The sequence below is a fragment of the Paenarthrobacter sp. PH39-S1 genome, from assembly GCF_030063245.1.
Taxonomy (GTDB): domain Bacteria; phylum Actinomycetota; class Actinomycetes; order Actinomycetales; family Micrococcaceae; genus Arthrobacter_M.
In genome coordinates this window covers 1-57152 of sequence record NZ_JASISR010000014.1, presented here as the reverse complement: position 1 = coordinate 57152, position 57152 = coordinate 1, and the positions used below count along the sequence as shown (strand labels likewise).

General features: G+C 64.6%; 49 protein-coding genes, 2 tRNA genes and 4 pseudogenes (1 of these 55 running past the window's edge). 25 read left to right on the top strand and 30 right to left on the bottom strand.

What is annotated here, in order from left to right; all coding sequences use genetic code 11:
• The 5 genes from QMG52_RS10685 to QMG52_RS10665 form a co-directional block, all read right to left on the bottom strand.
• Positions 1-682: the 5' portion of a fumarylacetoacetate hydrolase family protein gene (locus QMG52_RS10685; protein ID WP_283560391.1), read on the bottom strand. It extends 95 nt beyond the left edge of the window; only the first 682 of its 777 coding nucleotides appear in the window; it begins with the start codon at positions 680-682; its stop codon lies beyond the left edge, outside the window.
• Positions 683-775: 93 nt separating this feature from the next.
• Complete coding sequence (locus tag QMG52_RS10680) at positions 776-1180, bottom strand: type II toxin-antitoxin system VapC family toxin (protein ID WP_283560390.1); 405 nt, start codon at positions 1178-1180, stop codon at positions 776-778.
• A gap of 3 nt (positions 1181-1183) precedes the next feature.
• Positions 1184-1486: a FitA-like ribbon-helix-helix domain-containing protein gene (locus tag QMG52_RS10675; protein ID WP_283560389.1), complete on the bottom strand. Its 303-nt coding sequence runs from the start codon at positions 1484-1486 to the stop codon at positions 1184-1186.
• Between the two features lie 341 nt (positions 1487-1827).
• Positions 1828-2940, bottom strand: a complete 1113-nt coding sequence (locus tag QMG52_RS10670; RefSeq protein WP_283560388.1) for a branched-chain amino acid aminotransferase — start codon at positions 2938-2940, stop codon at positions 1828-1830.
• Positions 2941-3100: 160 nt separating this feature from the next.
• The gene (locus tag QMG52_RS10665) at positions 3101-4153 is read right to left on the bottom strand and encodes a 3-isopropylmalate dehydrogenase (protein ID WP_283560387.1); all 1053 of its coding nucleotides are present in this window, start codon (positions 4151-4153) and stop codon (positions 3101-3103) included.
• Positions 4154-4280: 127 nt separating this feature from the next.
• On the opposite strand from QMG52_RS10665, the gene QMG52_RS10660 reads away from it, so the two are divergent.
• Both QMG52_RS10660 and QMG52_RS10655 read left to right on the top strand, forming a co-directional pair.
• A complete protein-coding gene (locus QMG52_RS10660) occupies positions 4281-5468 on the top strand; it encodes a sensor histidine kinase (RefSeq protein WP_502920498.1) in 1188 nt (395 codons plus the stop codon).
• 2 nt (positions 5469-5470) lie between these two features.
• A complete protein-coding gene (locus QMG52_RS10655) occupies positions 5471-6214 on the top strand; it encodes a response regulator (RefSeq protein ID WP_283560386.1) in 744 nt (247 codons plus the stop codon).
• Between the two features lie 117 nt (positions 6215-6331).
• Here QMG52_RS10655 and metG read toward each other — a convergent pair whose 3' ends face one another.
• Positions 6332-7906, bottom strand: a complete 1575-nt coding sequence (metG, locus tag QMG52_RS10650; protein ID WP_283560385.1) for a methionine--tRNA ligase — start codon at positions 7904-7906, stop codon at positions 6332-6334.
• Between the two features lie 205 nt (positions 7907-8111).
• A pseudogene (locus tag QMG52_RS10645) lies at positions 8112-8453 on the bottom strand (VOC family protein); the annotation flags it as partial.
• Positions 8454-8607: 154 nt separating this feature from the next.
• On the opposite strand from QMG52_RS10645, the gene QMG52_RS10640 reads away from it, so the two are divergent.
• Positions 8608-9840 carry a PQQ-dependent sugar dehydrogenase gene (locus tag QMG52_RS10640; RefSeq protein ID WP_283560384.1) on the top strand — a complete coding sequence of 411 codons (1233 nt, stop codon included), beginning with the start codon at positions 8608-8610 and terminating at the stop codon, positions 9838-9840.
• 227 nt (positions 9841-10067) lie between these two features.
• Here the strand turns inward: QMG52_RS10640 and serA are convergent, their stop codons facing one another.
• From serA to QMG52_RS10610, 6 genes are all read right to left on the bottom strand, one after another.
• Positions 10068-11663, bottom strand: a complete 1596-nt coding sequence (gene serA / locus QMG52_RS10635) for a phosphoglycerate dehydrogenase (RefSeq protein WP_283560383.1) — start codon at positions 11661-11663, stop codon at positions 10068-10070.
• A gap of 215 nt (positions 11664-11878) precedes the next feature.
• Positions 11879-12904, bottom strand: a complete 1026-nt coding sequence (gene ilvC, locus QMG52_RS10630; protein ID WP_283560382.1) for a ketol-acid reductoisomerase — start codon at positions 12902-12904, stop codon at positions 11879-11881.
• A gap of 62 nt (positions 12905-12966) precedes the next feature.
• On the bottom strand, positions 12967-13482 hold the full coding sequence (gene ilvN, locus QMG52_RS10625; RefSeq protein ID WP_283560381.1) for an acetolactate synthase small subunit: 516 nt from the start codon (positions 13480-13482) through the stop codon (positions 12967-12969).
• A 2-nt stretch (positions 13483-13484) separates the two neighbouring features.
• Entirely contained in the window at positions 13485-15371 is a 1887-nt protein-coding gene (locus tag QMG52_RS10620; protein WP_283560380.1) for an acetolactate synthase large subunit, read from the bottom strand.
• A 384-nt stretch (positions 15372-15755) separates the two neighbouring features.
• Positions 15756-17495 carry a dihydroxy-acid dehydratase gene (gene ilvD / locus QMG52_RS10615; protein WP_283560379.1) on the bottom strand — a complete coding sequence of 580 codons (1740 nt, stop codon included), beginning with the start codon at positions 17493-17495 and terminating at the stop codon, positions 15756-15758.
• Positions 17496-17572: 77 nt separating this feature from the next.
• Positions 17573-18247, bottom strand: a complete 675-nt coding sequence (locus tag QMG52_RS10610) for a hypothetical protein (RefSeq protein WP_283560378.1) — start codon at positions 18245-18247, stop codon at positions 17573-17575.
• Between the two features lie 335 nt (positions 18248-18582).
• Between QMG52_RS10610 and QMG52_RS10605 the strand changes: the two genes are divergently transcribed.
• Positions 18583-18658 (top strand) — tRNA-Lys (locus QMG52_RS10605).
• A gap of 157 nt (positions 18659-18815) precedes the next feature.
• Here the strand turns inward: QMG52_RS10605 and QMG52_RS10600 are convergent.
• The 4 genes and pseudogenes from QMG52_RS10600 to QMG52_RS10580 form a co-directional block, all read right to left on the bottom strand.
• The gene (locus QMG52_RS10600; protein WP_283560377.1) at positions 18816-20270 is read right to left on the bottom strand and encodes a purine-cytosine permease family protein; all 1455 of its coding nucleotides are present in this window, start codon (positions 20268-20270) and stop codon (positions 18816-18818) included.
• Between the two features lie 205 nt (positions 20271-20475).
• Positions 20476-21030: pseudogene (locus QMG52_RS22240) on the bottom strand (GNAT family N-acetyltransferase).
• An 83-nt stretch (positions 21031-21113) separates the two neighbouring features.
• Entirely contained in the window at positions 21114-22220 is a 1107-nt protein-coding gene (locus tag QMG52_RS10585; protein ID WP_283560375.1) for an App1 family protein phosphatidate phosphatase, read from the bottom strand.
• Between the two features lie 161 nt (positions 22221-22381).
• Positions 22382-22864 carry a MarR family winged helix-turn-helix transcriptional regulator gene (locus QMG52_RS10580; protein ID WP_283560374.1) on the bottom strand — a complete coding sequence of 161 codons (483 nt, stop codon included), beginning with the start codon at positions 22862-22864 and terminating at the stop codon, positions 22382-22384.
• A gap of 165 nt (positions 22865-23029) precedes the next feature.
• Here QMG52_RS10580 and bcp point away from each other — a divergent pair, with 165 nt between their 5' ends.
• Together bcp and QMG52_RS10570 are read left to right on the top strand one after the other, a co-directional pair.
• Entirely contained in the window at positions 23030-23500 is a 471-nt protein-coding gene (bcp, locus tag QMG52_RS10575) for a thioredoxin-dependent thiol peroxidase (protein ID WP_283560373.1), read from the top strand.
• A 151-nt stretch (positions 23501-23651) separates the two neighbouring features.
• Positions 23652-23736 (top strand) — tRNA-Leu (locus tag QMG52_RS10570).
• A 104-nt stretch (positions 23737-23840) separates the two neighbouring features.
• Here QMG52_RS10570 and QMG52_RS10565 read toward each other — a convergent pair.
• Complete coding sequence (locus QMG52_RS10565; RefSeq protein WP_283560372.1) at positions 23841-24614, bottom strand: SGNH/GDSL hydrolase family protein; 774 nt, start codon at positions 24612-24614, stop codon at positions 23841-23843.
• A gap of 258 nt (positions 24615-24872) precedes the next feature.
• On the opposite strand from QMG52_RS10565, the gene QMG52_RS10560 reads away from it, so the two are divergent.
• The 8 genes from QMG52_RS10560 to QMG52_RS10525 all read left to right on the top strand — a co-directional run bounded on the left by QMG52_RS10560 (position 24873) and on the right by QMG52_RS10525 (position 36669).
• Positions 24873-25544, top strand: a complete 672-nt coding sequence (locus QMG52_RS10560) for a fasciclin domain-containing protein (protein WP_283560371.1) — start codon at positions 24873-24875, stop codon at positions 25542-25544.
• A 430-nt stretch (positions 25545-25974) separates the two neighbouring features.
• Complete coding sequence (locus QMG52_RS10555; protein WP_349361695.1) at positions 25975-27654, top strand: ABC transporter substrate-binding protein; 1680 nt, start codon at positions 25975-25977, stop codon at positions 27652-27654.
• A gap of 117 nt (positions 27655-27771) precedes the next feature.
• Entirely contained in the window at positions 27772-29301 is a 1530-nt protein-coding gene (locus QMG52_RS10550) for a malate:quinone oxidoreductase (RefSeq protein WP_283560369.1), read from the top strand.
• Between the two features lie 55 nt (positions 29302-29356).
• A complete protein-coding gene (locus QMG52_RS10545; protein ID WP_283560368.1) occupies positions 29357-32599 on the top strand; it encodes an efflux RND transporter permease subunit in 3243 nt (1080 codons plus the stop codon).
• A 128-nt stretch (positions 32600-32727) separates the two neighbouring features.
• On the top strand, positions 32728-33678 hold the full coding sequence (locus QMG52_RS10540) for a putative endonuclease domain-containing protein (protein ID WP_283560367.1): 951 nt from the start codon (positions 32728-32730) through the stop codon (positions 33676-33678).
• A gap of 295 nt (positions 33679-33973) precedes the next feature.
• On the top strand, positions 33974-35188 hold the full coding sequence (locus QMG52_RS10535; protein ID WP_283560366.1) for an LLM class flavin-dependent oxidoreductase: 1215 nt from the start codon (positions 33974-33976) through the stop codon (positions 35186-35188).
• Positions 35185-35643, top strand: a complete 459-nt coding sequence (locus QMG52_RS10530) for a MarR family winged helix-turn-helix transcriptional regulator (protein WP_283560365.1) — start codon at positions 35185-35187, stop codon at positions 35641-35643. Before QMG52_RS10535 ends, QMG52_RS10530 begins: the two co-directional genes overlap by 4 nt.
• Positions 35644-35751: 108 nt before the next feature.
• Entirely contained in the window at positions 35752-36669 is a 918-nt protein-coding gene (locus QMG52_RS10525) for an oxidoreductase (RefSeq protein ID WP_283560364.1), read from the top strand.
• On the opposite strand, the gene QMG52_RS10520 is transcribed toward QMG52_RS10525, so the two are convergent.
• The 3 genes from QMG52_RS10520 to QMG52_RS10510 all read right to left on the bottom strand — a co-directional run bounded on the left by QMG52_RS10520 (position 36632) and on the right by QMG52_RS10510 (position 39545).
• Entirely contained in the window at positions 36632-38026 is a 1395-nt protein-coding gene (locus tag QMG52_RS10520; protein WP_283560363.1) for an MFS transporter, read from the bottom strand. The two genes, QMG52_RS10525 and QMG52_RS10520, sit on opposite strands and share 38 nt — an antisense overlap.
• Positions 38023-38583, bottom strand: a complete 561-nt coding sequence (locus QMG52_RS10515; protein WP_283560362.1) for a winged helix-turn-helix domain-containing protein — start codon at positions 38581-38583, stop codon at positions 38023-38025. The genes QMG52_RS10520 and QMG52_RS10515 overlap by 4 nt, the downstream gene beginning before the upstream one ends.
• A gap of 98 nt (positions 38584-38681) precedes the next feature.
• Positions 38682-39545, bottom strand: a complete 864-nt coding sequence (locus tag QMG52_RS10510; RefSeq protein ID WP_283560361.1) for a hypothetical protein — start codon at positions 39543-39545, stop codon at positions 38682-38684.
• 167 nt (positions 39546-39712) lie between these two features.
• Here QMG52_RS10510 and QMG52_RS10505 point away from each other — a divergent pair, with 167 nt between their 5' ends.
• From QMG52_RS10505 to QMG52_RS10490, 4 genes are all read left to right on the top strand, one after another.
• Positions 39713-40663: an alpha/beta fold hydrolase gene (locus QMG52_RS10505; RefSeq protein WP_283560360.1), complete on the top strand. Its 951-nt coding sequence runs from the start codon at positions 39713-39715 to the stop codon at positions 40661-40663.
• Between the two features lie 247 nt (positions 40664-40910).
• Positions 40911-41567, top strand: coding sequence for a DUF1684 domain-containing protein (locus tag QMG52_RS10500; RefSeq protein ID WP_502920501.1), 657 nt, complete (start codon positions 40911-40913; stop codon positions 41565-41567).
• 135 nt (positions 41568-41702) lie between these two features.
• Positions 41703-42635 (top strand): fumarylacetoacetate hydrolase family protein, encoded by a 933-nt coding sequence (locus QMG52_RS10495; RefSeq protein WP_283560358.1) that lies wholly within the window; start codon positions 41703-41705, stop codon positions 42633-42635.
• Positions 42636-42728: 93 nt separating this feature from the next.
• Complete coding sequence (locus tag QMG52_RS10490) at positions 42729-43247, top strand: GtrA family protein (protein ID WP_283560357.1); 519 nt, start codon at positions 42729-42731, stop codon at positions 43245-43247.
• 48 nt (positions 43248-43295) lie between these two features.
• Here QMG52_RS10490 and QMG52_RS10485 read toward each other — a convergent pair whose 3' ends face one another.
• From QMG52_RS10485 to QMG52_RS10460, 6 genes are all read right to left on the bottom strand, one after another.
• Positions 43296-44510 (bottom strand): cysteine desulfurase family protein, encoded by a 1215-nt coding sequence (locus QMG52_RS10485; RefSeq protein WP_283560356.1) that lies wholly within the window; start codon positions 44508-44510, stop codon positions 43296-43298.
• A gap of 7 nt (positions 44511-44517) precedes the next feature.
• Positions 44518-45492 carry a carboxylating nicotinate-nucleotide diphosphorylase gene (gene nadC / locus QMG52_RS10480; protein ID WP_283560355.1) on the bottom strand — a complete coding sequence of 325 codons (975 nt, stop codon included), beginning with the start codon at positions 45490-45492 and terminating at the stop codon, positions 44518-44520.
• Positions 45489-47513 (bottom strand): L-aspartate oxidase, encoded by a 2025-nt coding sequence (locus QMG52_RS10475; protein ID WP_283560354.1) that lies wholly within the window; start codon positions 47511-47513, stop codon positions 45489-45491. The genes nadC and QMG52_RS10475 overlap by 4 nt, the downstream gene beginning before the upstream one ends.
• Positions 47510-48835: a quinolinate synthase NadA gene (nadA, locus tag QMG52_RS10470; RefSeq protein WP_283560353.1), complete on the bottom strand. Its 1326-nt coding sequence runs from the start codon at positions 48833-48835 to the stop codon at positions 47510-47512. The genes QMG52_RS10475 and nadA overlap by 4 nt, the downstream gene beginning before the upstream one ends.
• A gap of 76 nt (positions 48836-48911) precedes the next feature.
• Positions 48912-49718, bottom strand: coding sequence for an NUDIX hydrolase (locus tag QMG52_RS10465; RefSeq protein WP_283560352.1), 807 nt, complete (start codon positions 49716-49718; stop codon positions 48912-48914).
• Between the two features lie 208 nt (positions 49719-49926).
• The gene (locus QMG52_RS10460; protein ID WP_283560351.1) at positions 49927-50400 is read right to left on the bottom strand and encodes an Lrp/AsnC family transcriptional regulator; all 474 of its coding nucleotides are present in this window, start codon (positions 50398-50400) and stop codon (positions 49927-49929) included.
• Between the two features lie 187 nt (positions 50401-50587).
• Between QMG52_RS10460 and QMG52_RS10455 the strand changes: the two are divergent.
• Positions 50588-50751 (top strand): annotated as a pseudogene (locus QMG52_RS10455) (amino acid transporter); the annotation flags it as partial.
• On the opposite strand, the gene QMG52_RS22235 reads toward QMG52_RS10455, so the two are convergent.
• Entirely contained in the window at positions 50749-50886 is a 138-nt protein-coding gene (locus QMG52_RS22235; protein ID WP_502920497.1) for a type II toxin-antitoxin system VapB family antitoxin, read from the bottom strand. The pseudogene QMG52_RS10455 and the gene QMG52_RS22235 overlap by 3 nt on opposite strands.
• Before the next feature lie 379 nt (positions 50887-51265).
• On the opposite strand from QMG52_RS22235, the gene QMG52_RS10450 reads away from it, so the two are divergent.
• The 4 genes from QMG52_RS10450 to QMG52_RS10435 all read left to right on the top strand — a co-directional run bounded on the left by QMG52_RS10450 (position 51266) and on the right by QMG52_RS10435 (position 54914).
• Positions 51266-52234 carry a thiamine pyrophosphate-dependent enzyme gene (locus QMG52_RS10450; protein WP_502920500.1) on the top strand — a complete coding sequence of 323 codons (969 nt, stop codon included), beginning with the start codon at positions 51266-51268 and terminating at the stop codon, positions 52232-52234.
• Between the two features lie 214 nt (positions 52235-52448).
• Positions 52449-53612: an alpha-ketoacid dehydrogenase subunit beta gene (locus QMG52_RS10445; RefSeq protein ID WP_283560440.1), complete on the top strand. Its 1164-nt coding sequence runs from the start codon at positions 52449-52451 to the stop codon at positions 53610-53612.
• Positions 53605-53934 carry a biotin/lipoyl-containing protein gene (locus QMG52_RS10440; protein ID WP_283560349.1) on the top strand — a complete coding sequence of 110 codons (330 nt, stop codon included), beginning with the start codon at positions 53605-53607 and terminating at the stop codon, positions 53932-53934. The genes QMG52_RS10445 and QMG52_RS10440 overlap by 8 nt, the downstream gene beginning before the upstream one ends.
• A 158-nt stretch (positions 53935-54092) precedes the next feature.
• Positions 54093-54914 (top strand): alpha/beta fold hydrolase, encoded by an 822-nt coding sequence (locus QMG52_RS10435; protein WP_283560348.1) that lies wholly within the window; start codon positions 54093-54095, stop codon positions 54912-54914.
• Positions 54915-55154: 240 nt separating this feature from the next.
• On the opposite strand, the gene QMG52_RS10430 is transcribed toward QMG52_RS10435, so the two are convergent.
• The gene (locus QMG52_RS10430) at positions 55155-55370 is read right to left on the bottom strand and encodes a dodecin (RefSeq protein WP_283560347.1); all 216 of its coding nucleotides are present in this window, start codon (positions 55368-55370) and stop codon (positions 55155-55157) included.
• Positions 55371-55864: 494 nt separating this feature from the next.
• Between QMG52_RS10430 and QMG52_RS10425 the strand changes: the two genes are divergently transcribed.
• Both QMG52_RS10425 and QMG52_RS10420 read left to right on the top strand, forming a co-directional pair.
• Complete coding sequence (locus tag QMG52_RS10425; RefSeq protein WP_283560346.1) at positions 55865-56596, top strand: hypothetical protein; 732 nt, start codon at positions 55865-55867, stop codon at positions 56594-56596.
• Between the two features lie 27 nt (positions 56597-56623).
• Complete coding sequence (locus QMG52_RS10420; RefSeq protein ID WP_283560345.1) at positions 56624-56845, top strand: hypothetical protein; 222 nt, start codon at positions 56624-56626, stop codon at positions 56843-56845.
• Here the strand turns inward: QMG52_RS10420 and QMG52_RS10415 are convergent.
• A pseudogene (locus tag QMG52_RS10415) lies at positions 56818-57033 on the bottom strand (hypothetical protein); the annotation flags it as partial. The gene QMG52_RS10420 and the pseudogene QMG52_RS10415 sit on opposite strands and share 28 nt — an antisense overlap.
• Between the last annotated feature and the right edge of the window lie 119 nt (positions 57034-57152).

The following is a 57152-nucleotide window of genomic DNA, read 5'->3' as shown; positions in this document are numbered from 1 at the left end:
TCCCCGTCATGATGACATCGCCTGGAAGTAGTGTGAAAGCCTTGGAGACTACGGAGACAAGTTCCCGCACGCCCCAGACCATCTGGCTGGTGCTGCCTTCCTGGCGCAGGTCGCCGTTCAGCCAGCCCCTGATAACCAAATCTTCGGTGTCCAGTTCGGTCTCGATCCACGGTCCCAACGGTGCCGAGGTATCGAAGCCCTTCGCGCGCGCCCACTGCTGATCCGCTTTCTGCACGTCCCGCGCAGTGAGGTCATTGCCGCAGGTGTAACCGAAAATCACCTCATCCACACGTTCCGCGGGGACGTCCTTGCAGATCCGGCCGATGACCACACAAAGCTCTGCCTCGTAGGAGACCTCATTGGAAAAATCCGGCAACACGACCGGATCATTCGGACCGATCACAGAAGTGTTCGGCTTCAGGAACATTAACGGCTGCTTCGGCACTTCATTGCCCAGTTCATGGGCATGCTCAACGAAATTGCGGCCGATACCCACCAGCTTGCTGCGTGGAATGATGGGAGCCAGCAGCCGAACGTCCTCCAGCTTGTGCGTTACGGCCGTCCGTTCGATGCCGTTGAAGAAAGGGTCTCCCTTGATGACAGTGACTTCTTCACTGCCGGGCTCCCCCTCAACGAGGCCGTAGAGGGGATCAGAAAGTGCTACAAACCGGGCAATACGCATGGTTATTACTCTAGCTGTTATCTTTCGTCGCCCATATCCAACCAAGTCCGGGCCCCGGGCTTTTTCAGCCCTGCGGCGCCGATTCGCACAGCCTCAGGGACTCACGGTGGCGATGCCGAGACCGGCGTATTCTTCTGGGCGCCCGGTGACGAGTTCCGCGCTGTACCTCGCTGCCAAAGCTGCCGACATTAGTGTCGCAAGCGGATAATATGTACCGTCGGCGCGTTTCAGCCGGGCCAGCCTCGCGAGCGGCTCCGCGCAGTCCAGGTCAAAAGGGACCACCCTCCGGTCCAAAGCCGTCGCAAGAATCGTCGTCGCGGCCTTGCCCGCTGACAACCGCTCCCACTCGTGGAGTGAACCGATCGCGGTCAGAACTTCGGCGACGGCAAGGGCGGAAGTGTGCGGACGCTCCGGATGAAGTTTGAACCATTCGGACTGGCGCTGATCGTTCCGTCCGGAGAGCAGATCCATCAGCACATCGGAATCGAGCAGCAGCATGACTCAGTCGCCCGGATCATGCGTGGCGGCAACCATGTGCATGGTTGAAATCCGCGGCGGCAGGTGCGCCCCGCCCAGTGCGAAAGCCATCGCTTGGGACTCGAACAGCTCCTCGTACCATTGCGGGACTTTGAGCAGCGCGATCGGGATGCTTGATGGGTCGGGCCCCTGGGCAGTTGGGGAATCCAGATGCCGCAGAATCATCACCTTGAGTTCGACCTGCATGGACCGGCCGTTCTGCGCCGCCAGAACGCGCAATTGGGCAACGACTTCCGGATCCAGATATCTCACGGTTACTGATGACATGGTTCCTCCCGAATTCTGCATGCACTGCAATCAGTGCATGCACTGATTGCAGTGCATGCAGGTTTTCGGGGCAACCCCTGTCTCCGGAGGTGTGGACGTTTGCGGCGCCGGCGCCTTGAGTGGAGGAAAACAGCTGGTCTGCCAGTGGGCCGTGATCTCGGAGAGGCCGGTGCAACGGCGGCGGCCGCCGCACCCGCAAAGGTGCGACGACCGCCGTCATGTTTTCGTTATGTCCTGTTCAAGAAGCCCTGCCCAAACGGCTGCCTACGTACGCGATCCTCTGCTTACGGCACTCGGGCTCATGAACGGGGAAGTTGGGCTCATGAACGAGGAAGTTGGGCTTAAGCCAGCCGGGTCAGCCAGCCGTGCGGGTCCTCAGCTGTCCCCGTCTGGATGCCCAGCAGCTGATCCCGGATACCCATCGCGATATCCCCGGCCTTGGCATCGGCGGAACCAATGCTTTCCGTTTCGTCCTTGAGCAGTCCGATGGGCGTGATGACCGCCGCAGTGCCACAGGCAAAGACCTCGGTAATCTCACCCGAGGCGATTCCGTCACGCCATTCGCCCAAAGTGATTTTGCGCTCCTGGACGTCCAGTCCTCGGTCCTTCGCCAGCTGGATGACGGACATGCGGGTGACGCCCTCCAGAATTGTTCCGGTCAATGCAGGCGTAACGAGCCGACCGTCCTTAAAAACGAAGAAAACGTTCATGCCGCCCAGTTCCTCAACGGCGTCGTCGTTGAAGGGATCCAGGAAGAGGACCTGCTTGCAGCCGTGGGCCTCGGCCTCCAGCTGCGCCGCCAAGGAAGCGGCGTAGTTTCCACCGCACTTGGCGGCGCCGGTACCTCCGCGGCCCGCCCTGGCGTAGTTATGCGAGATCCAGATGGAAACGGGCTGGAGCTCGCCGCCGAAGTAATTGCCGGCCGGAGAAGCGATGACTCGGAAGGATACCTCACGCGCAGGGCGCACACCCAGGAACGCCTCGGTGGCGATCATGAACGGGCGCAGATACAGGCTCTCCCCGTCACGGCTGGGAATCCAGTCCTGGTCAGCCGCAACCAGGCCGCGGACGGCGTCCAGGAACACCTGTTCGGGCAGTTGCGGCAGCGCCAGACGCTCGGCAGAGCGGTTGAGCCGGGCGGCGTTTGCCTCGGGGCGGAAGGTCCAGACGGAACCGTCGGCGTGTTTGTAAGCCTTCAGGCCTTCAAAGATCTCCTGGCCGTAGTGCAGCACAGCGGCCGCCGGATCCAGCGAAATCGGTCCGTAAGGCTCAATTCGGGCGTTGCTCCAGCCGCCGTGACCAGCCGAATCGGTGCGGTAATCGACAACGGCCGTGTGGTCTGTGAAGTGATCGCCGAATCCGGGGTTCTCCAGGATAGCGGCGCGCTCTTGGGCAGTCTTCCGGTGTGCCGAAAGATTCTGCGTGAAATCCAGTTCATTGACTGTCTGGGTCATGGTTCCTCCACATAGTTGTGCACTCCGATGTGCACGCGGTTTTGCAATCTTCAGCCTACTCCCGCGGCTGCGCCCGCGCGCCGCTCATACGGGCCGCTACTGCATGCTGCCCCTGTCCTCTCCTGACAGCAACGCCTGCGTGCTGCTCCTGACCCACTGCTCACAGTGACGCCGCGATCGCGTCTCCGATTGCCATTGTGCTGCGGGTGCCGACAGAGCTCCGCTGAGCGATGTCCGCGACGACTGCGGCCTCCACCCGACGGGCGGCGGCGTCGTAGCCGAGGTGGTCCAGCAGCAAGGCCACAGACAAAATGGCCGCCGTAGGATCGGCCTTTTGCTGGCCGGCGATGTCGGGGGCGGAGCCGTGAACGGGTTCGAACATGGACGGCGCGGTGCGGTCCATGTTGATGTTGCCCGAGGCGGCCAGGCCGATGCCGCCCGTGATGGCGGCGGCCAGATCGGTGACGATGTCGCCGAAGAGGTTGTCGGTGACAATCACGTCGAACCGTGCCGGGTTGGTGACCAGGAAGATCATGGCCGCATCAACATGGAGGTAGTCGACGGCGACCTCGGGAAATTCCGCCGCGATGGCCCCCACGGTCCGCTTCCAGAGATGGCCTGCATACACCAGGACATTGTGCTTGTGGACATATGTGAGCTTTTTGCGCGGGCGGGCGCTGGCCCGGCGGAAGGCGTCGCGCACCACGCGTTCCACGCCGTACGCCGTATTCACGGACACCTCAGTGGCGACTTCCTGCGGCGTTCCGGCGCGCAGCGCCCCGCCGTTGCCAACGTACGGCCCTTCGGTCCCCTCACGGACCACGACAAAATCGATGGTGCCGGGGTTGGCCAGCGGGCTGTCGACGCCGTCGTAGAGCCGGGACGGCCGCAGATTGACGTAATGGTCGAGGTTGAAGCGGAGCTTGAGCAGCATCTCCCGTTCAATAAGGCCTGAGGGGATGTTGGTGTCTCCGGGAGCGCCACCTACGGCGCCGAACAGGATCGCGTCGTGAGTGCGCAGGGCCCGGAGGGTGCTGTCGGGCAGGGTCTCGCCCGTCTGCAGCCAGTGTTCGGCGCCCAGCTTATACTCGGTCAGATCCAGCGCCACATTCTCGACGGCGACAGCCCTCTTCAGGACTTTGACGGCCTCCGCTATGACCTCCGGGCCGATTCCGTCGCCGGGAATAACGGCAATATTCATCGATGTGCTCATGGTTTTCAGCCTAGTCAAAGTATCCACATGATGGGCAGCGCATCTCACAATCCGGACATGGTGGGGAGGCACGCACCCTCCCGCAGCATGATGACTGCGCCGGACGGATAATCTAAAGTCGTAGATCATGGTTATGCACCGGATCTACGCTTGGTTCCGCCGGCACCGCCTCGCCGTGGACTTCACCCTTGTGGCGATCCTCTGGCTCCTTTTCGCTGCCACCACGCTGCTGGGCTCCGAAGCGGCCGGCTCCTTCGTCATTGCGACGTTGCTGGTCCTGCCGTTGGCCTGGCGCCGCGCCCGACCCACCACTGCCGCCTTGGTGATTGCCGCCGTCGCCGTCGTGCAGTGGGCCCTGGCGATTCAACCGGGACCGGCGGACGTCGCCGTCGTTCTCGCCGTCTATGCGGTCGCCGCCTACGGTGCGCGCTGGGCCAGCATCGGCAGCCTGTTCCTGGCACTGCTGGGCGCTGTCATGCTTGTCACGCGCTTTTATACCGACTTGACCATGGAAACCGTGGCCAACCTCCCCTCCACAGCATTTCTGGTGGTGATGGTGTGGGTTCTCGTGCTGTTCAGCTGGACCCTGGGCGACCTGACCCGGACCAGGAGGCTGCGGGAACAGGCGTTGGAGGGCCGGACCCACCGGCTCGAGGTGGAGCAGCAGCAGGAACGTGCCCTGGCGGCGTCCGACGAGAGATCGCACATTGCCCGGGAAATGCATGACATCGTCGCGCACTCATTGTCCGTCATCATCACCCAGGCCGATGGGGGTCGCTACGCGGCGGCCGCGGATCCGTCGGTCGCAACGGCGACGCTGCAGACGATCGCCGAGACCGGGCGGGCTTCGCTGCAGGAAATGCGGCGGTTGTTGGGGGTGCTGCGCGGTGGCGAGGAGGCCTCCACCCGGCCGCTTCCGGGCCTCGCCGACATTGATGATCTGCTCCTGGGCTTCCGCGCGGCAGGGCTGGAACTGAGCTTCGAGCAGAGCGGGAAGCCCCGGCGGCCGTTGCCGGCAGGTGCGGAGCTCACCGCCTACCGGGTGATCCAGGAGGGCCTGACGAATGTCCTCAAGCATGTTGGTCCGTGTGCCACCGCGGGCACCTCGCTGCAGTGGGTGGCCCGGGGCCTGCAGATCGACGTGCTCGACGACGGCCGCGGGGCCGCCGCCTATCCGCCCGCGGGGGGCATGGGCGGCAACGGCATCCGCGGCATGGCCGAGCGCATCAGGCTCTACGATGGAACACTTACCGCGAAGCCGGCGCCCGGCGGCGGGTTCCGGATCAGCGCATTCATCCCCTATACGGAGGCCTGATCATGAGTTCTGCCGCATTCGTTAGTCCTGCACCGTCGGAGACCGGCAGCCAGCCCATCCGCGTTGCGCTGGTGGACGACCAGCAGTTGGTCCGCTCCGGCTTCACTATGCTGATCAACAGCCAGCCCGACCTAGAAGTGGTGGTCCAGGCCGGCAACGGGTATGAGGCTCTTGCGGCGATGTCCGCGACCGCTGCGGATGTGGTGCTGATGGACGTCCGGATGCCGACCATGGACGGTATCGAAACCACCCGAAGGCTGATGGAGCGGTCCCGCAGTGCGGCGGCCGGATCCTGGCTGTCCGAGCTCAAAATAGTTGTCCTGACCACCTTTGACCTGGATGAATACGCCCTTGCCGCCATCCGGGCCGGGGCCAGCGGATTTCTGCTCAAGGATGCTCCGCCGGAGGAACTCCTGGGAGCCATTCGCACCGTCTACCGGGGGGACGCCGTCATCGCACCGTCCACTACCAAGCGCCTGCTGGCACATGTCGCACCCCTCTTGGGTGATCCCGACCCGGCAAACGACCGCCACCATACCACCGTCGAAAGTCTCACGGTCCGCGAGCGCGAGGTCTTTGGGCTGATCGCCGAAGGCCTGTCCAACCCGGAAATTGCGCGGTCGCTGTTCGTCTCCGAGGCCACCGTCAAGACGCACGTGGGCCATGTCCTCAGTAAGCTCGATGCCCGCGATCGGGTGCAGCTGGTCCTGATCGCCTATGAAACCGGAGTCGTCTCCCCCGGCTGAGCCCATCCCAGGGACAATTTCAGAACTGTCGAGTGGGAGAGCTGCCCGCATGTCCCGCATTTTGGGGGCAGCCCCCCACTCACCGGGGTGGTGGCGGGGAAGGCCGGGGAGGGTGATTCAGGCTTCAGCCGGCTCTTCATACTTGGGGAAGATCGGCGCGGGCGCCGGGAGGGCCGTCCCTGCCACCAGCAGAGTCCTGATCGCCGCGAACTGTCGAACGTCGTCGTCCGGTGCCGTGCCCTGGCCCAGCGCGTCGAGCAGTTTGGCCGCAGAGCCGGGCATGACCGGCTGCACAAGAATGGAGACGATGCGCAGCACCTCCAGGGTCACGTACAGCACCGTGTTCATCCGGTCGATGTCGGTTTTGCGCAGCACCCACGGCTGCTGCTCCGCGAAGTAGGCGTTGGTGTCGCCCAAAACGGTCCAGATTTCCTCCAGCGCACGGTGGAAATCCTGCACCTCGTAGGCCTCGCGGCAGAGCTCCAGCAGAACGCCGGCCTGGGCCAGAATGTCCCGGTCCGCAGCCGTGAAGGCGCCCGGCACCGGGACCTTGGCGTCACAGTTCTTCGCGACCATGGACAGCGACCGCTGCGCCAGGTTGCCCAGGTTGTTGGCCAGATCCGAATTCATCCGGCCGACAATCGAGTCATGGCTGTAGGACCCATCGGCGCCAAAGGGCACCTCGCGGAGCAGGAAAAACCGCACCTGGTCCAACCCGTACTGCGTCACCCAATCCGCCGGGGCCACCACATTGCCCAGCGACTTGGACATTTTGACGCCATTGTTGTGCAGGAATCCGTGGATCATGACACGCTTGGGCAGCTCAAGCTGCGCGGACATGAGGAACGCGGGCCAGTACACGGCGTGGAAGCGGGAGATGTCCTTGCCGATCACGTGCACGTCCGCGGGCCAGTACTTCTTGAAGCTCTCCGATTCCATGTCCGGAAAGCCGACGCCGGTGAGATAGTTGGTGAGCGCGTCGACCCAGACGTACATCACGTGGTCCGGGTTGCCCGGGACAGGAACGCCCCAGTCGAAGGAGGTGCGGCTGATGGAGAGGTCCTCCAAGCCGCTCTTCACAAAGCTGACGACCTCGTTGAAGCGGCTGTGCGGGGCGCCGAAAAGCGGATGGTCCGCGTAGTGCTTGAGCAGCCTGTCCTGGTAGGACGCGAGTTTGAAGAAGTAGCTCTCCTCCTCGGTCCAGGTCACCTCGGTGCCGGTTTCCGTGGCGTACCTGATTCCGTCGTCCCGTACCTCGGTCTCGTCCTCCACAAAGTATCGCTCGTCGCGGACGGAGTACCAGCCGGCGTACTGGGAGAGGTAGATGTCCCCGTTGGCTTCCATCCGCTGCCAGATCGCGGCGGCCGCTGCGTAATGATCCGCGTCTGTGGTGCGGATGAAACGGTTGTGGGAGATCCCCAAATCAGTGCTCATCTGCTTGAATGCGGCGGAGTTCTCATCGGCGAGCTGCTTGGCGGTCAGGCCAAGCTTCTGCGCGGTCTGCTGCATCTTCAGCCCGTGCTCGTCGGTGCCGGTCATGAAGAATACGTCATATCCGTCCAGTCGCTTGAACCTCGCCATGGCGTCCGTAGCGATCACCTCGTAGGCGTGGCCGATGTGCGGCACGCCGTTCGGATAGGAGATGGCGGTGGTGACATAGAAAGGGATCTGGGCCTGCACAGGTGAACTCACTCTATGAAGTTACCCGCCGGTGGTTCGGCTTGTCGAAACCTATCGGGTGGATGAAGCCGACGCGGGCGGCGGATCATCCGGCGCAGACTTTGACCCGGCCGCCGCGCACGATGTATTCGGGCGCTGCTGGAGCCGCGCGCCGTGCGCCGGGTGTGCCGCAGTTGGACCCGTGAACGCGCCAGCGGGCACCCGCGATCAAGGACAACTACCGCGGCGGAGCGAAAAACCAGAGTGCGATGTTGTCCGGGTCGCGGAATAAGAATCCGGCTCCGTAGCCCGCATCGACGATGTCGCCATGCTCAATGCCGATTCCCGCCAGCCGCGTCTGCCACGACGCCAGCTGGCTGCGATCCGCGCATGCGAAAGCCGCATGATCGAGGCCCACTCGGCGCTCGTCAAATGGTGCACCGGTCGCTCCTTCGGGGAACTCGCGCAGCCCGGGCAGTGTGCCGCCGAGTGCGAACACGACGTGCCGGAAGGGGCCGGCGTCCTCATCGAGCACGGGATCCGCCCCGATCAGCCGCTGGTAGCAGGGAACGCTGCGGGATCGGTCACGGTCAGCACATCGTGTGCAAGGCTCGAGTGCCGGGCCGCGCGGATGCTACCGGGCAGCGCGCGGGCGGTCGGCTCTGGCTCCGCCCGCCGCGGTATGAGACGGTAGCAGTTACACCCGGCAGGCAGCGTGGAAGGGCAGCACGGCCATGGGATCTCAGCGGAACGGCAGAAGGATTCGCGCGCGGCTTGCCGCGTGCGTGCTCACCGTCTGCGTCGCGTTGACGTCCGGCTGCACGCCGTCTGCCCCTCCACAGGTTCCGGGCGCGGGCACCCCGGGTGCGCCGTCGTCGTCCCCCGTTTCGGGCAGCGCGGCGCAAGGCGGTGTTTCGGGCAGCGCGCCGCAAAACAGTGCCGGGCAAGGTACGACGCCGGCGCCGCCGACGGTGAGCGCCGTACTTGCCACCGGTCTGAATCTCCCCTGGTCCATCGCGTTTCTGCCGGATGGAACCGCGCTGGTGTCCGAGCGGGACACGGCCATAATTCAGCTGGTCCACGACGGCAGCGCTCCAGCCGCGGGAAAAGCGGAAGTGGGAAAAGCAGCCGCGGGAAAAGCGGAAGTGGGAAAAGTCGCGAATGTGGTCCCCGGCGGCGAGGGCGGTCTGCTGGGGCTCGCCGTGGCCGACACATTCAACAGCGACCATTATGTGTATGCCTACTACACCTCGGCGACGGACAACCGGGTGGTCCGGATGACGTATGAGGACGGCCGACTGGGTCTGCAGCAGGTGCTGCTGACCGGCATTGCCAAGGCGAACAACCACGACGGCGGCCGGATCAAGTTCGGGCCGGATGGTTTCCTTTACGTGGGAACCGGCGACGCCTTGCAGCAGGACAGCGCGCAGGACAGGAATTCGCTCAACGGCAAGGTGCTGAGGATCACTGCGGACGGGAAGCCGGCGCCGGGAAATCCGTTTGGTAACAGCCCGGTCTACAGCTATGGGCACCGAAACGTCCAGGGCATCGCGTGGGATTCCGCTGGCCGGCTCTGGATCAGCGAGTTCGGCCCCGACATCAATGACGAGCTGAACCTGATCCAGCCCGGCGGCAATTACGGGTGGCCGCTGGTCACCGGCGCGCCCGGGCGGGCCGGGCTGATCGACGCGAAAGTGGTGTGGCCTTCGACGGCGGACGCCTCCCCCAGCGGTCTGGCAATTGTCGACGACGTTGCTTACCTGAGTGCCCTGCGCGGCGAACGGCTGTGGCAGGTGGTGCTGCACGGGACGGATCCGGCCCAGCCGCAGGAGTTTTTCCGCGGCGAATACGGCCGGCTCCGGGACGTCGTCGCCGCGCCGGCCGACCAAAACGAAACAGGTTCCCAACAAAAGCTGTGGGTGCTGACCAACCAGGGAACGGACGACGAAATCCTTGTGGTGGATTGAACGGTCCCTAAGCTTTTTCCACCCGTTGAGGGATTTCTTCCGTCAACCCGGCGTCGGCGAAGGTTGTCAGGGGTGCTAAGGATAGCCGTTCAGGCGCCACGGCGGCGGCGCAGGTCCATCCCCGCCCCCAGCTCGGATGCCGATTCCGTCTGCCGTGGAGGATGAGCTGGACGGATGCCAGGGAAATTTCACCGGCATCCGTCCAGCTCAAAGGCAATTCAGCTAGGTCAGTCCTCCAGGTCCACCTCGCGGGCCATGGTGGCCCCGATCTCGGACTTAATAGCGTCCAACACATCCTGCGGAACGGAGCTGTCCACCGTCAGCAGCGACAACGCCTGGCCACCCTCCGTGTTCCGGGCAACCTGCATGCCGGCAATGTTAATGCCGCCATCGCCCAGCAGGCGGCCCAGTGTGCCGATCACGCCGGGACGGTCCGCGTAGGAAATGACAACGAGGTGGTCGCTGACCGGGATCTCGATGTCATAGCCATTGACGCCCACCAGCTTTTCGACCTGCTTCGGCCCGGTCAGTGTCCCAGAAACAGATACCTGCGAGCCGTCGGACAGTGCGCCGCGGATCGTCAGCACGTTGCGGTAGTCGCGGGATTCCGTGGTCTTGATCAGTCGGGTATTGATGCCGCGCTGTTCGGCCAGAACGGGGGCATTGACGTAGGAAACCTGCTCGGAAACGACATCCTTGAAGACGCCCTTCAACGCGGCCAGTTCCAGCGCCTTCACGTCGTGGACGGCAATCTCCCCGGCCACCTCGATGTCGATCTGCGTCACGGAATCATGCGTAAGCGCGGTGAAGATCCGGCCCAGCTTTTCCATCAGCGGAATACCGGGGCGCACGTCCGGAGCAATGACTCCGCCGGCAACGTTCACCGCATCCGGCACCAGTTCACCGGCCAAAGCCAGGCGCACCGACTTCGCCACGGATACACCGGCCTTTTCCTGCGCCTCATCCGTCGAGGCCCCCAGGTGCGGGGTCACCACCACGTTGTCCAGGGACAGGAACGGCAGGTCCGTCGCCGGCTCCTTGACGAACACGTCGATGCCGGCGCCGGCAATCTCGCCGTCGGTCAGCGCGGTGTAGAGCGCGCTCTCGTCGACCAGCCCGCCACGTGCCACATTGATGATGTAAGCGGTTTTCTTCATCTTGGCAAACGCATCCGCCCCGATCATGCCCACGGTCTCCGGCGTTTTGGGCATGTGGATGGTGATGAAGTCGCTCTGCGCGAGCAGCTCATCGAGGCTGACCAGCTGCACCCCCAGCTGTGCGGCGCGGGCGGAGGTGACGTAGGGATCGTAGGCCAGGACCTCCATGTCGAAGCCCTGCGCGCGGGCCGTGATGAGGGCACCGATCCGGCCCAGCCCGATGATGCCAAGCTTCTTCTCGTAGAGCTCGGTTCCGGTGTACTTGGAGCGCTTCCATTCGCCGTTCTTCAGCGCCACGCTGGCGGCGGGTATGTGCCGGGCCAGGCTCAGGATGTGCCCGACAGTCAGCTCTGCGGCGGAGACAATGTTCGACGTCGGCGCGTTGACTACCATGACGCCGGCCTGCGTCGCGGCCTTGATGTCCACGTTGTCCAGGCCGACGCCCGCGCGGGCGATGACCTTCAGGCTGCGGGCCGCGGCGATCGCCTCGGCATCCACCTGCGTGGCGGAGCGGACCAGGATGGCGTCCACGTCGGCGATGGCGGCGAGCAGCTGGGACCGATCCGCCCCGTCGCAGTGGCGGATTTCGAAATCGGGCCCCAAGGCGTCGATCGTAGCGGGCGAAAGTTCCTCTGCAAGGAGTACGACTGGCTTGGTGGCTGTCACCGGTGACCTCTTTAGCTTGGCTGGATATTCAGGCGGACGTTCAGATGCAATTGGCGGTGAAACGGTGCTGCTCACACGGAAACCGGACTCCCACAGTTAAAGGAGCCCGGCTTCCTTGCCGATATAAGAGACCGACGACGGCGACCCGTAATGAGCGGGCGCCGACGTGCTGCCCGAGAGGGCCGTCGTCGTCGGCCCGCCGTAGGGAGTGGGGACTAGCGGGCGACGGAGCCTTCGGTGTAGTCGTCGTCGTTCTTGATCCAGGAGAACAGCTTGCGCAGTTCGCGGCCCGTGGACTCGATCGGGTGATCTTCGCCCCTCTTGCGCAGCGCCTTGAACTCCGGGGCGCCAGCATCCTGGTCGTCGATGAAGCGCTTGGCGAAGGTGCCGTCCTGGATGTCCTTCAGCACGGCCTTCATGTTCTCCTTCACACGCTCGTCAATGACGCGCGGGCCGGAGACGTAATCGCCGTATTCGGCCGTGTCGGAAACGCTCCAGCGCTGCTTGGCAATGCCGCCCTCAACCATCAGGTCAACAATCAGCTTGAGCTCGTGCAGCACCTCGAAGTAGGCAATCTGCGGCTGGTAGCCGGCCTCGGTCAGGGTCTCGAAACCGTACTGGATCAGCTGTGAGGCACCGCCGCACAGCACGGCCTGCTCGCCGAAGAGGTCCGTTTCGGTTTCCTCGGTGAACGTGGTTTCGATGACGCCGGCGCGGGTTCCACCGATCGCCTTCGCGTAGGACAGGGCCAGTTCCTTGGCCTTGCCGGAAGCGTTCTGCTCGACGGCGATCAGGTCAGGAACGCCGCGGCCGGCCTCGAATTCACGGCGGACCACGTGTCCCGGGCCTTTGGGCGCGACCAGGGCAACGTCAACGTCGGCCGGGGGCTTGATGTAGCCGTAGCGGATGTTGAAGCCGTGGGCGAAGAACAACGCGTCGCCGGCCTGCAGGTTCGGGGCGATGTCCTCCGCGTACACGCTGCGCTGGACCTGGTCCGGAGTAAGGATCATGATCAGATCAGCCTCGGCGGCGGCATCGGCGACGCTGAGGACGCGCAGGCCCTCAGCCTCCGCCTTGGCACGGGACTTGGAACCGTCCTTGAGACCGATGCGGACGTCCACGCCGGAATCCCGCAGGCTCAACGCGTGCGCGTGGCCCTGGCTGCCATAGCCGATGACGGCGACGGTGCGGCCCTGGATGATGGACAGATCGGCGTCGTCGTCGTAAAACATCTCGGTCACTTGTTACTCCTCATAGTTTATGTACTGCAAATATCCAAAAAATCCAGAAGCTCAAAAATGCACTACGCGGTCCGGAGCGCCCGGTCACTCATGGAACGGGATCCCCGTCCGATGGCCAGCGTGCCCGACTGCACAATTTCACGGACGCCGAAAGGCTCCAGCACGTTGAGCAGCGCCGCAAGCTTGCCGGCCGTGCCGGTGGCCTCGATGGTCAACGAATCGGTGGAAACGTCGACAACTGAGGCCCGGAAGAGATCTGCAGCCTGGGTGACCTGCAGCCTCGTGGCGGCGTCCGCGCGCACCTTGACCAGAATGTGGTCCCGCTGCACGGAATTATCCGGCAGCAGCTCAACAATCTTGATCACATTGATCAACTTGTTCAGCTGTTTGGTGACCTGTTCGATGAGGTCACCTTCGGCGTCGACCACTACGGTCATCCGGGACATCCCGGGCACCTCGGTGGGCCCGACGGCCAAAGAATTGATGTTGAAGGCCCGCCGGGCGAAGAGGCTCGCCACTCGGGTCAGCACGCCGGGTTTGTCTTCCACCAGAACGGAAAGTGTATGTCGCGTCGTCATTTTTAGTCCTCTTCTTCCCACACCGGAGTCAGGTTTCGGGCAACCTGGATCTGGCTGTTGCTGACGCCCGAAGGAACCATGGGCCAGACCATGGAATTGGGGCTGACAACGAAGTCGATGACGACGGGCCGGTCGTTGATGGCCAGCGCAGCTTCGATGGTGGCATCGATGTCCTCGGCCCGTTCGCAGCGCAGGCCGACGCAGCCGTAGGCATCGGCGAGCTTGACGAAGTCCGGGATCCGCACCGTGTCATGTCCGGTGTTCAGGTCCGTATGGGAATACCGGCCCTCGTAGAAAAGCGTCTGCCACTGCCGGACCATGCCAAGGGACGAATTGTTGATGACGGCTACCTTGATCGGGATCTTATTGATCGCGCAGGTGGCCAGTTCCTGGTTCGTCATCTGGAAACAGCCGTCGCCGTCGATCGCCCAGACCACACGGTCCGGGTTGCCCACCTTGGCGCCCATGGCCGCGGGAACCGCGTACCCCATGGTGCCGGCGCCGCCCGAGTTCAGCCAGGAATGCGGGCGCTCGTACTTCACGAACTGCGAGGCCCACATCTGGTGCTGTCCGACACCGGCGACGTAAACGCCTTCCGGACCGGTCAGCTCCCCGATCCGCTGGATCACCCGCTGCGGAGACGTCAACCCGTCCTCGGGTTCCGTCCAGCCCAGCGGATACGTCTCGCGCAGGTTGTTCAGGAACGTCCACCAGTCGGCCAGATCCGGGGTGCCGTTCTGTTCGAATTCGGCCTTCACCGCCGCGCTGAGGTCGGGAATGATCTCCTTCACGGAGCCCACAATGGGCACGTCCGCCACCCGGTTCTTGGAAATCTCCGCCGGGTCCACATCCGCATGGATGACCTTGGCCAGTGGGGCGAAGGTGTTCAGTATGCCTGTGACGCGGTCGTCAAAGCGGGCGCCTAGGGTGATCAGCAGATCGGACTGCTGCAAGGCGGTGACGGCGGAAACCGCGCCGTGCATCCCTGGCATGCCCACGTGCTGGGGGTGCGAGTCCGGGAAGGCACCCCGGGCCATCAACGTGGTGACCACGGGAATCCCGGTCAGCTCCGCGAGTTCGAGCAGTTCCGCGGAAGCATGGCCTTTGATGACCCCGCCGCCGACGTACAGCACCGGCTTTTTGGCTGCGGCGATCAGGCGCGCGGCCTCCCGCAACTGCTTGGCATGGCCGCGGAACACCGGACGGTAGCCGGGCAGGTCGATCACCGGAGGCCAGGAGAAGGTCATCTTCGCCTGCTGTGCGTCCTTGGCGACGTCCACCAGGACCGGGCCCGGCCGGCCTGTCGAGGCGAGATAGAATGCCTCGGCCAGCACGCGCGGTATGTCCTGGGCATCGGTGACCAGGTAGGAGTGCTTGGTGATCGGCATCGTGATGCCTACGATGTCCGCCTCCTGAAACGCGTCCGTGCCGATCACGCCGCTGGACACCTGGCCGGTGATCGCCACGATCGGGACGGAGTCCATGTGGGCATCCATGATGGCGGTGACGAGGTTGGTGGCACCCGGACCCGAGGTGGCGATGCACGCCCCGACCTGGCCGGTGACCATGGCGTAACCCTGCGCGGCGTGGCCGGCGCCCTGCTCGTGCCGGACCAGAACGTGGTTCATGGTTGAGGCCATCAGCGGATCATAGGTGGGCAGAATTGCGCCGCCGGGAAGACCGAAAATGTCCTTGACGCCCAGCTCTTCGAGCGAGCGGACAATGGCCTGAGAACCGGTCATCTGCGTGGGTCCGACAATGTTATTGGGTCCAACAATGTTATTGGTCCCCTGGACTGCGGAGGATGCGGCATTTGAGGCCGCCGCAGGAGCGTGACCGTGCGGCTTGGTGGCCATCAGCGACGGGCTGACGGGCGATCCTTTACTCATCGGATTCTTCCTTAGTGGAACACATGTTTCACAGTCTTCGGTGGCTTCTGACTGCTTGGGTCTCGGGTAGGTTCACGTCGGTATGAGTCGCCGCTGGTGGTGGAAACAAAAAAACCCCTCAGCCGGTAAGGCTCTGCGAGGGGTTGGCGCATGGTGATTATCCGAACTGTATCCAGTCGGACTGTAGCTTTTGTAAAGCTAACCAGTCACGCGCTAAATAAGGACGACTACGGATATGAACTGCATATAAGTAGTTTTCCGTTTACCGCTGCAAAGTGTCAAACCAAGCATAACCCGTCTCATCATGCGGACGGAGCGTCCACTCACCGGCCCAGCCGGCGCAGCCTTCCGTGCAGGCTACGCCGGGTGGAACTCCCCGGGGAACTACCCGCAGTAGGCGCCGGTGCTCGCCGAGTGAACCAGCTTGGCGTACTTGGCGAGCACACCCTTGGTGAATTTCCCCGGAATCGGCTCCCACCCAACCTTGCGGGACTCCAACTCCGCCGCGTCAACCAGAAGATCGAAGCTGCGGCCGGCAATATCCACGCGGATGGTGTCACCGTCCTGCACAAAGGCGATCGGACCGCCGTCGACCGCTTCCGGCGCGACGTGCCCAATACACAGGCCGGTGGTGCCGCCGGAGAAGCGCCCGTCGGTGAGCAGCAGAACATCCTTGCCTAACCCGGCACCTTTAATGGCCCCGGTGATGGCCAGCATTTCGCGCATGCCGGGCCCACCCTTAGGTCCTTCATAACGGATGACGACGACGTCCCCGGCCTTGATCGACCCGGACTTGAGCGCCTCCAGGGCGCCCTGCTCACGCTCGAACACGCGAGCCGGTCCTTCAAAGACGTCGGCGTCGAAGCCGGCGCTCTTGACGACGGCGCCCTGCGGAGCCATCGAACCGTGCAGGATGGTGATGCCGCCGGTCTTGTGGATAGGGTTGTCCAGCGCGCGCAGGATCTTGCCGTCCACGTCCGGCGGGTTGATCTCCGCGAGGTTCTCCGCGAGGGTCTTGCCCGTGACCGTGAGGCAGTCGCCGTGCAGCAGGCCGGCGTCGAGCAGGGCCTTCATGATCACCGGCACGCCGCCGATCTTGTCCACGTCGAACATGACGTACCGGCCGAACGGCTTCAGGTCCCCCAAATGCGGGATTTTGTCCCCGATCCGGTTGAAGTCATCCAGGGTCAGGTCCACCTCTGCCTCGCGGGCAATGGCCAGCAGGTGCAGCACCGCGTTGGTGGAGCCGCCAAACGCCATGGTGACTGCGATAGCGTTCTCGAAGGCCTTCTTGGTCATGATGTCCCGGGCGGTGATACCCAAACGGAGCAGGTTGACCACCGCTTCACCGGACTTGTGCGCAAAGACGTCACGACGGCGGTCCGCCGAGGGCGGGGCTGCCGAGCCCGGCAGGGACATGCCCAGCGCCTCACCAATGCAGGCCATCGTATTGGCGGTATACATGCCACCGCACGCACCTTCGCCGGGACAGATGGCGCGTTCGATCCGGCCCAGGTCCTCTTCGGACATCTTGCCGGCCGCGCACGCGCCGACGGCTTCGAAGGCGTCGATCAGGGTGACTTCCTTTTCCTGGCCGTCCTCCAGCTTCACGAACCCGGGCATGATGGACCCTGCGTAAAGAAAGACGGCGGCAAGATCCAGCCGTGCCGCGGCCATCAGCATGCCCGGCAGGGATTTGTCGCAGCCGGCCAGCAGCACGGAGCCGTCAATGCGCTCGGCCATCATGACGGTTTCCACCGAGTCCGCGATGACCTCGCGGGAGACGAGCGAGAAGTGCATCCCCTCGTGGCCCATGGAGATGCCGTCGGAGACGGAGATGGTACCGAATTGCATCGGGAAACCGCCGCCGGCAAAAACGCCTTCCTTGGCGCCCTGCGCCAACCGGTTCAGCGACAGGTTGCAGGGGGTGATTTCGTTCCACGAGCTCGCGACGCCGATCTGCGGCTTGGCAAAATCGTCGTCGCCCATGCCGACGGCACGCAGCATGCCGCGGGACGGCGCGGCGGCAATGCCATCGGTCACTACCCGGCTGCGGGGTTTGATGTCTGGTTTCCCGTCCGACTGCTCGGCCGGGCGGGGGGCTGAATTAGTTTCCACGCTCATACGCTGAGTCTATGACTGCCGTCCGACAGCGCGCGAACCAGGCCCACCAGCCGGACCGTTTCCGTCGGATTGTTGCGTCAATCAGGCGGCCCAGTCCCCGCTTGCCCGTCGCTGCTGTGCGTCCGCACCGTGGGCCCGGCCGTGCGTGCCAGGAACCGCCCGGCCTGCCGGAAGTCGCGCACCAAAAATACGCCCGCCCCCGCCTGGGCAGCTACGGCAATTGCCATTAACCACCAGAGGGGACTGTGACCGGGCACGGCCTGGGGTATGAAGGCGAGTGGATAAAACGGGGCAACGACGAGCTGCGTCGCAAGCCCCTTTCGCATCTGCACCGCGGCGCCCCGAGTGACGGCAAGGTGTTCGGACTCCAGGGAGGCCCTGCCACGGATTTGACGGCGGATCCGCTTTCGCTCCTGGTTCTCGAGCGAAATCAGCAGGTCAATTCTCCCCAGCTCAGCGGCCGGAGCGATTTTCTTCGCGTTATAGACCAGCCCGCCAACCAGGACACCCAGCGCGGCAAGGGAACAACCAAACCCCACATTGGACAGCCACTGGTCCAGGCCGCTTCCGAAGGCCAGTATCCCACCCAACGTCCCGACAGCGATCAGGATCACGACGCCAGCGGGAAAGTAGAGCACGAAGTACGTTTTCAGGGCTTCGCCCATGCCGTTGTCGGCTATGCCCTGCGCTTTCCTTGTGGCGCTGGCCCATCGGGCATTGGATTGCCCCATCAGATCATCAATTCCGCTCATCGCCCTCTTCCCTTTGGGTGCAGCGTAGCGGTCCGGCATCCACCAATCCCCGAGTCGGGCCTGTCTGCGCGGCGATCTTCACGCATTGTCAGGCAAGGCGGCCAGTGCAGCGGTTCCGAGACCGCCTGTGCGGGAGCGCCGTCGTCGTCCTGTACTTATTCCCACCGACCCGCCTGACCGCACCGGCAGTTACCCCGGGCGGGGCAGGAAAGTATGCGGTGGCACGCGGTCGCCGCGTCGATTTCGCACCGGCGAGAAAACCATGTAGAGTTACATGTCGTTGCGGGGTGCTGAAATGGAAGAATTTCCTTGCCGGTACGCGCAATTTGCCTAAGGCACCTCTAGCTCAATTGGCAGAGCAATTGACTCTTAATCAATGGGTTTCGGGTTCAAGTCCCGAGGGGTGCACCAGAAAAGGAGCCTCTGACCTGCGGAAACGCCGGTTAGAGGCTCCTTTTTGGCTCAAAATCGGGCGGTGTTGCCGGTTCGCGGCGGTGTTGCGGTCTCTGAGCCGGTGAGCTGGCTCGCGGGCCCTCCGGCGGCGGTACCGGAAGGCTGCCGAGCAGGACTAGGGCAGGACATGGTCCCGGGCTGCCGATTCCAGCTCGGCAGCCTGCGCTTGAGCGAGTCTGGTTTCGGCAGCAACATCGATGTGGCGGGTCAGCAGCCAATAGAGCACTGCGGCGACCGGCAAGCCGATGAACAGGGATATGTCCGCCCCATCCATGGCCCGGGCCGCGAATCCGACGAAGAGCTTCCCCGCGGAGAAGAAGGGAACCATCAGCACGAATCCGACCAGGTACGCCACGATGCCGGGCCAGCCCCACCGGCCATAGATGCCGTCGGGCTTAAAGATTTCCGCGATCGCGTAGTGGCCCTTACGCACGACGAAGTAGTCGGTGAGGTTGACGGCCGTCCACGGGATGAAGAAGTACAGTACCAACAGCAGGAAGTCGTTGAAGTTGACCAGGAAATCCGCCGACGCGAGGTTGGCCAACACCAGCGAGATGACTGCCGTGATCGAGATGGTGATAACCCGCAGCGTCAGGGTGGGCCGGATGCGCCGGAGGCTATCGATGGAGGAGATCAGGGTCAGTGAGCCGCCATACATGTTCAGCGCAGTCACCGACACCAGCCCCAGGGCCGCGATGAATAAGGCGATGGCGCCGAACCCGCCGAAGAGCGCATCCGCGGTGGATTTGATCGAGTTGATGGTTTCGAAGCCTTCACCGGCTGCGGCGGCAATGTAGGCACCGAGGAACATCACCCAGATACCACCCAGTGCGCTGCCCCAGAACGTCCACCGGAACGTGCCCCGGCCCTTGCCCGGCGGCAGGTAACGGGAGTAGTCAGAGACGTAGATGGCCCAGGAAATCTGGTACCCCGCGGCAACCCCCAGCTGTCCCAGGAACGGCACCAAATGAAAGCCGGCCAGGTCGTATGCCCCGGCCGGCACGGAAAGCTTGCTCAACGCGGCCACCGAGAGCAGTGCCAGCATCGCTATCGTGAGGTATGTGAGGTAACGCTCGAACGCGTGGATGAGGTCATAACCGAACAACGCGACGACGACGGCGACAATCGTTACGACCCAGAACCAGAGATTGGGCGAGCCGATCGACAATGATCCTGCGAAGGCCTGGCCAGCCAGAATGGTATTAAAGATGTTGAAGCCCGCGTATTGCAGAAACGCGAAGAACCACACAAGCAGCGCGCCGATATAGCCGAATTGCGGACGGGATTGAATCATCTGCGGTAGCCCGAGTTGGGGGCCCTGCGAGGAGTGCGCGGCCATGAAGAGTGTGCCGATGAGAATTCCGATAGCGATCGCGATCAAAGACCAGATCAGGTTCCCGCCCGTGGTGATGCTGATCAAACCTACCGCCAGCGTGGCGATCTGGGCGTTGCTCATAAACCACAACGGACCGATGTGGGAGACTTTGCCGTGCCGCTCGTTCAAAGGGACGTAGTCGATGGACCGCACTTCCAGGCCCCGACCGCGCCCTGCTTCCGTCGTTGCGCTCATCGTACATTTCCTTCGCAAAAGGCGTTGCCGGAGAGGGTAGGCTCACAACGCTGTGAATGTGCCAGGTTAAAGGCGAGGGGCCCCGATAATATTTCGACCGGTGAACACCCATCCCGGAATTCGGTCTACCACGAATGGAGGCGTACGGAAACCGTTTGACGAATTAATCGTTCGTACGGCGGCCGTTTTTCTTTCTTTGTTCGCGTCAGTCGGTGAGTTCCTCGGCGAGCATGTCCATGAGGAGGCTGTCGTGCCAGCCGCCGTCGGCCCCGCGCTCGCTCCGGCGGCGAATGCCGACTGGCCGGAAGCCCACCTTCTGGTAGCAACGAATAGCGCGCTCATTGTCGGCGGCCGGATCTATTTCGAGGCGGTGATGCCGCAGATCGACGACGAGGTGCCGGGCCATCGTCCGCACCGCGTCCGTGCCCAGCCCCCGACCGTGGAACGCGGGGTCAAGATAAATGTCGATGGACGCGTGCCGGTAGTCGGGCTCCTCTTCGGACTACCATTGGATCCAACCGATGAGATGGTCCTCCACCTCGATGACGTACGGCGTCGAGTCCGGCTCCGCAAAGTCCTGTTCCACGGCGGCGGTCATATCTTCGCCGCCTCGCCAGCGAGCGTAGACCTCCGGGGTCCGGCGGATCGCAACAAGGGCGGGGATGTCAGCCGGAGCCGCTGGTCGGAGGCGGACAATCGCGCCGTTAAACGTCGTCACTCTCCGACTATAGGTTCGGATGCCCGGGCGTCCAATGGACATCGCGAAAGCGATGCGGCGCAATCCCACCGGCGTGGGGGGCAACCCCGGATCCTGTCAGCGTCGGATCTCTTACGGGGACGCAGTCAGAAGATGCGGAGTTCGCGGAGTTGTTTCGCCATTGAGGCTCCGTCCGGGGCATAGACCCAGTCCGTGGACGGTGCGGGCTGGGTCTGGTAACCGTCCGCGGACCGTCCGCCGGAGAGAACTGACTCACCCACCGAGAGCTGCCGGATTGCTACGGCAGCCGTGAGATCAGGGTGCCGCCGGGAAAACTCTGCGTAGATTTCCTCATCATGCTGACCGTTGTCGCCGATGAGTAACCAGCGGATCCCCGGGAATTCCTTGGCAAGGAGTTCGAGATTTCTTCTTTTGTGTTCGCGCCCGCTGCGGAACCACCGGTCTTGGGTCAGACCCCAGTCGGTCAACAGCAGCGCCCCTGCGGGATACATATTCCGGGCCAGGAAACGGGCCAGGGTAGGGGCAGCATTCCACGGACCGGTGGAGAGATAGATGACCGGCGCATCCGGATACTCTACGGCGAGCCTGTCCATTAAGACCGCCATCCCCGGTGTCGGAGTGCGTGCGTGTTCGCTGACGACGAAGGTGTTCCACAGGGCGAGGAAGGGCCGCGGCAACGCCGTGACCATAACGGTGTCATCTATGTCCGACACGATTCCAAACCGTGTGTCCGGGGCAATGACGAAGATCGGCGCTTCCACGGGGCCCGTCCCTGCCGCCCGGAACACCGCGGTATGCCAGCCAGGGTCTAAGCGGACCTGAACGTAGGTGTCTATCAATCCGCCGCGATCAGCGCGCACGCGGTGCAATTCCCCGCCGAGTTCAATCTCGACTTCCCGGTTCTGCACGGGGACGCTCGTGAAAGCGCGCCACCCGCGGACGTTTCCGACAACGGTCTTGGCAGCACGGTCCGTCAGGCCCCCGGCGCCGTGATTACTTGCCAGCAGGACCCGTCCGAGCACCCGAACCCGGGTCGGGGTCCCGTATCCGGAATATGCCACCATCTGCTCAACAAAATTCCAGCGCTTGGCCTGTCGGACCCGCAGCCGGTAAAAGGCGCTTCCCAGCCGCAGCGCAGCGTGGAAGAAGGGCCTGCTGTGCGTCGTAGCTGGAGACGACGGGTTTGGGGACGACGAGTTTCGGGACGACGGGTTTGGGAACGGCGCACTCATGCTCCAACTGTGCCACACCGAGCGATGTCGGGCCCATCAATGCCCACGGTCATGTGCCGTCTGGTCGACGCCGCGGGTCATGTGCCGTCTGGTCGACGCCGCACCACGTTACCCGGATGAGTTAAACCCTCGGGGAGCAGAATCCGGACCCTGTTTATCGGTCAGTTACCAGCGGGCGAGTCGGCCAGGGCCGCGCGGGCCCGGCTTTCCACTTCGCGCAGGTTTTGCGCCGTGCTGCTCACCGAGCGGATGATCGTCTTCAGGTCCGACCGCAGTTCACGCTGATCCATCCCCGCGGTTTCCAGCAGCCCTTTCTCCATCTGATGGGCTGAATCCAGCAGGCCCCGGCCCCCATCCGAGAGGGAGACCAGGTGGCTGCGCCGGTCCTGGGTGCTGCGGACACGGTGCACGTGTCCGTGGCTTTCCAGCCGGGAAAGCGTCTTGCCCATGGTCTGGGCCTGCACCCTAACGATTGATGCCAACTGCGCCTGCGTCATGGGACCATGGGCCGCGAGAACGTCGAGAGCGATAATGCCGGCGTGGGTCATACCGATACTGGCCAGCCGCTCGTTCCACGCATGCTCCACCAACCGCGCTGCGGTTGAGAGTAGGCGGCTACTGGGCCATTGATCCATATCGGGCATGCCACCAAGTATAGACCCGACTAAGTCCAAGCCACTGGACAGCGCCTCGACCAACCCATAAGATGCCGATCCTTCCGTCGGCCGCCGGCCTGCGCCGCCGCCGCCTGGCTGTCATCGCTCCCGGCTAAGCTGGAAGAAAACGCCTTCAATGACAGGGAGAAAACAATGGCCGAGCAGCTCGCCACCGGCAACGAAGCACCTGACTTTACGCTGACCAATTCCACCGGGAAGCAGGTCTCGCTGACGGACTTCCGCGGACGAAAGACGGTGCTGTACTTCTACCCGGCGGCGTCTACTCCGGGATGCACCACCGAGGCCTGCGACTTCCGGGACAACCTGAACTCACTGAAGTCCGCCGGCTACGAGGTCGTGGGCATTTCGCCCGACCCGGAAGCAAAGCTCGCCAAATTCGCTGACGCGGAAAGCCTGAACTTCCCCCTGCTTTCCGACCAGGACCACGCCGTTGCGGAAGCCTATGGCGCCTGGGGCGAAAAGAAGAACTACGGAAAAAGCTACGAAGGCCTCATCCGCTCCACCGTTGTGCTCGACGGCGAGGGGAAGGTCAGCGTGGCCCAGTACAACGTCCGGGCCACCGGACACGTGGCCAAGCTGCGCCGTGACCTGGGCATCGACTGACGAGCCGCGATCCCGGCACCGGATCACCATCGGCGATCCGGGGGATCCGGGGATCGACTGACGTACCGCCCGGCAGATAATGCGCCGGCCAGCAGGTAGGATGGAGGCTGTTATTCACCGGAACACCGCCACGGTCACGGCATTCCGGAACGCGCGAGTGGTGAAATTGGCAGACACGCAGGATTTAGGATCCTGTACCTTCGGGTGTGCGGGTTCAAGTCCCGTCTTGCGCACCAACAGCATGATCCGCCGGCCGGCGTCGTGGGCGCCTCGGGCCAGTGAGCGCAGCCGAATCAACGCAGCGAACCCTCAAAGCGGCGCACTCGGCGGGCCCGCCTGGTCAGCCAGCCGTCGGCAGCAGCGGCCGCAGGAGTTTTTCCATCCTGGTGGCCAAATATTCGTGCCCGAGCACGCTGGGGTGGTCGCCGTCGGGACCGATCAGGGTGTCCTCCTGTCCCTTGAACCAACCGAGCTGGATCGGGTCCACAAACGGCGCGCCGGCTAAATCAGCGGCAGCGGCGATTGTGTCCCGCACGGCCAGCAGCCCCTCGTCCGGATTGTCCTGCACCGCCGCGGGACCGACAAGCAGGATCTGCGCGTCCGGCGCCCTGCGCCGGATCACCGCCACGGTCTCCTGAACCTGGTGGCCGATCTGAGCCAGGTCCTGGCCGACGTCATTTTCCGAACCATAAACAACGACGACGGCGGCCTCCCGGATCACGGTGGCGTCGGCTTGTGCGGCAAACGGCAGATCACCGTCTCCTGGTTCCACATATCCGGCACCGTTCCGCGCGCCGTTCCTCAATTCCACATTGATCCCATCCTGGGCAAAGTCTTGGACCAGCACGTTGGGCCAGGCAGCTTCCGCCGAGGTCTGAAAACCGGTGCTGATTGAATCCCCCAGCACCACGATGGTGTCTGCCGCCGGCTGCTGCCGGGTGACCGCAACCGTCGTCGCCGGCCCGCCGCCGTCGTCCGTCGGCTGGCATGCCGTTAACAGCAGGCCGGCCAGCAGCGACAGGCACAGCACGGCGATACCAGACAACCGGCCGGGACGGATCCGCGGTTCGGGTCGGCGGGGCCGGCGCTGCAGCATACCCGGGTTCCGTTTCATGCCACCACGCTAGACCCTCGCTGCCGCAGACGGACCCAGCACCGGAACATTTCCTGTGTGGTCGCGCCGGGCTATCCGAAGGTGAAGGAGAAGGCCTGCAGCCCCAGGGGCCCGACGAGCTTGGCGGGCAGGGCGGGAAAAGAAAATTTCCAGCTGCACCCATCCGGCCGTTCGCAACCTCCGAATACCAAGTGAGACCCCGACCACACGACGAGTGCTGAATACGCGGACCATCGACTGACCTACAGGAGTATTGCCATGGCACTGAAGAAGCGCACCTCAGTCGCTTTCCTCTCGCTGACCGCCGTGTCCATGCTGGCCCTGTCGGCCTGTGGCGGCAGCACCGCCGCATCAGGGGCGTCAGGTGCGGCCGGGTCCGGCTCCTCGGGCATGACGTCGTCGGCCGCGAGGTCCGGCTCGATGACCACGGCAAATCCGGCCGCCGATCTGGTTGGTCCGGGTTGCGCCGCCTACGCCGCACAGGTTCCCACCGGGGCCGGCTCCGTCAACGGCATGACCGCTGATCCAGTCGCCGTCGCAGCCTCCAACAATCCACTGCTGACCACGCTGACCGCCGCCGTCTCCGGCAAGCTCAACCCCAAGGTTGATCTGGTCAGCACGCTCGATGGTTCCGAGTTCACCGTCTTCGCCCCAGTGGACTCCGCGTTCGCCAAGCTCGATCCGGCCACACTGGAGTCGTTGAAGACCGACGACGCGACGCTGAGCAAGATCCTGACCTACCACGTGCTGCCCGGGCAGATCACCCCGGACAAGCTGTCCGGCGAGCACAAGACGGTGGAAGGCGGCACGGTGACGGTGACCGGAAGCAAGGATGATTTGAAGATCGACGGCGCCAACGTGATCTGCGGCGGCGTCCACACAGCCAATGCCACGGTCTACCTGATCGATTCGGTGCTCTCACCGAAGTAAAGCTCCCCGACCGGCTGCTCAGAACCGGCAGGGGGAAAGCGGGCGGGCGTTCGGACTGCCGAGTCCGGCGCCCACTCGTCCTGTACCCGGCGCGGGGAAAGCGGGCCGGTGTCCGGACCGACGAGTCCGGACACCTGCTCGGCCTGCGCCCGGTTTTGCGGGGAAAGCGGGCGGGTGTCCGGGCCGACGGGTCCGGGCGCCCGCTCGTCCTGCGCCCGGTTCCGCTGGTACAGCGGAACGATCCGGGAGATTGCCGGGCACCAGCTGGGAATCGGCTAACGATCCGGTAACCGCCCCCGCAATTGCCGTGCCGCCGCCCGGGACCGTGCCGGATGGTCAACTAGACTGGAAAGTTCTGCGGACATACCTTCGCAGTCTTGTAGGTGTTGCCGGATAACAGGGGCGCGCCGGGAACGGGTCAGTGCCGAAAATGTGGGGTCAGGAAGTGGTGTCTGTAGTGCGTCGGAAGGCTCGTTTGCGGACAGCGGTGAAGACAGCAGCGGCCCTGCTGGCCCTCTCCCTCTCGGCCTGCACGGCGCAGCCGGCACCGGCACCCTCCAGCAGCGCCCCGGCGGCAACGGCGACCTTCAATTTCGGCACCGGCGCCGATCCGATGGGGCTGGATCCGGCGCTGGAATTGGATTCCGAGTCCTTCCGGGTAACCCGGCAGGTGCTGGAAGGTCTGGTCACCGTGGATGCCACCACCGGAGCACCGGCACCGAGCCTGGCGACCAGCTGGCAGGAACTTCAGGACGGCCTGGCCTACTCCTTCAAACTCCGACAGAACGTGACCTTCCAGGACGGCACAGCACTTGACGCCGCCGCGGTCTGCACCAATTTCAACAGATGGTTCACGCTGCCCGCGGCCCTCCGCGGCGGCGGCAACAGCACCGCCTTCAAGCAGATTTTCAAGGCCTTCTCAGATGACGCGAAGAATTCCGTGTTCAAAAACTGCACCGCCATGGGCCCGTCCGACGTCACGATCGAGCTCAACTCGCGGCTGAGCGGCTTCCTGCAGGCCATGACGCTGCCTTCCTTTGCCATCTCGTCGCCCGCGGCCCTGACCTCCATGACTGCGGACACTCTCACCGCCTCGGTCTCCGGGCACCCGGTCTCCGCCTACGGCCAGCATCCGGTGGGGACGGGTCCGTTCCGGTTCACCTCGTGGCAAAACGGCAAGGTCACGCTCAGCGCGAATCAGAACTACTGGGGCACCAAGGGCGAGATTGGCGTCCTCAACTTCATCACCTACGACCAGCCGCAGATCCGGCTGCAGGCGCTCGAAGACGGCACCATTGACGGCTACGACCCGGTGACCCCGGGCGATTTTGACGCGCTGGTCAAAAACGGCGAGCAGATCCTGCAGCGCGATCCGTTTTCGGTGATGTACCTGGGCATCAACCAGGCGGTGCCAGTGATGGCGGACCTCAAAGTCCGTCAGGCAATTGCCACCGCGATCGACAAGCAGAGCCTCATCAAGGCGTTCTTCATTGACGGCAGCCAGGCGACGTCCCAGTTCATCCCGCCCAAGCTCAGCGGCTTCAACAATGCGGTGACCGGTTACGGCTACGACCAGGACAAGGCCCGTAAGCTGCTCGCCGAGTCGAGCTACAGGGGCGAGCCCATCACGTTCTACTACCCGACAAATGTCACGCGCACCTACCTCCCCACCCCGGAGAAGGTGTACGCCGAAATCGCCCGCCAGCTCACCGCCGTCGGCTTTAACATCAAGCCGGTGCCCGTTCCATGGTCTGACGACTATCTGGGCAAGGTCACCAGCCCCGGCGACCACGCGCTGGACCTGATGGGCTGGAACGGCGGTTATGCTGACCCGGACAATTTTGTGGGTCCGCTTTTCGGAACCCCGAACGGCGAATTCGGCTCCCATGACCCGCAGCTGATCAGCAAGATTGACCGCGCCCGGATGTTGCCCAACGGACCGGACCGCAACGACGCTTACCAGTCCGTCAACACGCAGATTGTGCAGACCGTTCCCGCGGTGCCGATCGCCTTTCCGATCTCGGCGGTGGCCCTGTCCAACAAGGTGGCAACGTATCCCGTCAGCCCGGTGCTCAATGAGGTGTTTAATCAGATCAAACTGGCCAAATAGCATCCGCCGGACCCACCGGGCTCCGACCGGACAGCGACGCTGAGCGCTCAATTTCAGCAACCACTCCCCGGCGCGATACGCTTCAAACGCCAGGACCGCCGCTACCGGAGATGGACCGTGACTTTCATTTCGCAGACTCAAGACGCTGACGTTGTTCTCATCGGAGGCGGCATCATGAGCAGCACCCTCGGGGTATTGCTCAAACAACTCGAACCCGGCTGGAAGATCGCGCTCTTTGAGCGCCTCGACCGCGCGGGCACGGAAAGTTCCGACCCGTGGAACAATGCGGGCACCGGCCACTCCGCCCTGTGCGAGCTGAATTACACGCCGCAGGCCATGGACGGCTCGGTGGATCCGGCCAAGGCCATTGGCATCAACGAGCAGTTCCAGCTCTCCCGCCAGTTCTGGTCACATCTGGTGACCAACTCGATGATCGGCTCGCCGCGGAAGTTCATCAACACGGTCCCGCACATGAGCTTCGTCACCGGCGAGGATAACGTGAAGTTCCTGCGCACCCGTTACGAAGCCCTCAAGCCGAATCCGCTGTTTTCCAGCCTGCAGTACAGCGAGGATCATGCGGAGATTGCCGGCTGGGCTCCGCTGGTCATGAAGGGCCGGCCCGCCGGGCAGAAACTTGCCGCCACGCGCGCCGCCGAGGGCACCGACGTCGACTTCGGCACGCTCACCCGCGACCTGGTCGGATACCTTTCCGAGAACGACGTCGAGGTCAACTACGGCACGGACGTCACTGACGTCCACCGCGGCAGCGACGGCCGCTGGGACATTTCGCTCAAGCACCCATCCTCCGGCGAGCACGGGAAAATCAGGGCGAAGTTCGTTTTCATCGGCGGCGGCGGCGGCGCCCTGCAGCTGTTGCAGGCCTCCGGCATCCCGCAGGGCAAGGGCTTCGGCGGCTTTCCCGTGTCCGGACAGTTTTTCCGCTGCACCGATCAGGAGATTGTCTCCCAGCTAAGCGCTAAGGTCTACGGCCAGGCGTCGGTGGGGGCACCGCCGATGTCCGTGCCGCACCTGGACACCCGCTATGTCAACGGACAGCGCTCCCTGATGTTCGGCCCGTACGCCGGCTTCTCCACCAAATTCCTCAAGACCAGCTCGCTGCTGGACCTGCCGCTGTCCATCCGGCCCTCTAACCTGGTGCCAATGCTCGCCGTCGGCAAGGACAACCTTTCGCTGGTCAAGTACCTGGTCTCCGAGGTGGTCAAGAACCGGTCGTCGAAGGTGGAGGCGCTGCAGGAGTACTTCCCGACGGCCGACGGCGGCGACTGGGAACTGATTACCGCCGGCCAGCGTGTACAGATCATCAAGAAGGACGCCAAGAAGGGCGGCGTGCTGCAGTTCGGCACCGAGGTCATCACCTCGGCGGACGGCTCGATCAGCGCCCTGCTCGGTGCCTCCCCGGGCGCCTCCACCGCCGTACCAATCATGCTGGAGCTGCTGCAGCGGTGCTTCCCGCGGAAGTTCAAGCTGGAATGGCAGGATTCGCTGCGGGACATGATGCCCACGCTGGGCACCAAGCTCAACGAGAATCCCGAACTGGCGGCCGACACGATGGCCAGGACGGCCGCGGCCCTGCAGCTGGATACCCAGAGCCTGGATCCGCAGACATTGGACACGCAGGGCGCCTGACTTGCGCGGCATGGTTCCCTCCGGCGAAACAGGCCTGGACACATCGGAGTACTGAATGTTCCGCTTGGCTCAGCTCTCGCTCGGCAACCGGGCACTGATCGCGCTGATCACGATCTTCGCCGTCGTTTTCGGCGTGATTACGCTCGGCTCGCTGAAGCAGGAACTCATTCCCTCGATCGAGTTCCCGCAGATCACCGTGATCACGTCCATGCCCGGGTCCTCCCCTGAGGTGGTGGACAAGCAGATCAGCGAGCCGCTGGAGACCGCGCTGAACGCCGTCGAGGGCCTGGAATCCAGCACCTCGGTGTCGCGCAACGGTGTGTCCAGCATCAATCTGGCCTTCGCCTACGGCACCAACATGGACCGGGCGCGGAACCAGATCGACAGGGCCATCTCCAACTCCCGGCAGATACTGCCGGATAAGGCCGAACCGCAGGCCATCGCCGGGAACATCAGCGATTTTCCGATCGTCTTCCTGGCGGTGTCCTCGGATAAGTCACTCAGCGAGCTGAATTCGGACCTGCAGCGGCTGGTGGTGCCCAAATTTCTCAAAATCGACGGCGTCCGCGGCGCCGATGTGACCGGCGCCAACTCCCAGCACATCGCGATCCTGCCGGAGCCCGGGAAACTCACGGCCGCCGGCATTCCGGTGACGGCGATCAGCGACGCGTTGAAAAACAACGGCACGCTGGTGCCCGCCGGGACGCTGACCGAGGACGGGAAATCCCTGTCCGTGCAGATCGGCAGCCCGGTTGACTCCCTGGATGCGATCAAATCCCTGCCGCTGGCCGGGCCCAAAGGTGCTGCAGCTCCAGCCGCCGGTGCGGCCACTGGAGGTGCCCCGGCCGCGGGCACTCCGGTGACCATCGGCGCCGTCGCCAGCGTTGCCCTGGCCGATGACACCACCACGTCCATCACGCGCACCAACGGCAAACCGACGCTGGCCCTGTCCGTGACCAAGAAGCCGGCGGCGGACACGGTGTCGCTGTCGCACCAGATTCAGGCGCAACTGCCGGAACTGCAGGCCTCGCTCGGTGCCAACGCGCAGTTCACCACGGTGCTGGACCAGGCCCCCTTCATTGAAAAATCGATCAGGGACCTCGCCACCGAGGGGCTGCTGGGACTGGCCTTCGCCGTCGTCGTTATTCTGCTTTTCCTGCTGTCCGTTCGCTCCACGCTGGTGACGGCGATCTCCATCCCGCTGTCGCTGCTGATCACCTTTATCGGGTTGCGGGCGACCGGATATTCGCTCAATATCCTCACCCTGGGCGCGCTGACGATAGCGATCGGGCGGGTGGTGGATGACTCGATTGTGGTGATTGAGAACATCAAACGGCACCTGAGCTATGGGGAGGACAAGCAGACAGCCATCATGGCCGCGATCCGCGAGGTGGCCGGGGCCGTGACCGCGTCCACGCTGACCACGGTGGCGGTGTTCCTGCCGATCGCGTTTGTCGGCAGCATCGCCGGCGAGCTGTTCCGGCCGTTTGCGCTCACCGTCACGATCGCCCTGCTCGCGTCGCTGGCCGTCTCGCTGACGATCGTGCCGGTGCTGGCGTACTGGTTCCTGAAGTCTCCGGCCGTGGCGCACGACGGCGGCGGCGCGCTGAGCGGGAAGGCCCTGCTGGCGGTGGTGGAGGACAAGGAACGCAAGAGCCCGCTGCAGCGCGGGTACCTGCCGATTCTGACGACGACGCAAAAGCACCCGGTGATCACGCTGGTGGCCGGCGGCATCATTTTGCTGGCGACCCTGGCGATGACACCGCTGTTGCCGACCAATCTGCTGGGCAACAGCGGCCAGAACAGCCTCTCGGTTACGCAGAAGCTGCCGCCGGGCACCAGCCTTCCCGGCACCTCCGATGCTGCCGGGAAGGTGGAAGATGCGCTCAAGGGCATCACCGGGATCAAGGACGTCCAGGTCACCATCGGCAACGCGACCGGCGGTTTCAGCGCCCTTTTTTCCGCCGGCGCTTCCAGTGCTTCTTTTCAGGTGGTCACGGACGAAAAAGCCGATCAGACCAAATTGATGGACACCGTCCGGAACCGGCTGAAGGAGATTACCGATGCCGGGACGGTCAGCGTCGGCTCTTCCTCGGGGGGCTTCGGAACCTCCAATACGGTGGACATCAATATCAAGGCCCCCAGCTCCACTGATCTGAAGACCGCCAGCGACAAGACCGCAGCGGCCATGGCCGGCCTGCCGGGCGCCGGCGAGATCGCCGCCAACCTCTCCACCTCGCAGCCGGTGGTCCAGGTCAGTGTGGACCGGGCCAAGGCGGTGGCCGCGGGGCTCAACGAACAGCAGGTGGCCGGTGTCCTGGCTTCCACCCTTTCGCCCCTGCCGGGCGGGACCGTGCGGATCGATACCACGGACTACCAGGTGCAGATTGGGACCGGCACCGGGTTTGCGAGCATCGACCAGCTGCGCGCCGTGCAGCTGCCCACCGCCTCCGGTGCGGTGACCCTGGCCAGTGTGGCGACGGTGGAGCAGGTTCAGGCGCCGGTCTCCATCACCAGTTCCAACGGCCAGCGCAGCGCCCGCGTTTCGATCACTCCCACGGGGAACAACCTCGGCACTCTCAGCGCGGACGTCAAAAACCGGCTTGCCGCCGTCGACCTTCCGGCCGGGGCAACCGCGGTGATCGGCGGCGCCACGACGCAGCAAACGGAGTCCTTCAACCAGCTCGGGCTGGCCCTGCTGGCGGCCATCGCCATTGTCTACATCATCATGGTGGCCGCCTTCAAATCGCTGATCCAGCCCTTGATCCTGCTGGTCTCCATTCCGTTCGCGGCCACCGGCGCCATCCTGCTGCTGCTCATTTCCGGGGTGCCGCTGGGCCTGCCGTCGCTGATCGGCATGCTCATGCTGGTGGGGATCGTGGTCACGAACGCGATTGTGCTCATCGACCTGATCAACCAGTACCGCAGACCCTCCGGCGACCGGGCGGCCATGAGCGTGGCCGACGCCATTGAGCACGGCGCGCGCCAGCGGTTGCGGCCGATCCTGATGACCGCGCTGGCCACGATTTTCGCGTTGACACCGATGGCGCTGGGGATCACGGGCGGGGGCGGGTTCATTTCGCAGCCGCTGGCCATAGTGGTAGTCGGCGGGCTGGTCTCGTCCACCGCGCTGACGCTGATCCTGGTGCCGGTGCTGTACCGTCTGGTGGAGGGCCGGCGCGAACGCCGGCAGCTGCTGGCGGACCGCAAACGCGTCCCCACGCCTGTGTCCCGCCCCGCGCACGATCGACGCACCGGCGCCATCCCCACAGTCCACGGCCGACGCGCCGCCGGCTGACCCAACTGGGTCGCACTTATGGCACCCAAAAGACGTTTTGAGTGCAGGTGCTGCTACTCAGTTGGGTCGCGGGCAGGAAGGCTGTGGATAACGGCCCGCAGACGCGCGGTGTTTGCCATGATAGGCCAATGCGCCCCGCCATTCCCCTTCCCGAGCCATTGGACACGGCTCCATTCACGATCGGGGATGCCTTGGGTGTGGGCGTCAGTTACGGCCGGCTGCGCAACACGCAGCTGGCCCGTCCCAGCCGCGGGATCCGGATTCCGGAGCACGACGGCGAAGACGGGCTTGCGCTGCTGGCCGCGCCACTGTCGCGCGTCACTGAGTTCTCCGCGGCCGCCCACGCGACAGCCTTCAGGATCTGGGAATTCCCGGGATTTCTTCCGGGTGCAGACGGCCCGAACATCCATATTTCCCGGCCGGACACTGTGGCTGTGACACGGCGCCGCGGCGTCGTCGGGCATCGTGCGCAGTTCTTCGAGGACGAGGTCTGCCGTCTGAACGGCCTGAGAATCACCACCCGTGCGCGGACCTGGCTGGACGTCTCCCGAAAGATGAGCGTCGACGAGCTCACCGTCGTCGCCGATCACCTGATCCGTATTCCGCGGCCGCAGTTTGAAGTCCGCTCCGAGCCCTACGCAACTCTTGCGGAGCTGGCCCAGATGCTGGATCGTCACAAGGGTACGCCGGGAATCCGCAAGGCCCGGCTGGCGCTGGAGCAGGCACGCCTCGGATCGGATTCCGCACCGGAAACCCGGCTGCGCCTGGCCATCGTCCGCGCAGGTCTTCCGGAGCCGGTCCTGAACGGCCGAGTGGACCTGGCCGACGGTGCCGGCCGGGAGCCGGATCTCTCGTTCCCCGAGTATCGGGTCGCGGCGGAATACGAGGGCGAGGGCCACTCCGATCCCGATCAGATCATCCGCGATATCAGCCGCGAGGAGGATTTCATCCGAGCGGACTGGATCCAGGTGCGGATTTCCAAACGGCACATGGTCAATGACGCGAAAACGGCCGTTGCCAAAATCCGCGCCGCCCTGCTGTCCCGCGGCTGGTCCCCGCGGTCCGGCCCAACTGAGTAGCAGCACCTGCACTCAAAACCCGGAATGGGTGCCCTAAGTGCTACTCAGTTGGGAGGGTGGGGTGCCGCGCCGGAGCCTGATTCCTTCCCGTATTGATTCCTTCCCGTATTGATTGCTTCCCGTATTGATTCCTTCCCGGGGTGATTGCCTGCCGGCTTTATTGCTTCCCGGACGCCCGCGGGGCACGATAGGTTCAGCCGGGAACAATAGCGGAACGCGTCGTGTTATTGGGTATATTAGATGCAAACGTATATAAATCCGGAACGGCTCCCGGCCCGGATTGAGAGGACCACCCGTGCAGATCGGCATATTCAGCGTTGGAGACGTCACCACAGATCCAACGAACGGCGCCACGCCCACGGAGCATGAGCGCATCAAGGCGATCACCACGATCGCCAAGCATGCCGAGGACGTGGGAATGGACGTCTTCGCCATCGGCGAGCACCACAACCCGCCGTTCTACCCCAGCTCCCCCACCACCATCCTCGGATACGTGGCCGGGCAGACCAAGCGCATCATTCTCTCCACGGCCACCACGCTGATCACCACCAATGACCCGGTGAAAATCGCCGAGGACTTCGCCATGCTCCAGCACCTCGCGGACGGCCGCGTCGATCTTATCCTCGGCCGCGGCAACACCGCTCCCGTCTACCCGTGGTTCGGTAAGAACATGCAGGACAGTGTGGACCTCACCGTCGAGAATTACTCGCTGCTGCGCCGGCTCTGGGACGAGGAGGTCGTGAACTGGCAGGGCAAGCACCGGACGCCGTTGCACGGCTTTACCGCCACGCCCCGCCCGCTCGACGGCGTCGCCCCCTTTGTTTGGCACGGGTCCATCCGCACGCCTGAAGTGGCCGAAATCGCCGCCTACTACGGAGACGGCTTCTTCGCCAACAACATCTTCTGGCCCAAGGAGCACTATCAGCAGCTGATCGGCCTCTACCGGGAACGCTACGAACACTACGGGCACGGCCAGGCCGACCAGGCCATCGTGGGGCTCGGCGGCCAGTTCTTCATCCGCCGCAATTCCCAGGAAGCGGTGCGCGAGTTCCGCCCGTACTTCGACAATGCGCCGGTCTACGGACATGGCCCCTCTATGGAGGACTTCACCTCGCAGACGCCGCTGACCGTGGGCAGCCCGCAGGAGCTCATCGACAAGACGCTGACCTTCCGGGAGTTCTACGGTGACTACCAACGCCAGCTGTTCCTCGTTGATCATGCAGGTTTGCCGCTGAAAACAGTGCTGGAGCAACTGGACCTCTTCGGTTCCGATGTGCTGCCGACACTGCGCCAGGAGTTCGCGGCGCGGAAGCCCGAGCACATTCCGGACGGTCCCACCTTCGCCGGCCGCAAGGCCGCGCTGGCCGCCCGCACCGCCGCCGCCTTGAAGGCTGCCGCGGCGCAGACCAAGGACCCGGCGGGAACCGGGCCGGCATCAATCGCCGGAGAGTACGCAGTGGCGGCCCGGGAGGTGCTGCCGGACCGGCCCACGGATCAGGGAACCACATGAGCTCCCCGGAGGCACACCGGCGCTTGGCCGCCGACGCCTGGGAGTCACTGTTCCGGGCGCAGGTGAGTGTGATCCGCAGGCTGCAAGCGGACCCGGCACTGAAACGGGTGAACATACGTGAATATGATGTGCTGTTCAATTTGTCCCGCTGCCCGTCCGGCTGGCTCCGGCTCAATGAACTCAACGACCATGTCCTGCTCAGCCAGCCGAGCATCAGCAGGATGGTCGACAGACTGGAGCGGCAGGGCCTCGTCCAGCGCAAGACTGTGGAAGAGGACCGCCGCGGGGTGCTGATCGGACTGACCGATGAGGGCCGGAAGCTGCAGCGGGAGATCGGCCGTGAACACGTCCGCGATATCGACCGGCTGGTGGGGTCGGGCTTGTCCGACGACGAGCTGACGCAACTGAAGATGCTGACGGACAAGCTCCGCAGCTCCGTGACAGGACTCCGCTAGCAGACCCAACGCCGCCCGGCACGCAGGTCACCCGCCGGTCACCGCCGGCGCACACCGCCAGCTGACAGACCACCACTGACGGGGGTCGCCAACAGGAAAGAGCACACAGTGAACGGATTCCGCGCCGACAGTATGGCGGATCAGAGCGGGCGGCGGGTGGTCATCACCGGAGCCAACAGCGGCCTCGGATTCGAGGCCAGCCTGGCCTTCGCCGCCAAAGGCGCCCGTGTGACGCTGGCCTGCCGGAATCCCGAACGGGGCGAGGCCGCCCTGGCCCGCCTCCGCGAGGCCACCGGCTCCACCGTCTGTGACGTCCGCCCGCTGGATCTGGCCAGTCTAGACTCCGTCCGCGAATTCGCCGCCGGCTGGTCCGACCCGCTGGATGTGCTGATCAACAACGCCGGACTGATGGCCACCGCCCGGGCGACGACGGCGGACGGCTTTGAACAGCAGCTCGGCATCAACCATCTGGGCCACTTCGCCCTGAACGGCCTACTGCTGCCGGCCCTGCGGGAGGCAGCCGCACCCCGCGTCGTCGTCGTCTCCAGCCTTGCGCACAAGCGCGGAGCGATCAATTTCGACGATCTGATGAGTCTGAGCAGATACCGCCGCTGGCGCGCCTACAGCCAGAGCAAAATCGCCAACCTGTATTTCGCGATGGAATTCGCCCGCCGTCTTGACGCCCGCGGCGAGCCCCTGGTGGTCGCCGCGGCACATCCGGGGTTGGCCAACACCAACCTCCCCGCCAGCATGGGACGAACCGGCATGAGCATGATGACCAGTGTTTTCATGCGGCTGATGGCCCAGCCCGGCCAGTGGGGCGTGCTGCCAGTGCTCTACGCCGCCGCCGCGCCCGACGTGTCCAACGGCGACTTCTACGGCCCGAACGGCCCGGGCGAATCCCGCGGTGACGTCACCATTGTGGCTCCGGCGGCGCGGGTTGCCGACCTGCTGGTGGCACGCCGGCTCTGGGACGTCAGCGAACAGCTCACCGGCGTGACGTTCGCCGATCTGCCACCGGTCTGACGCTTTCCAGGTTTGGCACGCCGCAGTGTGCCTTCCGCTCCTCCCATTCCGCGCCGGCCTTACGGCTCTTCTCCTTTACTGCACTCTTCGCCTTCACCAGGAACAGCGGCGCGGCCATGGCAAGCACAACGCCTGCGGCGACCAAGGCGAGCCCGGTCGAGGCCCCAGTTGCCAGCAAACCAAGGACGACGGCGCCGACGGATCCGGCCGGCTGGGCGGCCATCGATGCCAGCGACAGCGCAGTGGCACGGTGTCGGCTTCCCACCTGATCGTGCAGCAGCGTCTCATAAATGGCACCGGCCGCGGTATGAACGGCATAGGTGGCGAAAAACGCGATGATGAGGCCAATCGGGCCGGCCGCAAGGCCCATGGCAATCACGGTGCCCCCTTGGACGATCCGCAGTGCCACCGACACCGTCACCATGGACAACCGCCGGAGCCGCAATGGCACGGTTAGTGCCCCGGCGGCTGAGATCCCCCACGCCGCCGCCGATACCGGTCCCATCACGGAACCGGCCAGGTCAGGACCGGAGAGAACCTCGGAGAGCCGTATCGGCATGAGCGTCTCGAAACCAATCATGCCGAAGCCCCAGAACACTTCCACCGCGACCAACGCCCTCAGTACCGGGGAACGCCACATCAACCTGGCGCCATCGGCGATGGTTCTCGGCGTCGCCTTCACAGAACCAAGCAGCCGGCCGACGCGGGCGGAACGGTCCTCGTTCATTAAAAGCATTGTCACCGTGATCTGCACCAGGGTCAGCGCGGCGGCAAGCCAGATCGGGACGGCAAGCCTGTCCGTCGACGGGAACGGGTTCCACGCCACGATGCCCCCGGTCAGCACCGCCCCGGCAGCGATCGAAAGTCCGGTGATGGTGCCCGCCCCGGAGAGACCTTTCGCCACAGACTTTCCCCTGCCGCCGCCGATCCCGCCGCCGTCCTCCCCCTTCCCGGCGGCCCCGCCGCCGATCCCGCCGCCGTCGTTCATCCCGGTGTCGATCATCTCGTCGACGTACCAGGCATTGAGCGGCCCGCTGTCCAATGCGCGGAAGACTCCAGCCAGGCCAGAGGCCAGCGCAAACCACAGCACCGAGTCGGCGAGGGCAAACATGACGTAGGAGGCGAGGGCAACAACGGCCGAGGCGATGAATACCGGCTTGCGGCCCATCGCGTCGGCGAACCCTCCCGTGGGCAGCTCAAGGCACAGCACCACAATCCCCTGCACGGCGAAAGCCGCGCCAAGCTCGGCGATGCTCAGGCCGCGGTCCAGTGGCAGCAAGGCATGGACCGGGATGATCAATCCGGTGGGCAGCCAGCGAAGGGCGCTCAGAGTCCAGAAGCGGCTGCGGAGATTCATGGCTGTTTCCGCGGCAGGGCGGCCACGTGCAAAGCGACTGACATGGCATCGCCAGCCGTCGACTCCCGCTCGCGGTAACTTTCGATCAAGTCCCCGATGCCCGAGAGAAGTTCATCAGTGTCGGTGCTGGTGAGTTTTAGGAGGTAATCGCTCACTCCGAGAGTAGACCGCCACCGCGTGCTGAGTTCACGGTGCAGGTATTCGTCCGCGTTGCCCATGAAATATTCGACGGCGTAGCCAACGGTTGATTGCATCAATTGACGGCCGGCCTCGTCCCCGGCGAAGTTCTCACTGCGGACCTCGGTTAGGTCGTGGAGGGCTTTCCATCGGCGTTCGCGCCTGGAAGGCTGATCATCGCAGTCACCCACGAATCCGAAGCGCTCCAGTTGGCGCAAATGATAAGAGGTGGAGCCGCTGGATTCTCCGAAGCGCCGGCCGAGTTCCGACGCCGTGGCCGGACCATCCTCGCGCAGTGCACCGAGCAATTTCATACGCAAGGGATTCGCGATGGCGCGGAGGGTGTCGAGGTCGTCAACGATCTTGTGCGTGTAGGCCATAGTTCACAGCATAGACCGCAAAGAATCCTTTGCAAAGACTTCTTTGCGCTGGCGCTGACACCCGGGTCAACCCCAACCAATCGGACCGGAGCCGGCAGCTACGCCATAATTTTCAGCGATGTGATCATGCGCCGCACGTTCTGGAACCGACTGCTGAGCATGTGCTTTTCCGCCTCCGCGATGGTGTCAAACGTGTCGATGCCTGGGCTGCCGGTGCTGGAGAACTGGAGTACATCGCCAAACATATAGTTCCCGAGGCCGGGTCCGCTAACCGTGTTGTAGATCAGGCAGGCCTGCCCGTCCGCGCCCGCGGAGTGATCCGTGATCCCGTACGACGCGTAAAACTTGGTGCTGCCCTGAAGCAGCCGGTAGACAAAGCGCGGCGGGACCGCCCGTGCGTCGTCGGCTCCGGAGGGAATGTTCACCGGCACGCTCGCCAGCACGGTGTATGGCCGCAAGGGCAGGCCGCCGCAGGCGCCGCCCAGCCCCGTCATGCCGGTCGCCAGTGTGGCCACCTGCCCGCCGTCTGCATCCTTGACCGCGATGTTCTTGGCACCGGCGCTCGGACCATCGGCCAACTGCTGGACCGTCCAGTCCTGCGGCACCTCGAAGCTGATCCTGTGCGCGCTGTCCGTATAGGTTTTCCACGCTGCGGCGGTGGGTCCCGCGCTTGGCGGGGCGGCGCTGTCGGTTCCGGCCGTGTCTGCGCTTGACGCGGAAGCAGAGGTCGACGACGGCGGCCCGCCGGCGGACGCCGCACCGGCCGTGGGTCCGGCGCTAGGGCCGGTAAGGCTTGCGGAAGTGGAGAAAACCGGCGCAGGCGAGGAGCCCCGCGCAGGTCCGCCGTTGGCACAGCCGCTCAGCCCCGCGTCCAGCAGCACAGCCAGCAGCACAGCCAGCAGCACAGCCAGCGCTTTCGCCGCGCCGGCCGTGCGCCGGACAATTCCCTGGCGTGCGCTCATCGTCTCTCCCCGAGTGGACCTGATAGCCACATCCTAGCCCCGCGCACGGCTCCCACGACGCGATGAACTGCTGATAAAACGCCGCGCGCATGGACAAGCGCCGCATGCCCGGCACTCCAATCCGACGGACGCCCGGCGACGAACGACTGATGGACCCAAGGAGCACCGTGAGCACATTTACTTCCGCCGCATCGATCGTCGCCGCCACCGTCCTGCACCGCCGGATCTTTCCTACCGGACTGGGACCGGTGGCTGTGCGGTATTCGCCCGCGGTGGCCCGGGCGGATCGGGGGAATGCTACGGCGGACGTGTACCTGCACGGGGCTGCCGGTTCCTGGACCACCTTTATCCCGCTACTGGCCGCATCCGCGACTGCTGGAAACGGGCATCCGGGGGAAGGGAATCCCGGGGACGAACGACACTCGGTGCTGATGGACCTGCCCGGCTGGGGCGAATCGACGCAGGGAACGAGCGCCGCATCGCTGACCATGGCGACCATGGCTGAGGCGGTGACAGGTATTCTGCGGACCCTCGGCTACCGGCACTGGAACCTGATCGGTCACTCGATGGGTGCCTTCCTGGCGCTGGAAATCGCGGCCGCCGAGCCAAAGCGGGCGGCCAGCGTTGCTGTCATTTCCGGCGCAACGTTCAGCGTGGCGACGGCCGCGGCTCACCCGCTCCCGGGCCTGCTGCGCTTCCCAGCGTTCACCGCCATGCTGCTGTTGATGCGCGCCATGGCCGCCTGTGGACCGGTCGGAGAATTCCTGGTCCGCCGCACGGGTCGGAGCCCGCTGATGCGTCCCCTGATGTCACCCTTCTTCTCCCATCCGCACGTCATTGACGGTACCGTCATCACGGCGCTGGGCGAGGACGCACGTCCGGCTGCCTTTGCCGCGGCCGCGAGAGCCGCAGCCGGATACGACTTCAGCCGGTGGCGCGGCATCACGGCACCCGTGCTGGCGGTGCGCGGCCACCGGGACGTGTTCACGCCGCCGTCGGATCTGGTCCGGCTGGCGGAACTGGTGCCGCACGTCCGGCTGGTGACGATTCCTGGCTGCGGGCACTTTGCCCCCATCGAGCAGCCTGGATTTCTTGCCGGGCTGCTGACGCAGTATTGAGCCGCGAAGACCGCCGAGGCGAAGTCATGGCGGAAAGCCACCGGCGCTTGCCGCAGTCAGCGATATTCCGGGCGAATACGCCTACGGATCGCTGACGTAGGCTGACGGCATGGGACAGACCTCGGAGCACGCAGACGGCAATATAAAGCGGTCGGAAACGGCAACGGCGAAACGCGCAGAAGCGGGGGAAGCGGCCAACGGTTCGCCGGAAGCCGCCGCCGAGGACCACCTCGAAGCAGGGGCCACCGTGGACCCCACCCAAGAGTCCGCGGCAGCAGACCGGCTGCAATCAGCTGCGGCCGTGCTGGACTGGCGGTTGCAGACCTTCGCGCTCTACGCCGAGGTCCGTGCCGCCGCTGCAGCGTCTCCGGCCAAGGCACACATCCTCTGGCGTGAACGGCGGGACGCCATGTTCGCCGACCATCCGGCGTCGGCGCTGAACCCGCTAAGGAAAGAGACTTTTACCGGGCTGCCTGTTGCCCCGTATGACCCGGCCTTCCGCTTCGAGTGCGGGCTGACGACGGAGGGCGCCGGTCAGGAAATGACCATCAGCACCGGAACGGACGGAGCGGTCCCCTTCGTCCGGCTCGGCGCCTTGGAGATACCGGGGATCGGCGCACTGGCGGCTTGGAAACTGAACAGCTATGGTGGCGGCATCTTCATCCCCTTCAGGGACACGACCGCCGGACAGGACGGAGGCAGCTATGGCGCCGGCCGATATCTGCTGGACACGATCAAGGGCGCCTACCTGGGACGGGCCGGGAACCACTTCATCGTTGATTTCAATTTCGCCTACAATCCCTCCTGCGCCTACGACGAGGCTTGGGCATGCCCGCTGCCCGGCCCGGACAACCGGCTCGGAACCGCAGTCACGGTCGGCGAAATGTACTCCCCCATCGACTGAGCAACAGCTGCTCCTTTAAGACTTGTTTCGAGTTCATACGGTTACCTTTTGCCCGCTCGGTTGCGCCGTCTTGGAGGCATTGCCGGGGATCGAGCCGGCTAAGGGAAGACATCCCCAAGGAGGTAGGATGTCTTCATGACGACCCCGACTCCCTTCCGCGTTGCCCGCGTCCGTCCGCTCGATGGTCCGGCAGCCGCTGGGCATGGCAACGCCGCTGAACCCGCTGCGCCGCAGAGCGCAGCACCCGCAGTACCGCACAACCCAGCACCCGCTGCCGCCGTGGGCGCGAGCTCCGAGCAGTTCTTCGTCGTCAATTCCGCGGCGGATTTCGGCAGTGATGACGGCAGGGTATGGGAAATCGTTGACACGCCCTTTCCCGCTTCGCCCGCGAACCAGAACAGCCCCCAGCGCGGACGGTGGACCGTCGGCGGCACCGTCGACCAGTCGGAATTCACTTTCCTGGCTCCGTGCGCGCCGGCCAATGTCTTCGGAATGGCCCACAACACCGGCGCCCCGGGACGGGCGTTGCCGCCGCAGGCCTTCCACAAGGCCGCCACCAGCGTGATCGGACCGGGCGAGGCAATCGTCCTTAGCCCCACCGTCGGTTACGTTGACCCGGAAGCCGAACTGACCGTCGTCGTCGGACGCAGCAGCCGCAACCTGACACTGGGCAACGCGCGCGAGGCTGTGCTCGGCTTCACTATCGGCAACGACGTCTCGGCCCGCGACCTGCAGAAATCCGACGAACTGTGGATCAGCGCCAAAAGCCAAGACACCTTCACGCCGCTCGGCCCATGGATCGTGGTCAACCTGGACGATGCCGATGCCGCGATCTCGATTGTGCATAACAACACCGCGCTCGCGGCCGCCAGCACCAAGGATCTGGGCTGGAGCGTCGACGAGATCCTGGTCTATCTGAGCTCCTTCATGACGCTGCACCCCGGCGACGTCATTCTGACGGGATTCCCGGCCGAATGCCGGCAGATTCAGCCCGGTGACACGGTGGTCTGCCGGATCACGGGGATCGGCGAACTCACCAACCCGGTCCGGTCGTTGGTGGCGGAGTAGCGCTTTCGGACGGAACTCGGACACAACCCGGTCACAGCTGAGCAACAGGGGATTCTTGGTTATGGCCCGGTTACGTGGAAGAGTCTAAGTACTATGTCGATGCGAATTCCTGCCGAGCCGACCGAGGCGCGCCCGGGGAGCAGACCCGCGGAGCGCGGGGCTGACGTCTTCGCGGCGCCGGAAAGGCCTTCAGCGAAGCGGCCCAGGGCCATCTGGCAGCAGATGGGCGGCTTCCTTGTGGTAGGTGCGATCTGCACGCTCGCATCGGTCGCCATATTCGCTCTGCTGCGGCCGGCCGCTGGGGTGCAGTGGGCTAATCTGATCTCCCTCGTTCTGACCTCGGTCCTGAACACGGAGTTGAACCGCAGGCACAGCTTCGGCATCACCGACCGTGCCCGCTGGTTCGGCGACCACCGGCGCGGATTGTGGGTGATGCTGCTGGCGCTGGGCCTGACCAGCGGCAGTCTCTGGCTGCTGCATGCCTTGGCGCCGGACGCTTCGTTCGTGGATGAACTGCTCGTGATCACGGCCGCCAATGTTCTGGCCGCCACCACCCGGTTCCTGCTGCTACGGTACTGGATCTTCCGCCGGGTCCGCCGACCCGCTTCCTGACCGGACCGTGCGGGATCGCCAACTGTTCCCCGGCGGAGGGCCCGTTCGTCAGCGGCTGCCAGGCTGCAGCCGACCGATGGTTTCCAGAGCGCCGACGACGGCGTCCCCGGCCGTGCGCAGCTCGGCCTCCGTGATTGCGCTGCTGAAGCTGAAACGGACCGCTGTCTGGGCTACTTCGCTGCGGATCCCCAACGCTGTCAGCACGGCCGAGGGTTCGTCCGAACCCGCGGCACAGGCCGATCCGCTGGAGCACAGGATGGACCGGCGCTCCAGTTCCAGCAGCACGGATTCCCCGCTGGTTCCCGGAAAACAGAACGATGCAACCGAGGGCAGCCGTTCGGTCCGGTGGCCGGTCAGCACGGATCCGGAAATGCGGTGCAGAATGCCCGCAATGAAGGCCTCGCGGAGGGCGGCGACACGTGCCGCTGCAGCGGGGCGCTCGGCCTCGGCCAGCCGAAGCGCCGCCGCGAAAGCCACCGCAAATGCAACATTTTCGGTGCCGGAACGCGCTCCGCGTTCCTGACCGCCGCCGTGCAGCAGCGGCTCGGCGTGGACCCGCCCGCGCAGGTAGAGGACCCCGGAACCCTTCGGTGCCCCCAGTTTGTGCCCGGACATACTGAGCGCGTCGACTCCCAACAGCCCGGGCTTAATCGGCAGCCAGCCAGCCGCCTGGACGGCGTCGGTATGGAACGGCACCTCGGCCGCCCGGGCCACGGCTGCCAGCTCCGCGATCGGCTGCACGGTACCGATCTCGTTGTTCGCGTACATGACGCTGGCCAAGGCCACATCGATTCCGGTGTTGTGGCTGTGGACGCCACGTACGCCAGTGGCACCGTCCCCGCCACCCAGCAGCGAGGCGAAGACCGCCGGATCCACCCGCCCATCGGCGTCCACCGGAACAACCTCGACAGAGAATCCGTGGCAGCGCTGCAGATAAGCGGCGGATTCCTGCACCGCAGGATGCTCGACGGCGCTGATCAGCACCCGCCGTCGCGCCGGTTCCGCGGCATGGCGGGCCAGGGCAATGCCCTTGACCGCCAGATTGTCAGCTTCGGTGCCGCCTGCGGTGAATATCACTTCGCCGGGCAGGCAGCCGAGTAGGGAAGCAACCTCTTCCCGCGCATCCGCCAGCGCCGCGGCCGCTGTCTCGCCCAGCCCATGATGGCTCGAAGGGTTCCCAAACTGGCCGGTAAGGTAAGGCCACATCGCCTCAATCGCTTCGCGCCGGACCGGCGTGGTGGCCGCCGCATCCAGGAAAATCATGCTGTCCCTAACCGTCCATGCCACTGGGGGCAGGGAGCCGGGGCTCTGGCCGGTTCACCGGGAGCCCGTTACTGCCTACGCTGCCCTTGCCATTGGCGCCCGGCTCGACATTGACGTTGATGTCCAGCCCCAGATCCAAGGCACGGACGCTGTGCGTGAGCGCGCCGACGGAAATGATGTCCACACCTGTGCGGGCGATCGCGGCGATCGTTGTGAGCTTCACATTGCCGCTCGCCTCAACCAGCGCCCGCCCGGCCACTTGACGAACTCCGGCCTCCAGTTCATCGAGCGCGAAGTTGTCCAGCATGATAGTGTCCACTCCGACGGCCAACACCGGCTCGATTTGATCCTGCCGATCGACCTCCACCTCGAAATGTACCGTGTGAGGCAAGCGCGCCCGGACGCCAGAGAGCGCCTTGGTCAGCCCTCCCGGGTCCGTCCCGGTGAGCACCGCCAGGTGGTTATCCTTGGCAAGGACCGCGTCGGAGAGGGAAAACCGGTGGTTGTGGCCCCCGCCGCAGCGGACCGCATAGCGTTCCAGCACGCGCAGGCCCGGGGTCGTTTTCCGGGTGTCCGTCACCCGTGCCTTGGTTCCCTCCACCGCCCGGACGTACTCTGCCGTCGCGGTGGCAATCGCGCTCATCCGCTGGGTCAGGTTCAGCGCCACCCGTTCCGCGGTCAGCACCGCTTGGGCCAGCCCCGTGACCGTTGCCAGCCGGGCACCCGCTGCAAAGGCCTGCCCGTCGGCCACCAGGAGCTCAACCTCGGCGAATGGATCTGTCAGCCGCATGGCTGCCGCAAAAACGTCGCCACCGCTGAAGATGCCCGGTTCTCGGGCCACCAGAGAGGCCGTTGCCATGGCCCGCGGGGGCACCAAAGCCGCGGACGTGATGTCACCATAGGGTGCGTCCTCCTCCAGCGCTGCCTGCAGGATTTTCCGGACGGCCGGCTCGGGCAGAATTCCCGGGTCGATGGCATTCATAATTGCTCGCTTTCCTTGATCCTGACGTCATGCCCGGCGCCGGGGTCCGGCGCCTGCGACCCGCCTGTGCCAGAAACGTCCCAGTCATTTCGCCTCACCCAGAAAGCACGGGATGGCTTTTCCGGGCGTGCGGCGGCGTCTGCGCCCGAATGGTCACTGCGGAAATGCGCTCCTATGGATTCCGTTCGGTGTCCTGCGGCATGGACCAAGAGCCGGGACGCGGTGAGCAGATTCCAGCGCTCAAACTCCTGCTGGTCAGGCAATTTCGTGGGGTCCATGTGGACCGCTTTCCTCCCGGCCCTCCCAGGCTCCGCCGTTTCGAATTTCGCAGTCTGAGATCCCACTGGCACTGCTGCCCATGCGGCTAACGGTGCTGCTGCCGCCCAGCCGTCCAGCTGCTTGGCTGCAATGTCGAGACCGGCCCCGTCGCGGATAACCGACGCGCTGCGGGCCATCAACCGTCCCAGCTCGGCCACCTCAAAGTCGTATCCCGTTTCCGATCCTGCATGCAGCGCATGCAGTGATTGCAGTGCATGCACTGCAATCACTGTTTCGGAGCGGGTAGCCCCATCGTATGAACAGTCGATGGACCTGGCGGCGATGCGTCCCCCAGCGAGCTCCGCCCCCGCTAGGCCGGAAGCCACGAAGTCGTCTTTACTGCCGGCCCCAGTGAAGTCGGAGGCTGTAAAGTCGGCCACCGCCCGCCGGGCGAAAACGAGCCCCTCCAGCAGGGAATTCGAGGCCAGCCGGTTCGCTCCATGGACACCGGTGCAGGCCACCTCCCCGGCTGCATAGAGTCCGGGCAGGGAGGTACGACCGAGCAGGTCCGTGGCCACACCGCCCATCCAGTAGTGTGCCGCCGGGATGACCGGAAGTAGCTCCCGGGTCCAGTCGAAACCAAGACGCCGTACGGCGGCGTCGATGGTGGGGAACCGCGAGGCCAGGTAGCCCGCGCCCCGCGCCGTCTCCACCACGGTCGCGTCCAGAAAAACAGTGGCATCCGGATCGGCACCAATGGCGGCCAGGTGCAGCGCGATGCTCCGGGACACTACATCCCGGGGCGCCAGCTCGGCGTCCGGGTGGTAGTCCGGCATGAACCGGTGTCCGGCGCTGTCCTGCAGCACTGCTCCCGCCCCCCGGACAGCCTCGGAGATCATAAAATTACCCGGAACCGCGAGCGCCGTGGGATGGAACTGAAAGAACTCGGTATCGGTAACCACCGCTCCGGCACGCCAGGCAGCAGCAAGACCGTCTCCGGTGGCAACAGAGGGATTGGTTGTGTATTCAAACATCCTGCCTGCGCCTCCGGTGGCGAGCAGCACTGCGTCGGCCTGCACCTGATGGGCCGCACCGTCGTGAAGGTAGCTGACGCCGTCCACCCGGCCTCCCGTCGTCGTCAGTTCCGTCATAAAGGCATGCTCCACGACGGCGATCCGGCCGTGGCCCACCCATGTCCCGCGCTGCTCCGCACAGTCGGAAAGCCTGCCGCCGGCAAGCCCGTGGTCGGAAAGCTCACTGTCGTCGGCCGAACGTGCCAGCACGGCGCCGATCAGCGCCTGCGCGATAGCGGCCCCGGTAGCGTCACCACCCGCGTGCAGAATCCGTGCCGCGGAATGCGCCGCCTCCAGGCCCAGCGCACGGCCGCCGGAGGAAGCGTCGATGTCAAAGTTGACTCCGAAATTCTCCATGCGGGCAATATCGTCCTTCGCCTCCGTGCACAGGATCCGCACGGCCTCCGGGTCACAATGCCCGGCGCCGGCCTTAAGCGTGTCCGCGATGTGCGCCTCCACCGAGTCCCCGGGGGCAGCGTCATTGGACCCGAGCACGGCGCAGATCCCGCCCTGAGCAAAGCGGGTATTGCTTTGCTCCAGCGCGCCCTTGGTGAGCAGGGTCACCATGGCACCTGCCTCCGCGGCCAGCAGGGCGCCGTAAAGCCCGGCGATGCCACTGCCGACGACGACGATCCGGCGCGCGGCCGCGCTCCCCGCTCCCCCAGCATTCCCCGCTCCCGAGGTGGTCACGGCTTCGCCGCCAGCATCCGCTCCAGTGCCACCCGTGCCGGCACCGCTATTGATTCCGGAACCGTGATCCGGTTGAGCACTTCCCCGCGCAGTAGCCCTTCCAGCACCCATGCCAGGTAGCCCGGGTGAATCCTGTACATGGTGGAGCAGGGACAGATCACCGGATCCAGGCAGAAAATGGTGTGCTCCGGATGCTGGGCCGCCAGCCGGTTGACCATATTGATCTCCGTGCCGATGGCGAATGTGCTGCCGGCCGGCGCCGCCCGGACAGCCTTGAGAATGTAGTCCGTGGAACCGGCCGCATCCGCGGCGTCGACCACCGGCATAGGGCATTCGGGGTGCACTATTACCTGGACGCCGGGGTAGTCGGCCCGAGCCTTTTCGATCTGGCCGACGTTGAAGCGCTTGTGCACCGAGCAGAATCCGTGCCACAGAATCACGCGTGCGTCCCGCAGCGTCTGTTCATCGGTGCCGCCCCAGGGCTGGCGCGGACTCCACATGGGCATCTCCTCCAGCGGCACGCCCATGGCCTTGGCGGTATTGCGCCCAAGATGCTGGTCCGGGAAAAACAAGACGCGCTGCCCGCGTTCAAATGCCCAGTCCAGCACGGTGGCCGCATTGGATGAGGTGCAGACGATGCCGCCATGTTCACCGCAAAAGGCTTTGAGTGCGGCGGAGGAATTCATGTAAGTCACCGGAATCACCGGAACCCGACCGCCGCCGTCGGGCTCTGTGCCGTAAAGCTCCTCAAGCTGCTCCCAGCAGGCTGTGACGGATTCGATGTCCGCCATGTCTGCCATCGAGCAGCCTGCGGCGAGGTTGGGCAAAATCACGGACTGGTGAGGGCCGGAAAGCATATCCGCGGTCTCCGCCATAAAGTGCACACCGCAGAAAACGATCGCCTCCGCAGCGGGCTTGGCCTTGGCCGCATTGGCCAGCTGGAAGGAATCCCCGACGAAATCGGCAAACCGGATAACCTCATCCCGCTGGTAGAAATGGCCCAAAATCACGACGCGTTCCCCGAGCTCCGCCTTGGCAGCCAAAATGCGGGCCTCCAGTTCGGCGTCGCTCGCGTCTTTGTATTCCTGCGGCAGCTGCCCCTGCCGGGGCGTCGCGGTAGGCGCCACGTCCGACGACGACGCGCCGGGTCCGTAACCGGGCGTCCCGGCCAGCGCTTCGGCAAGATCAAACTCCCACGGGGCGGTGGCCAGATCCGGACCGCAGGTTGCGGCTGGGGCAACCGGCTGACCCGCGGCGTCGAGGGCCGGAACGGTCGCATCTTGGCGGGTGATGAGCGCAATTGCAGCATTGACTGATGACATCGGGGGCTTCCTTGGTCTGACGGATTTGAAGGGTTGAATCGCTCGAAGGGGTTGCAGGGGATGAAGTGGTTACGTGTCAGTGGATGGGATCCACGACGGTGTGTGCACCCACAGCGGCAGGAGCCACGGCGTCTGATCCGACGGTCCCTGATGCGGCGCCGTCTGGTCCGGTTGTCCCTGTTACGGCGGCGTCTGGTCCGGCGGCGTCTGATCCGTCTGCGCCGGTATAGCGGTAGAGCCGGGGCGGCCGGTGCTTGCCGCCTTGCAGGTATTCCCCGGTGGCTTCGATCTGCGGATCCGCCGTGAGCTGCCGTCGGAAATTGGCCGGATCCAGGGTGCGGTCCAGCACGGCCTCATACACCTCGCGAATCTGTGCCAGCGTAAATTTCTCCCCGAGCAGGTGGTAGGCAATCGTGCCGTAGGTCATTTTGTTGCGCAGCCGCCAGAGCGCATAATCGACAATCTCGTTGTGATCGAAGGCCAGTGGTTCCAGCTGATCGGCACGGAACCATTTCACGTTGGTGGATTCCTCCGCCAGTGCCGCCTCGGTGGGCTGGACCAAAGCCCAATAGACAATCGAAACGACGCGTTGGCTCGGGGAGCGGTGCAGGCCGCCGAAGGCGTAGAGCTGTTCCAGATACTGCGGCACCAGGCGCGTGGTCTCCTGCAGACTCCGCGCCGCCGCGCCCTGCAGCGACTCCCGTTGCGTCAGCGGGCCACCGGGAAGAGCCCAGCGGCCCCGGAAAGGTTCGCGGATCCGTCTCACCAGCGGAAGCCACAGGGTGGGACGACCCGATGATTCACTGGGGCGCAGTGCGAAGATGACGGTTGAGATGGCGAGCGAGGGAGGCTGCTCCAGGCGTTCGGAGACGTTCGCGGACATCAGAAAATCCGGAGGTACCATGGTGCTCACCGCCTCCGCCGGAAGCCGGCAGTTAGTTAAAGTCTTTTTGACCTGAACTAAGTTTACGGCCGGAAACGCGGAAATCAAAACGGAAATCAAAACAAGGTCACGAACGAGCCCGCTTCCGGCGAGCATCTGAGGCGACCATATCGCTGCACCATCGGGGGAGCCGCGTAGCGCCGGCGCATCAGAGAGTTTCCGCGGCGGCTTCCAGCAGCGGCAGGGTCCGGCCCTGGAAATGGGTGTTGAGCACCATGACCGATGCGGAGCGGCGCACCGATTTGGTGGCGATCATGGCGTCCAGCACCCGCTGCAGGTCCGAGTTGGAGCGGGCCGCCACTCTGGTCATCAGATCGCTGCCGCCTGACACAGTGTGGATCTCCAGGATTTCCGGAATCGTCGCCAGAGCCGCCACGACGGCGTCGTGCCCCAAATCCTGGTTGATGGTCAGCGAACAGAACGCCACGACCGGAAAGCCGAAGGCAGCGGGGTCGGGCTGCGGCGCCCAGATGCCGATCACGCCCGTTTCCAGCATCCGGTCCAGCCGCGACTGCACTGTGGCCCGCGCTACCTTCAGGACGCGGGAAGCCTCCAGCACGGAAATCCGGGGTGAATCCGTAAAAAGACGCACAATTTTGGCATCCAAAGCGTCAATGCCCATCACAAACCTTCCGTTGTTCACCAGACGCAGGGCAATTTGTCGACATACCGCCGGTGCGTTGTACAGCTTGCGATCATTGTTCCACGGTGCTGTCCGACGGATCGCCGGGAAGCGATAAATTCAATAGACCGGCCGCAGGATATTGAGGGACTCACGAACGGAAGGATCGCCGCAAGATGACAACGAAGTCGGGCCCGCCGTGCTGATTTCCTATCTGGTGGCAGGCACCCTGATCATCCTGGTGATGTGGGCCCTCGGTAAGATGGCGGCGGCCAACCCCAACAGCGGGGCCTTTTCCGTCTAGCCGAAAAAGCCCTGGGCCGGACGGCCGGATCGACGGTGGGCTGGTTATGATGGAGCCCCCAGATGGGACAGCCGGCTGGAGCTTTCCCTGGCGATCAGCGCCGTCAATGCTTCACGAATCAGAGCAGACCGCGCGTTGATTCCTGTGGGCTCCCGGGCCTGAGCCACGAACTCGTCGTCCAAATTAGCAGTCGTTCACATAGGACCGGCCTCGCCTGCACCCTCCTCCCCTTGGCTTTGACCTGGACAATTTGTCAACCTCCGGCGCCCCGACGGACCCACAATTGTGCAGTTTGATGCCGCTGTGTCATTCAGATTGCGCACGCTGCCCGGGGTGACTACGGTCACAGGTGGAAGGCGTGCTCAATGGCGCGCACGCCCCCACTTGACCCGCACGCCGTAACCACCCGTCGAAGGATGAAGCCATGAAGACCTCCTCTTCCCGTCCGGCCGGAATCTGATGGCCGACGACGGCGCCGCCAGGTCCGGCGCGGAGCTCACCAATGCGGGCCCCGGCAGTGCAGACCTTACCGGCGACGAACTGCGCGAACTGTACAGGCTCATGGCGGCCGTCCGTCATCTGGACACGTCCGCCGTCGGCTGGCAACGGCAGGGGCTGATCCCCGGCTATGCCCCCGAGCTGGGACAGGAAGCCGCGCAGGTTGGCAGCGGGTTCGCCGTCGACCTTGATCGCGACTTTGTCTTCCCGACCTACCGGGAAATGGGTGTGGCCCGGGCGATGGGCGTGGACATGATCGGTTACATGTCCACGCACAAAGCAAGCTGGCACGGCGGGCTCTACGATCCGGTGAAGTCCCGAATGGCTCCCATCCAGGCCGTTGTGGCCGGGTCAGTGCTGCACGCCGTCGGCTGGGCGCACGGGCAGAAACTCTCCGGCCTTCCGCCGGAAAAGCAGGGCGTGGCCGTAAGCTACTTCGGCGACGGCGCCAGCTCACAGGGCGATGTGCATGAGGCAATGAACTTTGCCGCCGTGATGAAGGCCCCGGTGGTGTTCTTCACGCAGAACAACGGCTGGGCCATCTCCGTACCCACCGAACGACAGGTGGCCGGCGGATCCGTCGCCGCGCGCGCCGCCGGCTACGGGATACCGTCGCTGCAGATCGACGGCAACGACGTGGTGGCCGTCGTCCGGGCCATGCGCACGGCGCTGGCACACTGCCGCGCCGGTAAAGGCCCCATGGTTATCGAAGCCATGACGTACCGCCGCGGGCCGCATTCCACCAGCGACGATCCGGGCCGGTACCGAACCCTGGAAGCGGAAAGCACGGACGCGGGCACGGATCCGCTCGATGTGCTCCGGGACCGGCTGCTTGCCGAGGGACTCGCCGATGATGCCTTCTTCACCGAGGCACTGAAAACGGCAAAGGCGGAAGAGGAGGAGATCCGGGCCGGGGTGGCCGCGCTGGGCCCCAGACACGGCACCGAAATGTTCGATTTTGTTTTCCAGGAATCCACCCCGGCCCTGGCCGGACAGGCACGGCGCTGGCGCGAGGAGTCCGAACATGTCTAACACCCCAACCGATCAGATTAACGTCCATTCCAGCGATCTGGAGGCCGCCCGGCACAACGTCGAGGCCGCCGGGGCGGCGGACGCGGGGGCGGCCGAGCTGGGCGTTCAGGGCGTGGACGGACGCCTGAGCGACGCTCCGGACAGAGTCCGTGCGCGGCACAATTTGGAGCCGATTGCCGGCGGGAACGCTCAGCCCGTTGGCCGCACGGAAACCATGTCGATGCAGCAGGCACTGAACCTGGCCCTGCGTGAAATCCTGGCCGGGGACCCGAAGGCCGTGGTGCTGGGTGAAGACGTGGGTGTGCTCGGCGGAGTATTCCGGATCACCGACGGCCTGCAAACCGAGTTCGGCGCCGCCCGGGTTTTCGACACCCCACTGGCGGAGTCCGGCATCCTCGGGATGAGCGTCGGCTTGGCCATGGCCGGTCTGCACCCCATCCCCGAGGTCCAGTTCGACGGCTTCTCCTACCCGGCGGTGAACCAGATCGTCTGCCAGCTGGCCCGGATGAACTACCGCAGCCGGGGCACTCTGCCCATGCCGGTGACCCTGCGTGTGCCCAGCTTCGGCGGCATCCGTGCGCCCGAGCTGCACGGCGAAAGCCTAGAGGCGCTCTTTGCCCACGTGCCCGGGCTCAAGGTGGTCTCGCCGTCGTCCCCGCACGAGGCCTACCATCAACTCAAGTACGCCGCGTCCCTGCCTGACCCCGTAGTGTTTATGGAGCCCAAGTCGCGCTACTGGCAAAAGGGCGTGGTGGTGTTCGACGACGGCGCGTTCGACGGCGGCGCGTCCGACGGCGGCGGGTTCGACGGCGGCGGGTTCGACGGCGGCGCGTCCGACGGCGGCGGGTTCGACGGCGGCGGGTTCGACGGCGGCGGGTTCGACGGCGGCGGGTTCGACGCCGCGGTCGGCGTCGGCGACACCTCTGCGGCTGCCAACGCTGCCAACGCTGCCAACGCTGCCAACGACAATCTCAGTTCCAAAGTCGTCCGCACCGGCCAACACCTCACCCTGATCGCGTGGGGCGCAATGGTCGCCCGCTGCCTGCAGGTAGCCGAGCTGGCTGCCGAAGACGGCATCGACGTCGAGGTGCTGGACCTGCGCTGGCTCAAACCGATCGACGCCGAAGGACTGGCGGCCTCCGTCACCAAAACCCGGCGCGCCGTCGTCGTCCATGAGGGCCCGCTGACGGCCGGACTGGGCGCCGAAGTCGCAGCTCTGGTCACCGAGCGCTGCTTCGGCACGCTCAGGGCACCGGTGGAACGGGTCACCGGGTTCGATGTGCCGTACCCGTCGGGCGATCTTGAAGACGAATACATCCCCAACATTGACCGGATCCTGTTCGGCATGCAACGCGTATTGGAGTACCGCCGTGGCTGAAATTTCGTTCCCCCTGCCGGATCTCGGTGAAGGCCTGATCGAGGCCACCGTATTGGAGTGGCTGGTGGCGCCCGGGGATCAGGTGGAGCGCAATCAGCCGCTGGTGGAGGTGGAGACCACCAAGTCCGCGGTGGAACTGCCGTCACCGCAGGCCGGCAAGGTAGTGCGCATTCATGGCGAGCCCGGCGGCACCATCGCCGTCGGTGAGCCGCTGATTGTCTTTGAGGTTCCGGACAACACGGCGGGGATCGTGGGAACCGTGCCGGTCGAAGAGGCGCCCCGGCGCCGCGTCCGGCTCAGTGCGCCGCCGGAGGACGATTAAGCACGACGGCGGACGGTTGCCGACGGCGGGTGGCTGGGTGCCGCGGACGACAGCGGGCGTAGCAGACGGTGCGGACGGAACACCGGACATGAACCGGAACGAAAGATGGAATACTCGGACATGGAACGATTCCACCGAAACGCACAGGAGCCAGGCGAATGGAAACTCACGGCAGGCACTCCGCGCAGCTCCCCGGCCACACCGTCGAGGGCACGGATCCGCAGCTGTACATCCAGACGTATGTGCCGGCAGCCGATGCGGGCCTGCGCCCAGTGCTGCTGCTGCACGGATTCGCCTCCTCCGCAAAACTGAACTGGGCCGACACCGGCTGGCTGAGTGCGCTGAACAGCGCCGGCCGCAGGGTCATCACCGTCGATTTGCCCGGCCACGGCGGAAGCGCCGCACCCGACGACCTGGATTCATACACGCCCAGCCGGATCCGGGCGGATATCCTGCAGCTCGTTTCCGACCGCGGCGTTCGTCCGCTGCACGACGGCGACACCACCACGGGGCTCGATGTAATCGGCTATTCCCTCGGGTCCCGACTGGCCTGGGAATTCGGCGCCACACAGACCGAGCTGGTGCACCGTCTGGTGCTGGGCGGGGCGGGTGGGCTGGATCCGCTGGCCGCTTTTGATCTTCCCGCGGCTCAGCAGTATCTGGCGGACGGCACGCCCATTGCGGATGCGTCCACTGCCGCGTTGCTGAAAATGGCGCAACTGCTGCCGTCCAATAACCTCTTCTCCCTCTTGTCCCTGATCGAGGCGGCTAAACTCGAGCCGTTTGATCCGGCCGAGGCGGTGCCGAAGATGCCGATGCTGCTCATTGCCGGAGATAAGGATGAAAGGGCCGCGACCATGGGGGACCTGGCGGCCCTCAGCAGCCTCAGCGAACAGGTGCTGCTCCCCGGCCGCAACCACACGAACGCCGTCACCTCACGGGCCTTCAAGAACGCCGCGATCGAATTCCTGGCCGGCTAAGAGAGAATCCGCCAGGAGCAGTTCCTCCTGGCTCCGTCGGTGCGCTCTACGTGGCCTTGGCGGTGCGTCTCGACCTCCCGCTGATGACAGGCGATCGCAGGCTTAGCAATGCCCCCGGCGCGCCGAGCAGGTTCGATCTTGCCTAAGCTGCTGGTAGCGCGGTGCGAGAGTTGAGGCGATCCACGGCTGGTCAAGGACATCTTGCGGATATCGGAGACTATGCCGGACCGTTGAACCCAACTATGCCGGCCCGTTGAGCTTGAACCCAACCTTGATGTGCGCCTGGTAGTGCTCGATCAAGCCGTCCTTAATATGGCCGCGGACCTCAATCACTTCGAACCAATCCAGGTTCTCCAAGGTCTTGCTCGCCCGCTCGACGGCGTTCGCGATGGCGTCGTCGGAGCCCGTGGTCGAGCTTCCGACGACCTCGATGATGCGATAGGTGTTATCAGTCATATTCATCTCCCAGTGTGGTTATGCCTGCACGATGCGTCTTCAGGCTAGTCCTAATACGGTTTCAATCCAACGGTTCGCGGTTCGGAATCTCCGGCTGCCGGCCCCGGAATGGGAGTCGCCGGACCCAACGGGCATCTCACAGGACGGGCAACCCACAGGCTGACGGCTGTCGAGGCAAACACCACGGCGGCGCAATGGCGGACGTGCAGGTCCGTTCGCTCAAGGTCACCAATCCTCACACCCGGGTACCTAATCTTTCGGTCGAAGTACCTATATTTTTCACCATACTGAGAATGTACGTTTTCCCTATCGACGTCACTTACGATCCGGAGGGCCGGCATATGAAACAACGGAGCGCGCAGCCACCACAAGGATTCCAAGGATTCCAAGGATTCCAAGGATTCCAAGGATTCCAAGGCAGTAAATTCCAAATCAGTGGCGTCCAAGACAGTGGATTGCAACGGCAGGGCTTCCAACGACGCACGGCGCCGTTGATGATCGCCACCGCAACCGGGGTGCTGGCATTGGCCTTAGCGGGGTGCGGAGGCGGAGCTCCGGGGGCGGATTCCTCCGCAGCCGCCGCGGGCCCTTCCCCGGCTGTGTCCAGCTCCACGCCCACGCCGGCTGCCACGAGTACTCCGGAGACCCACACCAATGAAGAACTGGCCACCTTGCTTTCTGGTTTGAAGGATGCCCAAGGGCAACCCTTTTCGGTAATCCCGGCGGCACAAGTGGACCAGGGCATCGCGAAGGCCCGCCAGCTGCTCCAAAGTGCGGTCGTCACTCCGGCGGCCTGTAATGTATTTGCCGCCGACAACGGACAGATCCCCGAGGGCAGCACCTACGCCGGCGGGACCAGCCAATCGGCAGCGGAGCAGACCGCCGTCGTTGTCACCGTCGTTGCCGTCAAGGATCCACAGATCATGGTCGGCCAGCTCGCAAAGTCCAACGAAGCCGCCGCCCAGTGTGCCACCTTTACCATCGAAGCCGGTGGCCAAAAGATCACCAGTCAGATCCAGCCGGTTGAGGTCAAAACCAGCGGGGACAAGTCATTCGGAGCGCTGGCCACCCAGACCACGGCTGACGGGAGAACCCAGACCACGCTGACCGTCACAGCACTCAAAGGCACCCTGGCCGCGACCGCCACCAAAACCGGCGCCGCGATTACTGCAGACGCCGCACCGGAACTCGTCCGGCTGGCCGATGACATTCTGGCCAAGGACTAGCAGAGGAGCCTGGGTATAAGGAACACCGTGAGCAGAAGAACCAAGATTGTTCTGTTCGCTGTCATTGTTCTGGTTATCGGCGTCGCGGCGTCTATGTACTGCGGCCGGGGATATGCGCTCGCAGGGGTTGGCTCTGGAATAGGTTCCTGGCTTGGCGTTTCGGCCGGCAACAAGGAGGCACGCGAGACGGACGCCCACCGCGATGAATGGCTGGCGAAACGCAGCACCACACCGAATGTAAGCGCGTAGCCGGAGAGCACCCATTGGATCTCCGACTGGCTGGCCCCCAGACCCGTCTGGATCGAGGGCAGCGCTACGTTGACAATGCTCACGCCCGCCAGCGACATGAAAATCGTGACCAGCAAAACCATGAGAACCCGCCAGCGCCCGGGACCAGGGACATACTCCGGTTCCTGTTTCCGGTGCGTTCGAAAAATGTCAAGCTGTATGGAGTCACTTGGCGCTTAGCGTGGCTGTTCTTGTTTCGGGGAGGTTGATGCCGACATGGTCGGCCGGGGCTGGTGTGCTGGGTCGGCGGCGGAACCTTCCAGGATTT

What these genes read in the sequence shown, in the direction of transcription:
- QMG52_RS10680 (WP_283560390.1), bottom strand. Translation starts at nt 1,180, where the DNA reads ATGCTGCTGCTCGATTCCGATGTGCTGATGGATCTGCTCTCCGGACGG.
- QMG52_RS10675 (WP_283560389.1), bottom strand. Translation starts at nt 1,486, where the DNA reads ATGTCATCAGTAACCGTGAGATATCTGGATCCGGAAGTCGTTGCCCAA.
- QMG52_RS10670 (WP_283560388.1), bottom strand. Translation starts at nt 2,940, where the DNA reads ATGACCCAGACAGTCAATGAACTGGATTTCACGCAGAATCTTTCGGCA.
- QMG52_RS10665 (WP_283560387.1), bottom strand. Translation starts at nt 4,153, where the DNA reads ATGAGCACATCGATGAATATTGCCGTTATTCCCGGCGACGGAATCGGC.
- QMG52_RS10660 (WP_502920498.1), top strand. Translation starts at nt 4,281, where the DNA reads ATGGTTATGCACCGGATCTACGCTTGGTTCCGCCGGCACCGCCTCGCC.
- QMG52_RS10655 (WP_283560386.1), top strand. Translation starts at nt 5,471, where the DNA reads ATGAGTTCTGCCGCATTCGTTAGTCCTGCACCGTCGGAGACCGGCAGC.
- QMG52_RS10640 (WP_283560384.1), top strand. Translation starts at nt 8,608, where the DNA reads ATGGGATCTCAGCGGAACGGCAGAAGGATTCGCGCGCGGCTTGCCGCG.
- ilvN (WP_283560381.1), bottom strand. Translation starts at nt 13,482, where the DNA reads ATGACGACGCGACATACACTTTCCGTTCTGGTGGAAGACAAACCCGGC.
- QMG52_RS10620 (WP_283560380.1), bottom strand. Translation starts at nt 15,371, where the DNA reads ATGAGTAAAGGATCGCCCGTCAGCCCGTCGCTGATGGCCACCAAGCCG.
- ilvD (WP_283560379.1), bottom strand. Translation starts at nt 17,495, where the DNA reads ATGAGCGTGGAAACTAATTCAGCCCCCCGCCCGGCCGAGCAGTCGGAC.
- QMG52_RS10610 (WP_283560378.1), bottom strand. Translation starts at nt 18,247, where the DNA reads ATGAGCGGAATTGATGATCTGATGGGGCAATCCAATGCCCGATGGGCC.
- QMG52_RS10600 (WP_283560377.1), bottom strand. Translation starts at nt 20,270, where the DNA reads ATGAGCGCAACGACGGAAGCAGGGCGCGGTCGGGGCCTGGAAGTGCGG.
- QMG52_RS10585 (WP_283560375.1), bottom strand. Translation starts at nt 22,220, where the DNA reads ATGAGTGCGCCGTTCCCAAACCCGTCGTCCCGAAACTCGTCGTCCCCA.
- QMG52_RS10580 (WP_283560374.1), bottom strand. Translation starts at nt 22,864, where the DNA reads ATGCCCGATATGGATCAATGGCCCAGTAGCCGCCTACTCTCAACCGCA.
- bcp (WP_283560373.1), top strand. Translation starts at nt 23,030, where the DNA reads ATGGCCGAGCAGCTCGCCACCGGCAACGAAGCACCTGACTTTACGCTG.
- QMG52_RS10565 (WP_283560372.1), bottom strand. Translation starts at nt 24,614, where the DNA reads ATGAAACGGAACCCGGGTATGCTGCAGCGCCGGCCCCGCCGACCCGAA.
- QMG52_RS10560 (WP_283560371.1), top strand. Translation starts at nt 24,873, where the DNA reads ATGGCACTGAAGAAGCGCACCTCAGTCGCTTTCCTCTCGCTGACCGCC.
- QMG52_RS10555 (WP_349361695.1), top strand. Translation starts at nt 25,975, where the DNA reads ATGTGGGGTCAGGAAGTGGTGTCTGTAGTGCGTCGGAAGGCTCGTTTG.
- QMG52_RS10545 (WP_283560368.1), top strand. Translation starts at nt 29,357, where the DNA reads ATGTTCCGCTTGGCTCAGCTCTCGCTCGGCAACCGGGCACTGATCGCG.
- QMG52_RS10540 (WP_283560367.1), top strand. Translation starts at nt 32,728, where the DNA reads ATGCGCCCCGCCATTCCCCTTCCCGAGCCATTGGACACGGCTCCATTC.
- QMG52_RS10530 (WP_283560365.1), top strand. Translation starts at nt 35,185, where the DNA reads ATGAGCTCCCCGGAGGCACACCGGCGCTTGGCCGCCGACGCCTGGGAG.
- QMG52_RS10520 (WP_283560363.1), bottom strand. Translation starts at nt 38,026, where the DNA reads ATGAATCTCCGCAGCCGCTTCTGGACTCTGAGCGCCCTTCGCTGGCTG.
- QMG52_RS10515 (WP_283560362.1), bottom strand. Translation starts at nt 38,583, where the DNA reads ATGGCCTACACGCACAAGATCGTTGACGACCTCGACACCCTCCGCGCC.
- QMG52_RS10510 (WP_283560361.1), bottom strand. Translation starts at nt 39,545, where the DNA reads ATGAGCGCACGCCAGGGAATTGTCCGGCGCACGGCCGGCGCGGCGAAA.
- QMG52_RS10495 (WP_283560358.1), top strand. Translation starts at nt 41,703, where the DNA reads ATGACGACCCCGACTCCCTTCCGCGTTGCCCGCGTCCGTCCGCTCGAT.
- QMG52_RS10490 (WP_283560357.1), top strand. Translation starts at nt 42,729, where the DNA reads ATGTCGATGCGAATTCCTGCCGAGCCGACCGAGGCGCGCCCGGGGAGC.
- QMG52_RS10485 (WP_283560356.1), bottom strand. Translation starts at nt 44,510, where the DNA reads ATGATTTTCCTGGATGCGGCGGCCACCACGCCGGTCCGGCGCGAAGCG.
- nadC (WP_283560355.1), bottom strand. Translation starts at nt 45,492, where the DNA reads ATGAATGCCATCGACCCGGGAATTCTGCCCGAGCCGGCCGTCCGGAAA.
- nadA (WP_283560353.1), bottom strand. Translation starts at nt 48,835, where the DNA reads ATGTCATCAGTCAATGCTGCAATTGCGCTCATCACCCGCCAAGATGCG.
- QMG52_RS10465 (WP_283560352.1), bottom strand. Translation starts at nt 49,718, where the DNA reads ATGTCCGCGAACGTCTCCGAACGCCTGGAGCAGCCTCCCTCGCTCGCC.
- QMG52_RS10460 (WP_283560351.1), bottom strand. Translation starts at nt 50,400, where the DNA reads ATGGGCATTGACGCTTTGGATGCCAAAATTGTGCGTCTTTTTACGGAT.
- QMG52_RS10450 (WP_502920500.1), top strand. Translation starts at nt 51,266, where the DNA reads ATGGCGGCCGTCCGTCATCTGGACACGTCCGCCGTCGGCTGGCAACGG.
- QMG52_RS10445 (WP_283560440.1), top strand. Translation starts at nt 52,449, where the DNA reads ATGTCGATGCAGCAGGCACTGAACCTGGCCCTGCGTGAAATCCTGGCC.
- QMG52_RS10435 (WP_283560348.1), top strand. Translation starts at nt 54,093, where the DNA reads ATGGAAACTCACGGCAGGCACTCCGCGCAGCTCCCCGGCCACACCGTC.
- QMG52_RS10430 (WP_283560347.1), bottom strand. Translation starts at nt 55,370, where the DNA reads ATGACTGATAACACCTATCGCATCATCGAGGTCGTCGGAAGCTCGACC.
- QMG52_RS10425 (WP_283560346.1), top strand. Translation starts at nt 55,865, where the DNA reads ATGATCGCCACCGCAACCGGGGTGCTGGCATTGGCCTTAGCGGGGTGC.